Genomic DNA, 49,056 nt, shown 5'->3' with positions numbered 1-49,056 from the left:
GAACATGCGTGCGCCCGGCATGACGCTGATGAAGATGCCGCTGTTCTGCTGGACCTGGCTGATCACCGCCTACCTGCTGATCGCGGTGATGCCGGTGCTGGCAGGTGCGATCACGATGACGCTGACCGATCGCCACTTCGGAACAAGCTTCTTCAACCCCGCCGGCGGCGGTGACCCGGTGATGTACCAGCACATCTTCTGGTTCTTCGGCCACCCCGAGGTCTACATCATGATCCTGCCGGCGTTCGGCATCGTGAGCGCGATCATCCCGGCCTTTGCCCGCAAGAAGCTGTTCGGCTACACCTCGATGGTCTACGCGACGTCGTCGATCGCGATCCTGTCGTTCATCGTCTGGGCCCACCACATGTACACCACCGGCATGCCGGTGACGGGCCAGTTGTTCTTCATGTACGCGACGATGCTGATCGCAGTGCCCACGGGCGTGAAGATCTTCAACTGGGTGGCCACGATGTGGAAGGGCTCGATGACCTTCGAGACCCCGATGCTGTTCGCGGTCGGCTTCCTGTTCGTGTTCTCGATGGGCGGCTTCACCGGCCTGATCCTGTCGATGGCCCCGGTCGACCAGCAACTGCAGGACACCTACTACGTCGTCGCCCACTTCCACTACGTGCTGGTGGCAGGCTCGCTGTACGCGCTGTTTGCCGGCGTCTACTACTGGGGCCCGAAGTGGACCGGCGTGATGTACTCGGAAACGCGCGGCAAGATCCATTTCTGGGGTTCGTTGATCTTCTTCAACGTGACCTTCTTCCCGATGCACTTCCTGGGTCTGGCCGGCATGCCGCGTCGTTATGCCGACTACCCGATGCAGTTCGCCGACTTCAACATGCTGGCGTCGATCGGCGCCTTCGGGTTCGGTCTGATGCAGGTGTACTTCTTCCTCTTCGTCGTCGTGCCGATGATGCGCGGCAAGGGCGAAAAAGCACCGCAGAAGCCGTGGGAAGGTGCTGAAGGCCTGGAATGGGAAGTGCCGTCGCCGGCCCCGTTCCACACCTTCGAAAACCCGCCCAAGCTGGACGCCACGGCGACCAAGGTGATCGGCTGACCGGCATCGCTTGACCATGGCGCTGACCCCGGAACAACAACGCGCGAACCGCCGCCTGGGCTGGATCCTGGCGTCGGTTGCCGTGGTGCTCGCGCTCGGTTTCTTCGCCAAGATCAAGTATCTCGGCCCTTGAACCCGCTGCGCACAGGTTCTCGGTCATGAAGTGGTCCTGGTTTTCCGCGCTGTCGAGCATGCGGCGTGACCATCGTCAGATGGTGGCCAAGCTGCTCGTCGTCACGGCGGCGATGTTCGCTTTCGGCTATGCGCTGGTGCCGCTGTACAAGCACATCTGCGAAGCGCTGGGTATCAATGTGCTGAGCCTCGGTGAGAACGGTGGCAAGCGCGAGCGGCCCGCCAACACCCAGGTCGACACCTCGCGCAACATCACGATCGAGTTCGACGCCAATGCCCATGGCCCCTGGGACTTCAAACCGGCGATGGCGTCGGTGCAGGTCCATCCGGGTGAGTTGGCGACGGTGATGTACGAGTTCCGCAACAAGCAGACGCGTGCGATGGTGGCGCAGGCCATCCCGAGCTATGCCCCGCACCAGGCGGCGGCGCATTTCAACAAGCTCGAATGCTTCTGCTTCAACGAGTACACACTGCAGCCTGGCGAGGCCAAGCAGTGGCCGGTCGTGTTCTACGTCGACCCGCAGCTGCCCAAGGACGTGACCACCATCACCTTGTCGTACACGTTTTTCGAAGTGGGCGGCAAGATCCCTGCAGCACCCAAGGCGGCTGCGGTCGCTCCCGCTGCGACCGGCGTCCAGGTTGAGGTGAAGTCATGAGCCCGGACACGCCCGGCGATGGCGGCCTGCGTGGCGCGGTGGCCCGCAAAGGCTCTTTCCTGGGCACGATGCGGGCGGTCGCCTGGTCCTTCCTGGGCATCCGCAAGGGCAAGGGTTACGAAGAAGATGTCAGCCAGCTCAATCCGGTGCACGTCATCATTGCCGGCGTCATTGGCGCGGTGCTGTTCGTGCTGACGCTGGTCGTGCTGGTGAAATGGATCATCGGCAGCGGCGTCGCAGGCTGATCAGGCAACAAACAACACGGTTCTATCGGTTCGAGGAGCAACACATGTCCGCAGCGAGCAACCACGGGGCGACGCCCTATTACTTCGTGCCGAGTCCGTCGCGTCACCCGGCGACGGCCGCCCTCGGCCTGTTCTTCGTGATCCTGGGCGCCGGCCAATGGGTCAACGGCCACGGCTGGGGTGCCTACTCGCTGCTGGCTGGCCTGACGATCTGGCTGGGCACGCTGTACTTCTGGTTCGGCGATGCGATCAGCGAAAGCGAAGGTGGCCAGTACTCCGATCGGATCGACGTGTCGTTCCGCTGGAGCATGAGCTGGTTCATCTTTTCCGAGGTGATGTTCTTCGCGGCCTTCTTCGGCGCGCTGTACTGGGCCCGCATCCACTCGGTGCCGTCGCTGGGCAGCCTCGAAAACTCGCTGCTGTGGCCTGACTTCAAGGCCATCTGGCCCAGCACCGCACCGGGTAACACCGCTTCGCCGGCCGGCACCATCGCACCGTTCACGACAATGGGCCCGTGGCCGATCCCGACGCTGAACACGGCGATCCTGTTGACCTCGGGCGTCACGCTGACGATCGCGCACCATGCGTTGATCGCCGCGCACCGCTCGAAGGCCATCTTCTGGATGTGGATCACCGTGCTGCTGGGCGTGACCTTCCTGGGCTTCCAGGCTTACGAGTACATGCACGCCTACCACGAGCTGAACCTGAAGCTCACGTCCGGCATCTACGGCTCGACCTTCTTCATGCTGACCGGCTTCCACGGTTTCCACGTGTTCGTCGGCATGCTGATGCTGCTGTTCATCACGCTGCGCCTGGGCAAGGGCCACTTCACGCCGAACAAGCACTTCGGCTTCGAAGGCGCGGCCTGGTACTGGCACTTCGTGGACGTGGTCTGGCTCGGCCTGTACATCGTCGTGTACTGGCTCTGAGCCTGGAGATGGGCCGGTGGTTGCGCCGCCGGCCTTTTCCACAAAACAAAGCGCCGCTCGCAGCGGCGCTTTGTCTTTTGGTGGGAAGTGGTGAGGGTCGTCCGGCTCAGGGCTGCACTGGCAGGCCGCCGGGGCGGATCCAGCCCAGCTGGTAGGCCAGCAGGATGATCAGGAACAGCGTAACCGACAGGCCCACCCGCAGCGCCAGCGCCCAGGCCATGCGCTTGTCTGGCCCGGCCGGTGCGCCGTCGGAACCATGGGGTGCCTGGCCGCGTCGCAGCATGAACAGGCCCGCGCCGGCCAGCGCCGCAAGAATCGCCAGCAGGGCCAGCACGATGAACACTTTCATGGCCTGATTATTTCACCCGCCGATGAGCCCGCCTCCCGTCACCACCGCTGAGCCCGCTGCGCCCCAAGCTCGTCCGCGCTGGTTGGTTTTGCTGGCTGCCGTGGCCTTGATGGCACTGACGGCACGCCTGGGTTGGTGGCAACTCGACCGGGCGGCGCAGAAGCTGGCACTGCAAGCGGCGATCGAGGCGCAGGCCGACGCGCCGGCTTTGGCTGCCGTTGAGTTGCCGGCCGACGAAGCGGCGGCCGAACGCCAGCGTTACCGCCGCATCACGCTGCGGGGCCAGTGGCTGCCGGAGCACACCGTCTACCTGGAGAACCGGCAGATGCGCGGCCGGCCAGGCTTCTTCGTTCTGACGCCGCTGAAGCTGCCGGCTGGCGATGCGGTGCTGGTGCAGCGCGGCTGGCTGCCGCGCGACATGGTGGATCGCACGCGCATCGCCCCGTACCGCACGACCGAAGGCGAAGTGCAGATCCAGGGCCGCATCGTCGCCTGGCCTTCGCGCCTGACAGCCCTCGGCGCCGAAGCCTCGGGCCCGATCCGGCAAAATCTCGACTTCGCCGACGAGGCGGCCCGGGTGCAACGAGCCCTGAGGCCGTTCGCCATCGCCGAGCTGGACCAAACGGGCGACGCCAAGGACGGCTTGCTGCGCGATTGGCCGATGCCCGCCGTCGACGTGCACAAGCATTACGGCTACGCCGCGCAGTGGTTTGCCCTCTGCGCTCTCACCGCAGGACTGTATGTCTGGTTCCAACTCATCCGACCACGGCGGCGGCAGCGCGCCGGCGGTTCCGACTGACCCGATGGCTTTGACCGTGCACAGCGGCCCGTCGCCGCGGCTGCCCGACGACGCGCCGCCGGTACGCCCACGCGGACGCTCGACCGCGCTGCTGGTGCTGCTGGCCTGCGCGGCGCCGGTGCTGCTGTCGTACTTCACCTACTACGTCTGGCGGCCGAGTGCGCGCACCAACTACGCCGAGCTGATCCAGCCGACACGGACCATGCCCGCGGATCTCGGCCTGCATGATCTGCAGGGCCGCCCGGTCAAGAGCGCGGATCTGGCTGGCCAATGGCTGCTGGTGGTCGTCGGCGACGGGCAGTGCGATGCGCGTTGCGAAAGCCACCTGTTCCAGCAGCGCCAACTGCGTGAGATGGCCGGCCGCGAGCGCGACCGCGTCGACCGTGTCTGGCTGGTGACCGACGACACGCCGCTGCGCGAGCCGATTGCCCGCGCGATGGCCGAGGGTGACGCACCGACGAGGGTCTTGCGCGTGTCGCGCGAGGCGCTGGCGCACTGGCTGACGCCGGCGGCGGGCCAGGCGCTGGATGACCACCTCTACCTGGTCGACCCGATGGGCGAATGGATGATGCGCGCGCCGGTGGAACTGGAGCCCAAGCGCTTCTTCAAGGACCTGGATCGGCTGCTGCGCGCCTCGGCCTTCTGGGACCGGCCGGGCCGGGAGCATTGAGATGAACGGCGCCGTCGCGGCGGTGGATTTTTCGCCTGCCTTGCGCTTGCTGATGCTGGCCGCCGGGTTGGCGCTGGTGCCGCTGGCTTGGTGGGCTTGGCGCCAGCGGGCGGCCGGCGCATCGGCGCGGCGTGCCGCACTGACGGTGCTGACGCTGTTCCTGACCTTCGACCTCGTCGTCTTCGGCGCCTTCACGCGGCTCACCGATTCGGGCCTGGGCTGCCCGGACTGGCCCGGCTGCTATGGCGAAGCGAGCCCGCTCGCCGCGGGGGCGCAAATCGCCCATGCCGAGGCCCAGCAGCCGACCGGCCCGGTCACGCAGCACAAGGCCTGGATCGAGATGGTTCACCGCTACCTGGCGATGACTGTCGGCGCGCTGATCGTGGCGGTGCTGGTCATCAGCGTTCGGGCGCGGCGCGAGTTGCCGTTCTCGGTCGCCTGGCCGTGGGCCACCTTCGCCTGGGTCATCGTGCAGGGCCTGTTCGGCAAGTACACGGTGACCTTGAAGCTGTACCCGGCGATCGTCACCTTGCATCTGTTCGGCGGCCTCGTGCTGCTGGCGCTGTTGATGGTCCAGGCGCAGCGCTACCAAGCTCGTGCATTGGCGCTGAGCGGTGCTGCGCGCGCCCTGTTGGCCGGCGCCCTGCTGCTGTTGGTCACACAGGTGCTGCTCGGCGCCTGGGTCAGCACCAACTACGCCGTGCTCGCCTGCCAAGGTTTTCCGCAATGCAACGGCCAGTGGTGGCCCGAGGCCATGGACGTCGAACAAGGCTTCACGATCCTGCGCCACCTGGGCCGGGCGGGTGAGGGCGGTTTCCTGCCTGCTGAAGCGCTGGTTGCAATCCACTGGGCCCATCGCGTGTTCGCACTGGTGTTGGTGACGGCACTGCTCGCGTTAGCGACCTTGCTGTGGCGTCAGCCCGGCGGCGCGGCGCGGCGTGCGGCGCAGACGCTGCTGCTGCTGACGCTGCTGCAGGCCGGCACCGGCGCCGCCAATGTCGTTCTGCAGTGGCCGCTGGCGGCGGCCTTGATGCACACCGGCGGCGCCGCGGCGCTGGTACTGCTGCTGGTGTCGCTGCAGGTGCGCGCCACCTCCGCTTCGCTTCCGATCCAGGCCGTCACGGCCACGCGCCACCCCGCGCCACAATGAACACGACCGTGTCTTCGACCACCTTGCCCCCAACTCCGCCGTCCGTCTGGGCGCAGTACTACGCGCTGACCAAGCCGCGCGTGGTGCAACTGATCGTCTTCTGCGCCGTGATCGGCATGCTGCTGGCTGTGCCCGGATGGCCAGACTGGCGCGTGCTGATTGCCGCCACCGCCGGCATCTGGCTGGTGGCTGGCGCGGCAGCGGCGTTCAATTGCCTGGTCGAAGGCGAGATCGATCGACGCATGAAGCGCACCGCCTGGCGCCCCACCGCCAAGGGTGAGCTGGCGGATCGCCACACGCTGGCGTTCTCGGGGCTGCTGTGCGCCGTCGGCTGCGCGATCCTGTGGTTCTGGGTCAACCCGCTGACGATGGGCCTGACGCTGGCCACCTTTGTTGGCTACGCGATCATCTACACCGTCATCCTGAAGCCGATGACGCCGCAGAACATCGTCATCGGCGGCGCCTCGGGCGCGATGCCACCGGTGTTGGGTTGGGCAGCGATGCGCGGCGAAGCAGGGCCCGAGGCTTGGCTGCTGTGCCTGATCATCTTCCTGTGGACGCCACCGCACTTCTGGGCGCTGGCTTTGTACCGCGCCGAGGACTACGCCCGTGCCGGCTTGCCGATGCTGCCGGTCACCCACGGGGCAGCCTTCACGCGGCTGCATGTGTTCCTCTACACCATCGTGCTGTTCGCCGGCACGCTGCTGCCTTTCGTCTACGGCATGAGCGGCTGGATCTACCTGGCCGCCGCGGTGGCGCTGGGCATTGGCTTCATGGTGTATGGATTCAAGCTCTGGCGCGACTACTCGGACACGCTGGCCCGCCGCACTTTCCGCTTCTCGATCCTGCACCTGTCGCTGCTGTTCGCAGCGCTGCTGGTCGACCACTACCTGAGCCCGTGGCTGGCCGCGGCTTCCACCTGAAGAAAGTCCCCATGCAACTGAAACTGACGCGACGCACGGCGCTGCAACTGGCTGCCGTGGCTCTGGTGACTGGTCTGGCTGGCTGTGCCAAGAAGCCGGTGGCCTTCCAGGGCATCGACATCACCGGCGCCGACTACGCGCGCCAATTGAACCTGACCGACGCCGACGGCAAGGCGCGAACGCTGACCGATTTCAAGGGCAAGGTTGCCGTGGTCTTTTTCGGCTACACCCAATGCCCCGATGTCTGCCCGACGACGCTGGCCGAGATCGCCACCGTGAAGAAGCAACTGGGCGCCGATGGCGACAAGCTGATCGGCGTGTTCGTCAGCATCGACCCTGAGCGCGACACCGCGCCGGTGCTGAAGGCCTATGTCGAAGCCTTCGGCAAGGATTTTGTCGCGCTGCGCGGCAGCGTCGATGAGACCAAGGCGGTGGCCCGCGAGTTCAAGGTGTTCTTTGCCAAGGTGCCGGGCACGACTGACGGCAGCTACACGATGGACCACACCGCCAATTCGTTCGTTTTCGACCCACAGGGCCGCGTGCGACTGGCCGAGCGCTACGGCGCGGGTCCCGACGCGCTCGCGCAGGACGCCAAAGCACTGCTGGACGGCGCTTGAGCTTTTGGCCCGCACCATGAGAAACGGCTCCCGAGGGAGCAATGCCGCGTAGAGTYAGGAGCATCAAGAACTGAAAGACGTGCAGGCTGTGCACGCGCCGTTGTCGAGGCGATGCTGCTGCACGACGAGTGCCTGGACCAAACCCATCGATTTGCGACATCCGAGCAATGGGGCGTCGTTCAGCGCAGGATTCCTCAGGACTGGATCGAGCATGCACTTGCGGCCACTGGCACGGCCACCTTGCGCCGACGACGCCTGTACTTGGAGCAAGCTGTCTGGCTGGTATTGGGCATCGCCTTGCTCGCGATCGATCCTTCCTCAACACGGCCGAGACTTTGGATCTGGCGCTTCCCGCGGCTTCGGGTAGGCGTGCCGCAGCGCGTGGCATCAGCTCCAGCGCTGTGAGCCAAGCGTGGTGGCGTCTGGGCTATGAGCCCCTGCGCTGGCTGTTTCAGCACACGGCTGCGCATTGGGCACACCAGGGTGGCGTTCCGCCACCACGAGGCGGGGCGTCAACGCTGGCAAGGGTTGGCGGTGTATGCGCCGGACGGTGTGGTCCGTTGTGTCGCCGACACGCCAGACAACCAAGCCCGCTGCGGCGAACAGCGCAACCGCGCCGACCCATCAGAGCACCTTCCCACAGTTGCGCATGGCCTGTTTGCTCGATGCGCGTGCCACCTTGCCGATCGATGCCAGCCTGGACGCCTGTGACACCAGCGAATACACCTTGGCCCAGCAACTGTGGCCACAACTGTCCGAGCAGTCGCTGGTGCTTGCGGACGAGGGCTTTACTGAGCCGCTTCGCTGTGACCGCTGTGGTATCGGCAGTAAGAGCGGGACTCAAGGCAGGGTCGTGCAGACACTGGGGGCGGGCAACGCGCTCGTCTCACTGGACGATCCCAAGAGCTTGCCAGCCGGCGAGATGCTTGCGCTGTACCACGGGCGCTGGGAGATCGAGTTGGCCTACGCTGAGATGAAGACCGAAGTGCTGTGCCAGCAACATGACCCTACGCAGCCTGAACCCCGAGGGCGTGCGGCATGAAATATGCTGCTCAGCGTTAACTGAGCGGCATTGCGCCCCCGGGGAGCATGGAGCTCATTGATACAACCAGTGCGGCAGCCACAGCGTCAAGCCGGGCCACAGGTACATGAACACCATGCACAGAATAACGATCAGCATGTACGGCATCATGCCGGCGAAGATCTGGTTCAGTGTCACGTGCGAAGGCGACACGCCCTTCAGGTAGAAGGCCGACATCGCAACCGGCGGCGAAAKGAACGCCGCCTGCAGGTTGACGAAGACCAGGGTGCCGAACAGCAGCGGGTCGATCTGGAAATGCTGCAGCAGCGGCAGGAAGATCGGCACGAAGATCACGATGATCTCGGTCCATTCCAGCGGCCAGCCGAGGATGAAGATGATGGCCTGCGTGAGCAGCAGGAACTGCAGCCCCGACAGGTTCATGCCCAGTACCCAGTGCTCGACGATGCGCTGCCCGCCGAGCAGCGCGAACACAGCAGAGAACAGCGCCGAGCCGACGAACAGCCAGCAGACCATGGCGGTGGTCTTGGCGGTCAGGAACACGGCCTCCTTGATGCGCTGGAAGTTCAAGGTGCCGGCCTGCCAGGCCATGAGGAAGGCGCCTGCCGCACCGACGGCCGCCGACTCGGTGGCGGTGGTGATGCCGAACAGGATCACCCCCAGCACCACCAGCGTCAGGATGCCTAACGGCATCACCGAGCTGACCAGCATGCGCAGGATCTCGAACTGCTCGGCGTCCATGCGCCAGTAGTACCTGGCCAGCAACAGCAGCGTGGCCGCGCAGGTCAGGCCGAAGCCGAGGTAGAACGCATCGGGCACCGGCTCGACCGCCACCGCTGCCACTGGCTCACCCAGCGCTCGCAGGCCGGTCTCGGCTTTCGCGCGGGGCTCTTCKGCGGCGCCGGGCGRCTCGGCCAGGCCGCCGCTGGGGCGAGGTTCATCGGCGCCCGGTGGCTCGGCCAGGCCGGTGCCTGAGGGGCGCGCCGATTCAGCGCCTGGCGGCTCGGCCAGCCCGCCTGCGGCAGGGCGGCTGTCGTTGGTTTGCTGAACCGCTGGCGTGGCCGACGCGGCGTTCTCGTCGCGCTGCGAATAGATCGTCACGTACCACCAGACTGCGCCGAGCGTGACCAGCGCCAGCAACAGTGGCGACATGGCACTCGCCAGGTTGCGCGTGAGCAGCCAGCGGCCGGGCTCGACGCCGTCGATGCGCGCCTGCTGCGCCCGCGCCGGCGAGAGCCAAGCCATCAGCAGTGCCGGCAGCAGACGCGGCGAATACTGCGCCGACAGGTGCGCCACCCAGGGCGTGATCTCGGCGCGTTGCTTGTCGGGCGGCAGCTTGGGGGCGACGCTGGGCTGGATCATGGCCCAGCCGACCACGTAGACCAGGTACAGAAAGGCCAGGAAGAAGCCCGGGAACATCGCCGCGGCATACAGCTTGACGACCGACTGCCCGGCCACCGCTGCGTAGACGATGATCATCACCGAGGGCGGGATCAGGATGCCCAGCGTGCCGCCGGCGGTGATCACGCCCGAGGCGAGGCGAACGTCGTAGCCGGCGTTGAGCATCGGCCGCATCGCGATCACGCCCATCAGCACGACAACCGCACCGACCAGGCCGCTGGCAATGCCCCAGAAGGTGCAGATGATCAGCGTGGCCACTGCCAGCGAGCCCGGCACGCGGCGGAACGCCAACTGCACGCTGTAGAACATCTTGTCGACCAGCGCGCCACGCTCCATCACGTAGCCCATCAGCACGAACAGCGGGATCGACAGCAGCGTCTCGTTCGTCATCGCACCGTAGGCGCGCTGCACGAACAGATCGAACACGTGGTTGTCGAACCAGGGCTGCGCGGGCTCGTAGAACGCGATGAAGCCGAAGAACATGCCCAGGCCCATCAGCGTGAACGCGGTCGGGAAGCCGAGCATGATCACGACGACGATCAGGCCCAGCATCGTCAGGCCCAGCATTTCCTGAGTCATGTCGACCCCTCGTCCGATGAATACATCGGCCGGTCTTGCAGACCGCGCCCGGCCAGGCGGCCGGGCCCTTCGCCAGGCGTGATCGGTCCACTGGACCCAGCACGTCCGGGCTCAGCCCCCAAGGGGATGGCCGGCTTGGGAGCGGCCCTGCGCTCGGCCCGCCGCCGCCTCAAGCGCCACCTCCCGCGTTGCGTTGCCGCGCGGCCTCATCGATCTCGTGGGCTTTCTCGATCACTTCGCTCTTCACCGCGGCGTCGATGTGGGTGCTGTTGGCGAGCTGTTGCTCGACCACGTCCATCTCCTCGGCATCTTTCAGCCTCGGCGGCCAGGCACCGCTGCGCAGGCAGACTACGCAGCGCAGGATCTCGGCCAGCCCTTGCAGCAGCACGATCGTGCCCGCCAGTGGGATGATGAACTTGAAGGGGTAGACCGGCAGCGGCGTGGCATTGAAGGTCTGCTCGCGCATCGCCAACGAGTCGTGGAAGTAGTCCCAGCCGGCCAGCGTCAGCGCGCCGACGCCGGGCAGGAAGAAAACGATGTACAGCACGAGGTCCAGCGAGGCCTGGGTGCGCGGCTTCATGCTGCCGTAGAGGAAGTCGCCGCGCACATGGCCGTCCTTCGACAGCGTGTAGGCACCGCACATCATGAACAGCGTGCCGTACATCATGTTGTTGACGTCGTAGATCCAGGCCGTCGGTGCGTTCAGTGCGTAGCGCTTGAACACCTCGATGCAGACGACCGTCATCAGCAGGACGATCAGCCACGCAAACGCCTTGCCCACCCAGGTGGACAGACGTTCGGCGGCATGCAGGATGGTGTCTGGGTTCATGGATCACCCGTTCGCGCTGGGCACTACATGCAGTGCTTCGACAAGCTCAGCACGAACGGAGTGGCGGTCTAGGTCTACCGGCCAAAGTAGTGGTTCCACGCCATCCTGAAGTCGACCAGGTAATCGCCCTGCCACTGRCCAGCGCGCTGGGCGAAGGCCTTCTGCGCGGCGAGCACCTTGGCGAACAGCGGGTTCTCGGCCGACTTCTTGGCCATCGTCTTGTCCCAGGCCTCGAGCTGGGCGCGCAAGATGGCATCGGGCGTCTTGTAGAACTTGATGCCCTGCTTTTTCATCTCGTCGTAGTCCTTCGAGTTCCTGTCGACGGCCTTCCAGCTCATGTCGGCGCTGGCCGCTTGCACGGCGTAGTCGATGATGGACTTCAGCTCTTGCGGCAGCGCGTCGTACTTGCCCTTGTTGAACAGGATCTCGAACTGCTCGGTGCTCTGGTGGAAGCTTTGCAGCATGCAGTTCTTCACCACGTCGGGAAAGCCCAGCAAGCGGTCGCTCGACGCGTTGTTGAACTCGGCCGCGTCGATCAGGCCGCGGTCCAGCGCCGGCACGATCTCGCTGCCGGGCAGCGGGTTCACCGCCGCGCCCAGCTCGGTGAAGATGTCGACCGCGAGACCGACGGTGCGGTACTTCAGTCCTTTCAGATCCTCGACCTTGGCGATCGGCTTCTTGAACCAACCCAGCGGTTGCGTGGGCATCGGGCCGTAGAGGAACGAGACCACGTCCATGTTGATGGACTTGTAGATCTCTTCGAGCAGCGCCTTGCCGCCCGCGTGGTAGTGCCAGGCCAGCAGCATGTTCGGGTCCATGCCGAAGCCGGGGCCAGAGCCCCACAGCGCGAGCGCGGAGTTCTTGCCGTAGTGGTAGGCGACGACGCCATGGCCGCCGTCGAGCGTGCCCTTGTTGACCGCTTCGAGCAGCTGGAAGGCCGGCACCACCGAGCCCGAGGGCAGCACCTCGATCTTCAGCCGGCCGCCGGCCATGTCGTTGACCTTCTTCGCGAAGTCGTTGGCGTACTCGTGGAAGATGTCTTTCGCGGGCCAGGTGGACTGGAAGCGCAGGCTCACCGTTTGCGCTCGCGAGATCATCGGCGCGGCCAGCGCACCGGCGGCGACGGTCCCCGTCGCAGCGTTCTTCAGAAACTTCCGGCGGTTCGCCGGGGCCGGGGTGTTGGCACTCATGGCAGTCTCCTGGTGTTCTGAACGGGGCGCGCCGCAGCCCTCCAGCGAGCATGGCGCTACGGCCGACTGTCGAAGTACTGACTGAACACGGCAATGGGATCAAACCCGCGCAGCCCATGCTGGGCCCGCATAGCAGCTAGTGGCTGGTGGGGCTAGCCGGGCTTGGACTGCGCCGCCACGCCCTGCGGCAGGCTGCGCACCAGCTCGGTCAACAGCTGCGCGGCGTGGCGCTGCAGCGGTGTCGCGCGTTTGTGGGCCGAGGTGGCCAGGCACAGCACGCTGGCCAGGCTGGGCTCGACGATTGGCTGGGCCAGCAGCTCGTCGGCGCGGCCCGAGGCAACCACCGCGCTGGCGTTCAACACCGCATGGCCGTAGCCGGCGCAGACGAGGTCGATGATGGCCGCGATGCTGGAGACTTCCCAGGCGATGTTCAAGGTCAAGCCGGCCAGCGTGGCCTGCGATTCGATGAGCCGGCGGATCACATGTTGGCGCTCCGGCACCACCAGCGGGAAACGCGCCAGCGACTTCAGCGCCACCGTGCCGCGCGTCTTGCCATCGCTCGCGCTGGCAGCGCTGACCAGGCACAACGGCTCTTGCAGCAGCGGCTCGATCGTCAGGCTGCTGGCGGCCTCGGGGTTGTAGACCAGCCCCAGGTCGACGCGCCCGGTGGACAGCCATTCGGCGATGTGCGACGACAGGCCTTCGACGATCGCGAGGCGGGCCTTCGGCAACTGGCGCCGGAAGCCGTCGATCAATGGCAAGGTCAGTTGCCGGCCGATGCTGGGCGGCAGGCCGATCGTGATGCGGCCGACAGGCTCGTCGCGTTGTGCGCCCATGTCTTCACGGGCTTGCGAGACATGGTTGAGGATCGCGACGCTGTGCTCGAACAGGCGCTGGCCGGCTTCGGTCAAGGTGACACCGCGGCCATTGCGCAGCAGCAAGGTGTCACGCAACTCGACTTCCAGTGCGCGCACCTGGCGGCTCAGCGCCGGCTGTGCAATGTCCAGCGCCAGGGCGGCTTTGCTGAAGCTGCCCAGCTCGGCGACGCTGACGAAGTATTCGAGTTGCTTGAGGTTCATGCGGGGTGCGCTGGGATGATACGGCGCGCCCCCGGGCACCTCAGGGCTTCGGCGAGCCGGGCTTGAAGTACAGCGCGGCCTGGCCTTCGATCGACTCGCGTGCAGCCGGCGACAGGTACCAGCCCAGTGGCACCAGGTCGCCGTTGTCGAGCTGGTCGTAGAACAGCGGCGAAGGGGCGTCGGGCTGGTTGGCCAGGTCGGCCGCCAAGGCGGCCGGCGCCTCGCGGCCATGTGCGCCGATGCCCGACACGTTGACCAACGCCACCGCAGGGCCGAACAGATCGGCCAGCAGATCCAGCCGATGCCGATCGGCTGGCCGCAGCAGGTCGGCCTTCAGCTCGGCGTCGCTGGGGTGGATGCGCGGGTCGAGGCAGGGCACCGGCGGGCCGTCACGCGGCGCTCGCTCGCAGTCGATGCGCGGCTGGCCGTTGCGGATCAGGATCAGCCGCGCCTTCCATGGCGGCGGTAGCCAGCCCTGCAAGCTGCGCCACAGGTCGGCCAGGCTCGCGGTGCCGCTGTTGTCGTGGTAGCCGCCATCGGCCAGGTGACCCCGGGTGCGCGACTGGCCCGGCTCGGGCGGCAGCGCGGCCAGTGGGTTGATGAAAGGGAAGCGGGCCGACGTATGGGCTGCGGTGATCAACGACGGCCATGCGCCCAGCTCGGCCACCAGGTCATGGCTGGCCGGCATGTCCAATCCGTCCAACGTGCCCAGCACCGCGCGGTTGCCTGATTCGACCCAGGTGCTGTTCAGCAGCATCGGCGGCACGCTCGGCGGATTGCCTTCGGAGCTCGGCAGGTCGCCGAGCGAATCGCCGAGGTGGCCGAACTGGCGGATCCATTCCCGCTCGAAAGGCTGGGCTCGGCTCAGGTGCACGCAGCCCGGCTGGCTGCAGGCCAGGTCCAGCGGGCCGAGCTTCATCGTCGTCGGCAATATGCGGGCAAAGGCGTCTTCGAACATCAGCCCGCCGATCAGTGGCGACAGGCCGTCGAGCTGGCGGAAGCCTGTCTCGACACAGGCGCGGACCGAGTAGCTGTTGGCCACGATGGGCTCGCTGATGCCGCTCGGGGGGGCCGAAGCGGCAGAAGGCGCCGACGCGGCCGGGGGCGGCGCGGTGCCACCTTGTGAACTGGCATCGCGCGTGTAGGCCAGGCAGGCGCGGTAGACCGCAATGCCGACTGAGCCGCCGGAGACACCGCTCAACGCAGCAATGCGCTTGTCGATGGTCGGGTCTGCGTCGTGCAGCCGAGCCAGCACCTGTGCCGTCCAATAGGCGCTGCGGATGCCACCGCCCTCGGCCGCGATCAGCAGCACCTCGGCCTGCTCGGGCGGCGGGTTTTCCGGCAACTGCAGCACCCAACTGCCCAGCACCTGGCCGGGCGGCTGGCGCGGGCCGGGCGTGCGGGTGTCGGCACGCGCCATCAACGGTGCGCTGCTGTGATCGACCGACTTCAGCGCCAACGCGGCGAACACTGCCAGCGCCAACGCGACCAACCCGCGGACCAGGTTGAAGCGCGGCGTGCTCCAGCGCGGGAAGAGGCGGTTCGGCCCTTCGTGGCGGTAGCAGAACAGCAGCCACTGCGCGGCACCCATCAGCACCAGAACGAGCATCGCGTTGATGCCGTGCCAACGCAGCGTGGCCAGGTCGGCCCAGCGTGGTGCCGTCAGCGGCAGGCGGTGGTTGTCGACCCAGCCCAGACCAGCGAACAACGCGACCAACACCAGCAGCATCAAGCTCCACGCGACGGCGCGGCGTTGCTCGGCCAAGGTCAGCAACCCGGCGACGCCCAGCCACCAGTTCAGCGACAAGGCCAGCAGCGCGATCGTGGCCGGGGCCTGCGCTGTCACGTCTGGCCGCCAGGCCATCACGATGCGCAGCATGGCCATCAGAAGCAGCGCGATCAACGGCCAGATGACCGGGTGCACCAGCGGCCAGAGCCAGCGCGACAACAGCTGGCCGAGCGGCTTGACCCAGCCCAGCATCCGCTGCGTGTGCTGGACGCAGGGGGTTGGGTTGTTGGTCGGGCCGCCGAGATCGCGCAGCGCGTCGCGCCGTTTCAGCACCTCGGAGTTGCCCCACAACAGTTTGTAGAAGTCAGGCTCGCTGTTGTAGTAGTCGGCCGGCTCGGCCAGCGACAAGCGGCGACGCAGTTGCAGCAGGAACAGCCCGAAGCCCAACGCCACGACGCCAAAGCCCAGAAGGCCCAGCAGCGTGCCGCTCAACTGCCCGGCCACGGTGCCCGGCTTGGCCGCGCGCAGGCCGGCGGTGATGGCGTCGCCCACCGTGTAAGCCACCAGGCCGGCGACCATCACCAGCGGCACCAGCGAGACCGCCCGCGCCCAGCCGCGCGCGAACGCGCCCACACGCCCCGGCACCAGCGGCCCGCCGCCCAACGCCAGGCCGGGGCGCTTCACCATGCCGGCCAGCCGCGTCCACATCCAGCATGAGTAGGCCAGCATGCCGACCGACACCGCACACAGCACCTGCACGATGCGGCGCCAGAGCAGGGCGCCCGAGCTGGCGGCGGGATCGGGGTAGGCCAGACCGAGCAGCACGTCGCGGCATTGGTCCAGCACCAGCGTGAACGCGCCGAACAGCACCAGCACCACCAGCACATAGCGGCTGCGCCCGATGATGCCCGCCACGCCGGCGCGCCAGGCCGCGCGGGCAAAGGCTTCGTCGTGTTGCAGGCCCTGCGCCAGGTCCAGGTCCAGCCCGAACCACCAGACCAGCGAGCCGATGGCGACTGGCACCATGGCCAGGCCGATCAAGGCTGGCTTCAGCTGATGCGCCCAGGTCCAGGGGGCGGGCAGGGCGGCCTTGGCGGCCAGGCTGCAGGCTGAGCGCGCATCGGCCAGGCCGATCAAGACGAGAACCACGACCACGCCGAGCAGCAGGCTGCCCAAGCCCAGGCACAACATGCGATCGCGTTGGACCGCAGGTGCGCTGGCCCAGTGCCACAACACCCACAACAAGGCGATGCCGACCACCAGGCTGCTGCCGGCGGCCCAGGGGCTGACGCCCAACCGCAGCGCGCCGGCGAAGTTCTCGGTCAGGTCTACCAGCACCAGCGCTGCCACGCTGGCCACGCTCAGCCAAGGCAACAGCCGCGAGGTGATCTGCGCCACCAGGCCCGGCCCGGTTTGCAGCGCATGGTGCAGGCACCGCACAGTGGCCAGGAACAGCACCGCATACAGCGGGACGAACAGAGCGCTGTCGACCAGCACGTAGGCGGCGGCGCTGCGCCAGCGCAGTGCGAATTGGCACCACAGGTTGACGGCGGCCGAGACGCTGTCAACACGCGACCAGCCCAGCAGGTCTTCGATGCCATAGCCCGAAGGCAGACGCAGTGCGAACTGGGTCGTCAGCAGTGCCAGTGCAACCAGCCCGCTGCCGGCGGCGAGCCAGGCGAGCGGGGTGATCGAGTAGTCGGCGTCGCGGCCCTGGCCGCCGGTGCCGTCGAGCGTGATTCGGCCAACGCCGTTGCCGCCGCCATCTGACGCGGCCACGGCTTCGCCGGGACGCTGAACTGCCGTGCCGCCGTCTGCGATCGCCATTGCACGCTCCTCACCGCTGGGGTGGGCGCGAGCATAGTCGGGCGATCAAGGCTTGCCATCCCCTCGATGGGGCATGGCGCGGTAGTGCGCCTCAGCTGTGGGGGATCAACGCGGCGTGTAGATTGGCGCCGAAGCACCTTGCGCCGGCGGCTCGGCCGGCCGGGACGGCGTGGCCACTGGCGGCGGCAACCGCGGCGCGGTTGCCTGGTGCTCAGGCGTGCCGGCGGGGGCGCGTGCCACGCGGGTGCGGCCACCGCCCATCACCAGCACCACCTGGTCCCCTTCGCGCAGGTCTTCGACAGACTTGGCTTGCATGATCGAGCGCCGTTCGCCATTGCGCAGCTGGACGACGATCTCCCAGCCGGGCTCGCTGGCCGCGTCGCGCTCGATCGCGTCGCCGATCAGGGAGCCCGCCACCATGCCCACCACGCCCAGCACCATCCCCTCGCGCCAGCCGCCGACATTGGAGCCGGCCACGCCCCCGGCCACCGCGCCGATCGTGGCGCCCGCGCCGGTCTGGTAGCCACTCTGCACCGTGACCGGGCGCAGGCTCAACACGGTGGCGTCGACGATGCGCGAAGCGCGCTGGGTGGCATGGTAGGGAACGGCGTCGGGGCGGGCGACGACGCAGCCACTGAGCGTGATGACAGCGGCCATGGCGGCGGCCAGTGCGGCGGCGGAAAACGGAATGCGCTTCATGGCGACGGCGGGTGGAGAGCCTGGGTCAGGCGATGACTTGCCAACGAAAGCCGGGCCGGCTGCGTTGACACAGGTTGATGCAGATTCTGAGCCGCGAGCGCGGCGCAAGTTCGCGCGCCGCGTAAAGAACTGTGGCGCGGGTCGCCACGGCGCGTGAATTCAGTCGTGCATTCAGTCGTGCAATCGACTGTTGCGCGGCACGCTGGCGAGCAGGAAGTCCATCTGGTCCACCAGGATGCGGCGGCCGCGCAGGATCATGTCCTCGTGCAGGCTGGGCACGTAGGGCAGGTACATCAGGCTCATCCGCGCTTCTTCGGGCAGGCGGTTGCCCTTGTGGCCGTTGCAGCCGCGGCAGGCGGTGATGCAGTTCATCCAGCTGTCCCGCCCGCCGCGCGAGACCGGAATGATGTGCTCGCGGGTCAGGTCGTCGAAGGCGAAGCGGTGGCCGCAGTAGGCGCACATGCCGCGGTCGCGGACGAAAAGTTTCGGGTTGGTCAGCGCGGGGGACTGGCGCCAGGCCCGCGAGGGCACCGTGCCGCGCACCGCGATGATCGGGTGCACCTCGATGCGCGATTGCAGGCCGGTGGTGCGCTGGAAGCCGCCGCGCAGCACGTGGCAGGTGTCGCCCAACGTCCAGGCAATGCTGTCGCTGGCATAGAGCACGGCCGCTTCGCGGACCGTCATCCATGCCTGCGGGCGGCCGGATACGTCGAGCTGCAAGACCTCCATGAGCGGGCGACCTTTGCTTGCACCCGTGAAAACGGGTTCAGCTCAGAGCATAGCTCGCTTGCGTGACAAGTCTCAATCCATGGATTTGCGCAGGTGCTGACTTCGCCGAGGCGCTGAGGCCGGCTTTGTCACGGGTAAACCCTGTTCGTTGCTGCATTTGCTGCAGCATCTAGGCCACCAACCCTAGAAAAAGTCTCATCGAGAGGCGCACACGGCCCAGCGATTTCTGCAAAATAGAACGATCGTTCGTTTATTGCCTGGCCCGGCCTACCGGCCATCCACCAGGCCCCTCGCCCGTGTCGTCATTGCCTCTCGAACCCCGCCGCAACAGCACCAGTGCCCGGTCGCTGCAAAAGGGCCAGGCCACGCGCGCCAACATCCTGGAGGCGGCGCTGGCGTTGGCGTCGAACATGGGCCTGGAAGGCCTGTCGATCGGCGCGCTGGCGGAGGTGACCGGCATGAGCAAGTCGGGCGTGTTCGCCCACTTCGGCTCACGCGAGGAACTGCAGATCTCCGTGATCCGTGAGTATCACGCCAAATTCGAAGAAGAGGTGTTCTTTCCGGCGATCCGCGAAGAGCGCGGTCTGCCTCGCCTGGTCGCGTTGTTCGAAAACTGGGTCAAGCGCGTTGCGGTCGAAATCGACTCCGGCTGCATCTACATCAGCGGCGCGGTCGAGTTCGACGACCGGCCGGGCCCGGTGCGCGATGCGCTGGCCGCGATGGTGCTGGCCTGGCACCGCGCGATGGGCCGCGCGATCGAGCTGGCCGTCGAGGTTGGCGATCTACAGCCCGACACCGACCCCGGTCAGATGCTGTTCGAAGTGCACGGCTTGATCCTGGCTCTGCACCACGACGCGCGATTCCTGCGCAGCCCGGGTGCCGTCGAGCGCGCACGCGTCGGCTTTGCCCGCACCATTTCTCATTACGCCATGCCAGGGGCCGTCGACCGCGTGTCGCTGCCGTCCCTGCATTCCCCTACGGCCTAACGCGCCGATAACTCGTCCATTTCCCCGTCTCAAGGAGTCACCATGGCCCAGTACAACCCGCCCCTGCGCGACATGCAGTTCGTGCTGCACGAAGTGATCGATGTGGTCAACGAGTTCAAGGGCATTCCGGCCTATGCGGACGTGGACGCCGACACCATCAACGCAGTGCTGGAAGAAGGCGGCAAGTTCGCGTCGGAAGTGCTGTTCCCGCTGAACCTGAGCGGTGATGCCGAAGGCTGCACGCTGGACAAGGCGACGCACGACGTGAAGGCACCGAAGGGCTTCAAGGAAGCCTATGCGAAGTACGTCGAAGGTGGCTGGCCCGCTTTGAGCTGCGACCCGGCGTTCGGCGGCCAGGGTCTGCCGCACACGGTGAACCAGTGCTTCTACGAGATGCTCAACAGCGCCAACCAGGCCTGGACGATGTACCCGGGCCTGAGCCACGGCGCCTATGAGGCGCTGCAGGCGCACGGCACGACCGAGCAGAAGGCAACGTACCTGCCCAAGCTGACCAGCGGCGAGTGGACCGGCACGATGTGCCTGACCGAGCCGCATTGCGGCACCGACCTGGGCATGCTGCGCAGCAAGGCCGAGCCGCAGGGCGACGGCACCTACAAGATCACTGGCCAGAAGATCTTCATCTCGGCCGGCGAGCACGACATGGCCGCCAACATCATCCACCTGGTGCTGGCCCGCCTGCCGGACGCGCCGCAAGGCTCGAAGGGCATCTCGCTGTTCATCGTGCCCAAGTTCAAGGTCAACGCCGATGGCTCGCTGGGCGAGCGCAACGGCATCCACTGCAACGCCCTCGAGCACAAGATGGGCATCCACGGCAACTCGACCGCCCAGCTGATCCTGGAAGACGCGGTTGGCACGCTGGTGGGCGAGCCGAACAAGGGCCTGATGGCGATGTTCGTGATGATGAACGCCGCCCGCCTGGGCGTCGGCAACCAGTCGCTGGGCCTGACCGAAGTGGCCTACCAGAACGCCGTGGCCTATGCGAAGGACCGCATCCAGATGCGTTCGCTGTCGGGCCCGAAGGCGCCGGACCAGCCTGCCGACCCGATCATCGTGCACCCGGACGTGCGCAAGATGCTGCTGACCGCTCGTGCTTTCGCAGAAGGTGGTCGCGCGTTGTGCATCCACACCGTGGTGCAGCTCGACAAGGCGCTGCACGACGAAGACGAAGACGTGCGCAAGGAAGCCGACGATGAAGTCGCGCTGCTGACGCCGATCATCAAAGCCTTCATCACCGACAACGGCTGGCTCGCCACCTCGCATTGCATGCAGGTCTTCGGCGGCCACGGCTACATCCACGAATCGGGCATGGAGCAATACGTGCGCGATGCCCGCATCAACATGATCTACGAAGGCACGAACACCGTGCAGTCGCTGGACCTGCTGGGCCGCAAGATCCTGTCGGACAACGGCAAGAAGCTGAAGGCCTTCGGCAAGAAGATCGCCGCGTTCGTCGAAGACGAAGGCATTCGCGAAGACATGCAGGAATTCATCAACCCGCTGGGCGACATCGGCGACAAGGTCACCAAGCTGACCACCGAGATCGGCATGAAGGCCTTCCAGAACCCCGACGAAGTCGGCGCCGCCGCGGTGGACTACCTGCGCGTCGTCGGTCACATGACCTTCGCCTACTTCTTTGCCCGCATGGCCAAGGTGGCGCTCGATGCGCAGAAGGCCGGCAAGACCGACCCGTTCTACACCGCCAAGCTGACCACCGCGCGCTTCTACTTCGCCAAGCTGCTGCCCGAGACCGCGGGCCTGATCCGCAGCTGCCGCGCGGGCCTGCAGCCGCTGATGGCGATGGACGAAGCGCTGTTCTGAACAACAAAGCCCGGAGGAGACAAGACATGCAAAAACACACCGTCATCCGCAGCTTGCTGGCAGTCGCTCTGTTGGCCACCGGCCCGCTCGCGTGGGCCGACAACGCCTCGCCGATCGGCCTGTGGAAGACCATCGACGATGGCTCGAAGAAGGAGAAGTCGCTGGTGCGCATCGCCGACAGCGGCGGCGTGCTGGTCGGCAAGATCGAGAAGCTGCTCGATCCGAACGAAAAGCCCGACGTCGTCTGTGACCAGTGCAGCGACGAACGCAAGAACCAGCCGGTGGTCGGCCTGACCATCATCCGCGGCGTCAAGCAAGACGCCGACGACAAGGCCCTGTGGAACGGCGGGGACATCCTGGACCCGGCCAACGGCAAGGTCTACAAGGTGCGGTTGAAGCCGGCACAGGACGGCAAGGCCCTCGAGGTGCGTGGCTACATCGGCATGCCGATGCTTGGCCGTTCGCAAACATGGATCCGCGTCGAATGACGCCTGAAGGAGAACACAAGATGAGTCGATTCCAGGTTCGCAAGGTTGCCGTGTTGGGCGCCGGCGTGATGGGCGCGCAGATCGCCGCCCATCTGGTCAACGTGAAGGTGCCGGTCGTCCTGTTCGACCTGCCCGCCAAAGAGGGCCCGAAGAGCGGCATTGCGCTCAAGGCCATCGACAACCTGAAGAAGCTCAAGCCCGCCCCGCTGGGCGTGCCGGAAGACGCGGCGCGCATCCAGCCCGCGAACTACGAAGAGCACCTGGAGCTGCTGAAGGACTGCGACCTGATCATCGAGGCCATCGCCGAACGCATGGACTGGAAGCTGGACCTGTACCAGAAGGTCGCGCCGTTCATCGCGCCGCACGCGATCGTCGCGTCGAATACATCGGGCCTGTCGATCACCAAGCTGGCCGAGGCGCTGCCCGAGTCGATCAAGCCGCGTTTCTGCGGCATCCACTTCTTCAACCCGCCGCGGTACATGTACCTGGTGGAACTGATTCCGACGCCCACCACCGAAGCTGGCTACCTGGACCAGCTGGAGTCCTTTGTCACCACCACCGTGGGCAAGGGCGTGGTGCGTGCGAAGGACACGCCGAACTTCGTCGCCAACCGCGTGGGCATCGCCGGCATGCTGGCCACGATCCACGAAGCCGAGAAGTTCGGGCTGTCCTATGACGTGGTCGACGACCTGACCGGCAAGAAGCTCGGTCGCGCCAGCTCGGGCACCTTCCGCACCGCGGACGTGGTCGGCCTGGACACGATGGCCCACGTCATCAAGACGCTGCAAGACAACCTGAAAGACGATCCGTTCTTCCCCAGCTATGCCACGCCGCCGGTGCTGGCCAAGCTGATCGAGCAGGGCGCGTTGGGACAAAAAGCCGGTGCCGGCTTCTACAAGAAGGTGGGCAAGGACATCCTGCGCCTGGACCCTGCCAAGGCCGACTACGTGCCGGCCGGCGGCAAGGCCGACGCGATCGTCGAGCGCATCCTGAAGAAGCCCGCCGCCGAGCGCTTGAAGCTGTTGCGCGAATCGACCAACCCGCAGGCGCAGTTCCTGTGGGCGATCATGCGTGACTCGTTCCACTATGTCGCCGTGCACCTGGCCGACATCGCCGACTCGGCGCGTGAGATCGACTTCGCGATGCGCTGGGGCTTCGGCACCAAGCAGGGCCCGTTCGAGATCTGGCAAGAAGCCGGCTGGCAACAAGTGGCCGGCTGGGTCAAGGAAGACATCGAAGCCGGCAAGGCGCTGTGCAAGGCGCCGCTGCCCGATTGGGTCTTCGATGGCCGCACCGGCGTGCACACGCCTGAAGGCTCGTGGTCGGCTTCGCAGAAGCGCTACATCCCGCGCTCGAACCTGCCGGTCTACAGCCGCCAGCACTTCCCGGAGAGCCTCGTTGGCGCCGGCGCGACCGACCCGCTGAAGGCAGGTACCGAAGAGTTCCGCAACGACGACATCCGCGTCTGGACGCTGGACGGCGAGGTGCTGATCGCCACCATCACCTGCAAGCTGCACCTGATCAGCCCGGCGGTGACCGAAGGCCTGCTGAAGGCCGTCGAGCTGGCCGAAGCCAAGTACCAGGGCCTGGTGATCTGGTCACCGGACGATGTGTTCTCGGCCGGTGCCAACCTCGAAGCGCTGATGCCGGTCTTCATGAAGAGCGGCAGCAAGGGCATCAACCCTGAAGTCAAGAAGCTGCAGGACGCATTGCTGCGGGTGCGCTACGCCAGCGTGCCGGTGGTCGCTGCGATGCGCGGTATCGCGTTGGGCGGCGGCTGCGAAATCGCCGTGGCCTGCGCCAAGCGCGTGGCGGCGATGGAAACCTACGTCGGCCTGGTCGAAGTGGGCGTCGGCCTGCTGCCGGGCGGCGGTGGCCTGACCTACATCGCCCGCCGTGCGGCCGAGAATGTGCAAAGCGGCCCGGGCTCGGACCTGCTGAACTTCCTGAAGGGTGGCTTCGAAGCCGCCGCGATGGCCAAGGTCGGCACCAGCGCGATCGAATCGCGCAAGCTGGGCTACCTGCTCGACAGCGACGTGATCGTGCCGAACAAGGACGAGCTGCTGCACGTCGCGATCAGCCAGGCCAAGGCGATGGCCGACGCCGGCTACCGCGCACCGGCCAAGGCGCTGATCCCGGTTGCCGGCCGCATGGGCATCGCGACCATCAAGGCGAGTCTCGTCGGCATGCGTGACGGCAACTTCATCAGCCAGCACGACTTCCACATCGCGAGCCTGATCGCCGATGTGGTGTGCGGTGGCGAGGTCGAAGCCGGCACGCTGGTGACCGAGGAATACCTGATGACGCTCGAGCGCAAGCACTTCTGCAGCCTGCTCGACCACCCGAAATCGCAAGAACGCATCATGGGCATGCTGCAGACCGGCAAGCCCGTGCGCAACTGATTGGAGCGACGACCATGAGCAAGCAAATCCAAGACGCCTACATCGTCGCCGCCAGCCGCACCCCGATCGGCAAGTCCGGCCGCGGCTACTTCAAGAACACCCGTTCGGACGACCTGCTGGTGCGTGCCGTGCAGGCCGCGCTGGCCCAAGTGCCGTCGCTCGACCCGAAGGCCATCGAAGACGGCATCATCGGCTGCGCGATGCCCGAAGGCGAGCAGGGCGCCAACATGGCCCGCATCGCGATGTTGCTGGCGGGTCTGCCGACTTCGGTTGGCGGCATCACCGTCAACCGTTTCTGCGCGTCGGGCCTGTCGGCGATCCAGATGGCGGCGGACCGCATCCGCGTCGGTGAAGCCGATGTGATGCTGGCCGGCGGCGCCGAGAGCATGAGCATGATCCCGATGACCGGGGTCAAGCCCTCGTTCAACCCGAACGTGTTCCTGAAGGACGAGAACGTCGGCATCGCCTACGGCATGGGCCTGACCGCCGAGAAGGTCGCCCAGCAGTGGAAGGTCAGCCGCGAAGACCAGGACGCGTTCGCGCTGGCCTCGCACCAGAAGGCGCTGGCCGCCCAGGCTGCCGGCGAGTTCACGAACGAGATCTGCTCGGTCGACGTGATCGAGCGCTTCCCGAACCTGGACACCGGCGAGATCAACCTTTCGACCCGCACCGTGAGCCTGGATGAAGGCCCGCGCAAGGACACCTCGCTCGAGGGCTTGGGCAAGCTGAAGCCGGTGTTCGCCGCCAAGGGCAGCGTGACGGCCGGCAACAGCTCGCAGACCAGTGACGGCGCCGGCGCGCTGATTCTGGCCAGCGAGAAGGCGATCAAGCAGTACGACCTGAAGCCGCTGGCCCGCTTCGTCAGCTTTGCGTCCAAGGGTGTGCCGCCCGAGATCATGGGCATCGGCCCGATCGAGGCGATCCCTGCCGCGCTGAAGAGCGCCGGCCTGAGCCTGGCCGACATGGGCTGGATCGAGTTGAACGAAGCCTTCGCGGCGCAGGCGCTGGCGGTGATCCGCACCGTCGGCCTGAACCCCGACGTCGTCAATCCGATGGGCGGCGCCATCGCGTTGGGCCACCCGCTGGGTGCGACCGGCGCGATCCGCGCGGCCACGGTCGTGCACGCGCTGCGCCGCAAGCAGCTGAAGTACGGCATGGTGACGATGTGCGTCGGCACCGGCCAAGGCGCCGCCGGCATCTTCGAGGCAGTCTGACCGTGACAACGCGCCGCCGTGTGATGTTCGCCGGCGGCGCGGTTGTAGGCGCCGTTGCCATCGGCACCGGCGCGTTCATCGCGAGCGGCTCGGCGCGTTTTCGGACGCTCGACGATGCCCGCCGCGCGGTGGTTCCTTTGGCCGAGCATCCACTGCGCACGACTGGCGCGTGGAACCTCGCGCAGGTGCTGAACCACGCGGCGCAAAGCGTCGAGTTCTCGCTCGATGGTTTTCCTGAATCCAAGCCGGCGCTGTTCCAGGCGACGGTGGGCCACTTGGCCTTTGCGCTGTTCGATGCACGCGGTGCCATGCACCATGCGCTGGACCAGCCGATCCCTGGCGCGCCGGTGTTGGCTGCTGACACGCCGCTGCCGGCGGCCGTTCAACGTCTGCTGAATGCCTTCGACCGCTTCGAGCGGCACAGCGGTGCGTTGCAGGCGCATTTCGCCTACGGTGCGCTGGACAAGCCGGCCTACACGCGCGCGCACCTGATGCACCTGGCCAACCACTGGGCCGAGTTCACCCCCGCCTGAGCGACTGGCTCAAGGCTTTGGAGGACGAGATGACACCGATCCGTTTTCCCGCCACCGACGGCTTCGAGCTGGCCGGTACCTTGTACGGCAACCCCGAGACTGCGCGCGCCGCGGTGCTGATTGCGCCGGCGATGGGCGTGCCTCAAAGCTACTACGCCGAGTTCGCGCGCTGGCTGGCTGGCCTGGGCCACGTGGTGCTGAGCTTCGACTACCGCGGCATGGCCGCATCGCGCCCGGCRGCCCACGCGCGCTCGCTGCGTGGCTTCGACGCCGACATCCACACCTGGGCCGAAAAGGACGCGGCCGGTGCGTTGGCCTGGTTGCGCGCGCAGCTGTCGGCCGAGCGGCCGCTGCACTGGATCGGCCACAGCCTGGGCGGCCAGATCTTCGGGCTGGTGCCCAACCGCGAGCTGGTCGACCGGGCCGTCACGGTGGCTTCAGGCAGCGGCTACTGGCGCGAGAACGCGCCCAAGCTCAAGCGCATGGTCTGGTGGATGTGGTTCGTGCTGGTGCCGCTGACCCTGCCGCTGGCAGGCTACTTCCCAGGGCGCCGGCTGAAGAAGGTGGGTGACTTGCCGCGCGGTGTGATGTCGCAATGGCGGCGCTGGTGTTTGTCGCCGCAGTACATGATGGGCGAGGGCGGCTCGGCGCTGAAGCAACGCTATGCAGAGCTGCGCACGCCGATGCTGGCGCTCAGCTTCACCGACGACGAGTTCATGTCGCAGCGAAACATCGAGTCGCTGCACGCGTTCTATGCCAACGCGCCGAAATCGATGAAGCGCGTCGCCCCGGCCGACGTGGGCATGGCACGCCTAGGCCATTTCGGATTTTTCCGCTCTCAGTGCGAACCCAGGCTGTGGATAGAAATTGATCGTTGGTTGAGGCCTACCCCCCTTACCTAAGGGGGGTGCTGCCTTTGACCGACGCCTGCGGTCTTCCTAGCATCGGAACTCTGGCCTCAAGGCATCGCCCACCCGGTGCTGCTTGTCGAGGCCGGGTTCGTTCGGCGCCAAGCGATTCGCCAGCGCCGGCTCTAGTGTTCTTCAGGAGACTGCAAATGCAATCACGTCCCTCGACCCTGTGGCTCGCCATCGCCCTCATGATGGGTGCCGGCGCCACCGCGCAAGCCGCCGCCACGCGCGACCAGGCCTCTTCGGCCTCGGAAGCGGCTCAAGGCGTGCAAATGGTTCCCACGGGCAAAGGCTACGGCGTTCCCGCCAAGGCTGGTCAATTCGTGCCTCAGGTTGAATCCAACTTGGCCAATGGCATCGATTACCACGGTGGCCCGGTGATGAAGGCCGCGGGCGGCCAGAACATTTACATCCTCTGGTACGGTAACTGGGCCACGCAAAGCCCGACCGGCAAGGCGATCGTGAATGACATGATCAAGAACATCACCGGCACGCCTTACTACAACATCAACACGACGTACTACCAGAACAACGACACCACCAAGAGCGTCAAGAACAAGGTCAACCTGAAGACCCAGATCGACGACGTCAACAAGTCGCTCGGCTCGTCACTGTCGGATGCGCAGATCAAGCAGCTGGTCCAGGACGCGATCACCGCCGGCAAGTTCATTGCCGACAAGAAGGGCATCTACMTGGTGTTGACGACCAAGGACGTCACCGCGTCTTCGGGCTTCTGCACTCAGTACTGCGGCTGGCACACCCATGCTTCGATGTCGGGCGTGGACATCAAGTACTCGTTCGTCGGTGACGCTGCCCGTTGCATCGGCTCCTGCGCCGCGCAATCGGCCAGCAGCCCGAACGACAACCCGGGTGTCGACGGCATGGCCAGCGTGATCATGCACGAGATCGAAGAAGCCGCGACCGACCCGGATCTGAACGCCTGGTGGCAGACCTCGACCGGCATGGAAAACGCCGACAAGTGCGCCTGGACGTTTGGTACCCAGCAGACCGCTCCTAACGGCTCGAAGTACAACGTGCAGTGGGGCCCCCGCAAGTTCCTGATCCAGCAAAACTGGGTCAATGCGAACGGTGGCAAGTGCGCGCTGGCTTATCCCTGAAGATGCGTTTTGACCGCTTGGTGCTGGCAGCCGCCGGTGCTTTGCTGTTGAGCTCGGCGGCCGTCATGGCTGCCGAGCCGGCCGGCGATCAGCCGCCGCCGCGTATGCGGGTCGTCACGATGACCCGCTTCGTGAAGATCTTCAACGATCACGAGTACGACCTGATCGACGCGGTGCGCGCAGGCGACAAGGGCAACCTTGATCGCCTGGTGTCGGCCGAGTTCGAGCAGCGCAATGCCGCCACGCCGGCAGTGCCCGTACCGCGCGACGACTGGTTGCAGGCCAACGAACTGAAGGCACCGGGCCAGGCTCTGGTGACCGAGCTTGCTGTTCACGAACGAGGCGAGTTGGCGATTGCCAGCTTCAAGCTGAAGTTGAAGGACCGCGACCTTTTCGTGGTCGACGTGTGGCGCCGAAAAGGCGCTGACGCCTACGAGTTGTTGACGCGCTATGCCAGCCCCATTGCGGGTTCAGGCACAGCCGCCGCACCCGCCAGGCCGAACGTCAAACGCTGAATCGACTCGGGTTCACCCGAGCGGGCTTTGGAGAGCACTCTCCAGGCCCATATCCCCTGGGCCGCGAGTGGCGCTGTCAGAATCGACAGCACCCCCGCGGCCATCTTCATGGCCGCAGCCCTTTCAAGGAGACGCCATGTCGATCAAGACGGCCACGCTGAACGGTGTGGCGACGATAGAAATCGCCCGCCCCGAGAAGAAGAACGCGCTGACCCAGGCGATGTACCAGGCGATGGCGGACGCCATCAATGCGGCTCAAGAAGACGGCGCGGTGCGCGCCGTGCTGATCACTGGCCAGCCCGGTATCTTCACCTCGGGCAACGACATCGAAGACTTCATGCAGCGGCCGCCGCAGAGCATCGACTCGCCGGTCTTCCGCTTCATGCAGGCGCTGGTCGCGAGCGACAAACCGGTTGTTGCCGYCGTCACCGGAGCGGCGATCGGTATCGGCACCACGCTGCTGCTGCATTGCGACTTCGTCTACGTCAGCGACGAGTCGCGCCTGGCGATGCCGTTCGTCGGCCTGGGCCTGGTGCCGGAATTCGCGTCCAGCCTGCTGGTGCCCGAGTTGATGGGCCAACGCCGTGCGGCCGAGAAGCTGCTGCTGGGTGACCCGTTCACCGGCGAACAGGCCGTGGAGTGCGGCATCGCGAATGCGGTGCTGCCGGCCGCCGAGGTCGTGGCCCACGCGCGCCGCGTCGCCGAGCGCTTCAACGCGCTGCCGCCCGGTGCGGTGCGCGACAGCAAGCGCCTGATGCGCGGCCCGCACCGCGAACAGGTGCTGGCGACGATCAAGGCCGAAGCCGAACTCTTCGGCCAGCGTCTGCGCAGCCCGGAGGCGATGGAAGCCTTCCAGGCCTTCTTCCAGAAGCGTCAGCCGGACTTTTCCAAGTTCGAGTGATGGAGCACTCGGCGCCGGAGTACCGCCCCCGACCTCGGGGAGGGTGCGCAGCCGCCTTGAGGCGGTCCGGCGCCGGCTGCGTGCCCGGCGCATGAGCCTGCCGGCCAAGCTGGCGCTGGCGCCGTTGCTGGTCTGGCAAGGACGCCAGGTTCGGCGTCGCGCGCTGCGCCTGCCCGAAGCGAGCGGGGCGCGCGAAGGCGTGGCGGGCCATGGCACGGGCGAGCCTGGTCTGCGCCTGCTGGTGGTGGGCGATTCGTCGGCCGCTGGCGTCGGCGTGTCGAACCAGCACCAGGCCTTGGCCGAACCGCTGGCACGCGCGCTGGCCAAGCGCCTGGATGCTCCGGTGGCATGGCAGCTGATCGCGACCACGGGCCACCGTGCCGCTGATGCGGTGGCGTCGCTGCGAGACGCATCGTCCATCGCACCAGCCGACGTGATGCTGGCCGTGCTGGGCGTCAACGACGCGGTCGCGATGTCGCCCGCCGGTCCTTGGCTGTCGGCGCTCGACGCGCTGCATGCCTGCGCGTCGGAACGTGCCGGTGTGCGGCAGAGCTGGCACACCGCCTTGCCGCCGATGGGCCGCTTTCCGTTGTTGCCGCAGCCCTTGCGCTGGGTGATGGGCAACGAGGCGGAGCGGCTGGACCGGGCTTTGGGTTGTCACTTGCATGGCCGCGTGGATCGCCGATTGGCGACTCTGCCGCCCACACCCGCCGGCACTTTGCCACCCGGCTGGGTCGCCGAAGACGGCTTCCACCCCGGCCCGCAGGGCTACCGCCGCTGGGCTGAGGCCTTGGCCGATCAGATGGCCGCCGACCCGGCCCTGCCTGCCCGCTAGTCTTTCGGGATCTTGCGCGGCTGGCCCTGCATGTCGATCGCGACATAGGTCAGCTTCGCCTCGGTCACCTTGACCACGTACAGGTCTTGCGGGTTGCGCTCGGCATAGACCTCGACGTGCACGGTGACCGAGGTGGTGCCGATGCGCGTGACGGTGGCGTAGAAGCTCAGCAGGTCGCCCACCGACACTGGCTGCTTGAAGACGAATTCGTTGACCGCGACGGTGGCGATGCGCCCCTTGCTGATGCGTGCCGGCAGCACCGCGCCGGCCAGGTCCATCTGCGCCATGATCCAGCCGCCGAAGATGTCACCGTTGCCGTTGGCGTCGGCCGGCATCGGCATCACTCGCAGCACCAGTGCTTTGTCGTCAGGCAAGCGCTGGGCCAGCGGCTCGGGCACACTGGGGTGGGCTGCCGCAGGCGCGGCGGCGTTGGGGTCGGTGTCGTTCATGGTGTCCCGTCCTCTCACTTCATCTTGTTGTACGAGCCGATTCTTTCACGATGCGTCGTCAATCACTGGCAACCCAGGTTCCCCCTGCGGCCGCCTCGTCTGCCCAGCCACTTCACTCCGATGGCGCGACGCTGAAGCGCCTGCTGCCCTACATCTGGCAATACCGCTGGCGGGTCGGTGCGGCGCTGCTGTTCCTGGTCGCGGCCAAGGTGGCCAACCTGGGCGTGCCGCTGCTGCTCAAGACGCTGGTCGACAGCCTCAACCTGCCGGCCGGTGACGCGCGCGGCCTGCTGGTCGTGCCGGCAGGCTTGCTGCTGGCCTATGCCGCGCTGCGGCTGTCGACCAGCGTCTTCACCGAGCTGCGCGAGCTGGTGTTCGCGAAGGCCACGCACGGAGCCTCGCGCCAGATCGCGCTCGAGACCTTCCGCCACCTGCATGCGCTGAGCCTGCGCTTTCACCTCGAGCGCCAGACCGGCGGCATGACGCGCGACATCGAGCGCGGCACGCGGGCGCTGCAATCGCTGGTCTCGTATTCGCTTTACACCATCCTGCCGACCCTCGTCGAGTTGGTGCTGGCGCTGGTGCTGCTGGGCACCAAGTTCGACCTCGGCTATGTGTGGATCACACTGACCGCGCTGGCAGCCTATGTGACCTTCACGATCACCGTGACCGAGTGGCGCACGCAGTTCCGCCACAAGATGAACGAGCTCGATTCGCGCGCCCACACCCGCGCGATCGACTCGCTGCTGAACTACGAGACGGTCAAGTACTTCAACAACGAGGCCTTCGAGGCTCAGCGTTACGACACCGGGCTCGATGCCTACCGCCGCGCGCAGATCAAGTCGCAGACTTCGCTCTCGCTGCTGAACACGGGCCAGCAGCTGATCATCGCCGGCTCGTTGCTGGCGATGCTGTGGCGGGCCACCAGCGGTGTCGTCAGCGGCCAGTTGTCGCTCGGTGACCTGGTCCTGATCAACGCCTTGTTGATCCAGCTCTACATCCCGATGAATTTTCTCGGCGTGCTGTACCGCGAGGTCAAGCAAAGCCTGACCGACCTGGACAAGATGTTCACGCTGCTGGAGCGTGAGCGCGAGGTGGCCGACAAGCCCGGCGCGCCGGAGCTGCAGGTGCAAGGTGCCACGCTGCGTTTCGAAAGCGTCGGCTTCGCCTACGACCCGGCACGGCCGATCCTGCAATCACTGAGCTTCGAGGTGCCGGCCGGCAAGACGGTGGCGGTGGTTGGTGCCAGCGGTGCCGGCAAGAGCACGCTGGCCCGGCTGATCTACCGCTTCTACGATGTGCAGGCCGGCCGCATCACGATCGATGGGCAGGACATCGCCGAAGTGACGCAAGACAGCCTGCGCCGCGCGATCGGCATCGTGCCGCAGGATACGGTGCTGTTCAATGACACGATCGAATACAACATCGCCTACGGCCGCGCCGGTGCTTCGAGGGCCGAGGTCGAGGCAGCGGCCAAGGCGGCGCACATCCACGAGTTCATCATCAACCAGCCGCTGGGCTACGACACGGTGGTCGGCGAGCGCGGGCTGAAGCTGTCGGGCGGCGAGAAGCAGCGGGTCGCGATCGCCCGCACGCTGCTGAAAGACCCGCCGGTGATGATCTTTGACGAAGCCACCTCGGCGCTCGACTCGGCCAACGAACGCGCGATCCAGGCCGAGCTGAAGAGCGTGTCCCGCGGCAAGACAACGCTGGTGATCGCGCACCGCTTGTCAACGGTGGTCGATGCGCATGAGATTCTGGTGATGGAAGCAGGCCGCATCATCGAGCGCGGCTCGCATGCAGCATTGCTGACCCAGAGCGGGCGGTATGCTCGCATGTGGCAGTTGCAGCACACCACACAAGAACGGCGGGAGACAAGCGAGGATGGACACCAAGTGGCTTGAGGACTTCATCAGCCTGGCCGAGACCCGCAGCTTCTCGCGCTCGGCCACCTTGCGCCATGTCACCCAGCCGGCGTTCTCGCGCCGCATCCAGGCGCTCGAGGCCTGGGCCGGTATCGACTTGGTCGACCGCTCGTCGTACCCAACGAGGTTGACGCCGGCCGGTGAGACCTTCCATGCCCAGGCGCTGGAGATCCTCGGCAACCTGCAGGCGACCCGCAACATGATGCGTGGCCACCAGGTGGCCGGGCAGGACATGGTCGAGTTCGCGGTGCCGCACACGCTGGCCTTCACGTTCTTCCCGCATTGGCTGATGGACCTGCGCAAGCGCCTGCCGACGCTGAAGAGCCGGCTGATCGCGCTGAATGTGCACGACGCGGTGATGCGCATGACCGAAGGCAGCTGCGACCTGCTGATCGCCTACCACCACCCGACGCAGCCGCTGCAGCTGCCGCCCGACCGCTACGAGATGCTGAGCCTGGGCACCGAAACGCTCGCGCCCTATGCCAAGGCCGGCGCCGACGGGCAGCCGATGTGCAAGCTGCCCGGCCGGGTTGGGGCGCCGGTGCCTTTTCTCAGCTACGCCTCAGGCGCCTACATGGGGCGCCTGGTCGAGCAGATCATCAAGCACGCGCCGACGCCGCCGGTGCTGGACGCGATCTACGAAACCGACATGGCCGAAGGCCTGAAGGCGATGGCGCTCGAAGGCCATGGCCTGGCCTTCCTGCCGGCGAGCTCGGTGCGCAAGGAACTGAAGGCCAAGCGCCTGGTGGCCGCGGGCTCGAGCGACTACGAGATGACGATGGAGGTGCGCATCTACCGTGAACGCCCCGAGGTGGCGCGCCACGTGAAGGCTGGCGCGCAAGAGCTGTGGGGCTTTTTGCAGTCGCGCCAGTAAGAGCCCCCAAGGCCTGGTCTGATGCCCTGCCCGTCGCTCCCCCGAGCAAGGCGTCGATATAGTGAAAACCCTCAATGGGTATGCAAATCCCGCATAAGCGCTCAGACAATCGGCATTGGCGACCCCCGGGGTGCGCCGTTAAAGTCCGCGCCCAATGTCCGCCGGCCGGCCGGCGCGCTTCCTGCTAGCCCGATACGTGAAGTGCTACGGGCTTGCACGTAGTCCGATCCGCAGTGATTGACGTTACACCTGCACCTTGTTTCCCCATGAAGGAGTTCGCATGAAAAAGTCCCTGTTCGTACTCGCGATCGCCGCGGCCGCTGTCGGCACTGTGCACGCTCAAGCGAACGACACCCTGGCGAAGATCAAGAGCGCGGGCAAGGTCGTCATCGGCACGCGCGACTCTTCGGCGCCGCTGGCCTACACCACGGGTGACGGCAAGTACACCGGCTACCACGTCGAGATCTGCAACCGCATCGTCGATGCGATCAAGACCGACCTGAAGCTGCCCAACCTGGCCACTGAGTACACGCTGGTCACCTCGCAGAACCGCATCCCGCTGGTCATCAACGGCACGGTCGATCTCGAGTGCGGCTCGACGACCAACAACGCCACCCRCCAGAACCAGGTGGGCTTCGCGCCGACGACCTACGTGACCAACGTGCGCATCGCCGTCAAAGCCAACTCGGGCATCACCTCGATCGCCCAGCTCAACGGCAAGAAGGTGGCCACGACGACCGGCACGACTTCCGTGCAGCTGCTGCGCAAGCACGAGCGGGCCACTGGCGTGAACTTCGAGGAAGTGTTCGGCAAGGACCACGCCGACAGCTTCCTGCTGCTCGACACGGGCCGCGCCGACGCCTTCGTGATGGACGACAACATCCTGGCCGGCAACATCGTCAACGCGAAGAACCCGGCAGACTTCAAGATCGTCGGCGAGACGCTGTCGGAAGAGCCGATCGCGATCATGTACCGCAAGGAAGACCCGGGCTTCAAGAAGGTGGTCGACGACGCGGTGAAGGCCATGATGAAGAGCGGCGAGATCGACAAGATCTACGCCAAGTGGTTCATGGCCCCGATCCCGCCGCGCAATGTGTCGGTCAACATGCCGATGACCGCCTCGCTGAAGAACGCGATCGCCAACCCGAACGACAAGCCGGCCGAGGAATACGCCAAGAAGTAAGCCCAAGCCTTGTCATGCCCACCCGGCCGGGCCGGGTGGGCTGATTTTTTTGCGCTGGCTGGAGGGCGGAGAGCCAACATGAATTACCAATGGGACTGGCAGATCTTTCTGCAGGACACCGGGGGCGGCGAAACCTACCTGCACTGGATGCTTTCGGCCTGGGGCTGGACGCTGTCGGTCGCCGGGCTGGGCTGGGTGGTGGCACTGGTGTTCGGTGCCGTCGTCGGCACGCTGCGCACCGTGCCGAACAAGGGCCTGCAGTGGTTCGGCAACGCCTGGGTCGAGCTGTTCCGCAACATCCCGGTACTGGTCCAGGTCTTCATCTGGTACTACGTGCTGCCCGAAATGGTGCCGGCGCTCAAGAGCGTCCCGTCGTTTCTGATGGTCGTCTTCGCGCTGGGCTTCTTCACCTCGGCGCGCGTGGCCGAGCAGGTGCGTGCCGGCATCCAGAGCCTGCCGCGCGGCCAGATGATGGCCGGCTCGGCGATGGGCCTGACGTTGCCGCAGACCTACCGCTACGTGATCCTGCCAATGGCTTTCCGCATCATCTTGCCGCCGCTGACGAGTGAGGCGATGAACATCATCAAGAACTCGYCGGTGGCCTTCGCGGTGTCGATCGCCGAGATGATCCAGTTCGCGATGCAGGCGCAGGAAGAGACCTCGCGCGGCATCGAGATCTACCTCGGTGTCACCGTGCTGTACGTCGTCTCGGCCTTTGCAGTGAACCGCGTGATGGCCTTCATCGAAGGCCGCGTGCGCGTGCCGGGTACCGTCGGGGCGGCCAAATGAGCAACTTCGACTTTTCCGTCTTCAATTTCGAGCTGCTGCAAAGCTTCGTCTGGTCGGGCTTCAAATTCAGCGTGCAGCTGACGCTGATCGCCATGGTCGGCGGGATCCTGCTCGGCACCGTGCTGGCCCTGATGCGGTTGTCGGGTTTGAAGCTGCTCGAGATCCCGGCGCGCATCTATGTCGACGGGCTGCGCTCGATCCCGCTGGTGATGGTGATCCTGTGGGTCTACCTGCTGATGCCGCTGTTCCTCGGCCACGCCATCGGCAAGGAAGTTTCGGCCATTGTCACCTTCACGATCTTCGAAGCGGCCTACTACTCCGAGATCATGCGGGCCGGTATCCAGTCGATCTCGCGCGGCCAGGTCTTCGCGGGCCAGGCGATCGGGTTGACCTACGCGCAGAACATGCGTTACGTGATCCTGCCGCAGGCCTTCCGCAACATGCTGCCGGTGCTGTTGACTCAGACCATCGTGCTGTTCCAGGACACCTCGCTGGTCTACGCGATCGGCGCCTATGACCTGCTGCACGGCTTCGAGACACTCGGCAAGAACTACGGCCGCCCGGTCGAGACCTACCTTGCCGCCGCCGTCGTCTATTTCGTTGTCTGCTTCTCGCTGTCCATGACGGTCAAGCGCCTGCAGAAGAAGATTGCCATCGTCCGTTGAGGATCGCGCCATGCCTTCGATGATTGACATCAAGAACGTTTCCAAGTGGTACGGCAGCTTCCAGGTGCTGACCGATTGCACGACCAGCATCCAGAAGGGCGATGTGGTGGTGGTCTGCGGGCCCTCGGGCTCGGGCAAATCGACGCTGGTCAAGACCGTCAATGCGCTGGAGCCCTTCCAGAAGGGCGACATCGTGGTCGACGGCACCTCGATCTCCGATCCGAAGACCAACCTGCCCAAGCTGCGCAGCCGCGTCGGCATGGTGTTCCAGAACTTCGAGCTGTTCCCGCACCTGTCGGTGACCGAGAACCTCACCCTGGCGCAGGTCAAGGTGCTGAACCGCAACCTCGACGACGCGAAGACCCGGGGCCTGAAGATGCTGGACCGCGTGGGCCTGATGGCGCACAAGGACAAGTTTCCCGGTCAGCTGTCAGGCGGCCAGCAGCAGCGCGTCGCGATCGCCCGCGCGCTGAGCATGGACCCGATCGTGATGTTGTTCGACGAGCCGACCTCGGCGCTCGACCCCGAGATGGTCGGCGAGGTGCTGGACGTGATGGTCCAGCTGGCGCAGGAAGGCATGACGATGATGTGCGTCACGCACGAGATGGGCTTCGCGAAGCGGGTCAGCCACCGCGTGATCTTCATGGACGCCGGCAAGATCATCGAGGACTGCAAGAAGGAAGAGTTCTTTGGCAACCCCGACGCTCGCTCGCCGCGCGCGAAGGAATTCCTCTCGAAGATCCTCCAACACTGAAGCGGTGACGATGGCGGCGCCCAGCACCGGTTGGCAGGAGCGCATCGCGCCGGACGAGGCTTCGCGTCACGCGGCGGCGGCCGAGGCCTTCGTCGCGATGCAGCGTGGCAAGTCGGCCCGCTTTGGCGATGGCCGCGCGCTGCACCGCAAGCCGCTGCTGGCGCTTCGCGCCACGCTCACCGTGCCGGCGGGCTTGCCCGAGCCAGCGCGCCACGGCTTGTTTGCGCACACAGGCGAGCACGAAGTCTGGGTGCGTCTGTCGAACGGCGGGCCGGACGTGCAGAGCGACCGGCGGCCCGACGTGCGCGGTTTCTCGCTTCGCATCTGGGGCGCTGACGGCCCGGCTGCACTGGGTGGCGAAACCGACCATCAGGACTTTGCGCTAATCAACCTGCCGGCCTTTGCCTTTGCCGACAGCGTGCCGTTCGTCAGCCTGGTGCTGGCCATGTCCAAGGGCCCGGCGGCCTTGTTGCCCTGGGCTTTGCGCACCTATGGGCTAATCGGCATGTTCTCGGCGTTGAAGCGTCTGGGCAAGCTGTTCAGCCGGCGTTTCACCGGCTTTGCGACCGAGCCTTTCTTCAGTGCGACACCGATCGCCTGCGGGCCTTACGCCGCGCGGGTGCGGGTGCTGCCGCCGGCCGGTTTGCAGCCCGCCGAGACCAAGCCCGAGCACTGGGGTGACGAGATGCTCGGCCGCTTGGCGAAGGGGCCGCTCGACTACCGCCTGCAGCTGCAGTTCTTCGTCGACGAAGTGCGCACGCCGATCGAAGACGCATCGGTCGACTGGCCCGAAGCGGTGGCGCCGTACGTCGATGTCGGCGTGCTGCGTTTGCTGCCACCGCAAGGCGGAACCGTCGGTGATGCGTTCACAACACAAGTCGAACGCTCGGTGTTCGACCCCTGGCAAGCGCTGGTGGCGCATCGCCCGCTGGGTGAGGTGATGCGCGCGCGCAAGGTCGTCTACTTCGCGAGCCAGAAGGAGCGCGGCGTCGCATGACGCCGCCGCAGCGCGCAGTGCCGCTCAGGCCTGCGCGCGTTCGCCCAGCCAGGTGGCCAGCGCCACGGCACCCAGCGGCCGGCTGATCAGATAGCCCTGCAGTTCATCGCAGTGCATCGCGGCCAGCGCCTGGCGCTGCGCCTCGGTTTCGACCCCTTCAGCGGTCACCGACAGCTTCAGGCCATGCGCCAGCTGCACCACGGCCCGCGCAATGGCATGTGCCCCGGCATCGGAAGGCAGGCTGGTGACGAAGCTGCGGTCGATCTTGATCTTGTCGACCGCCAGTTCGCGCAGGTGCGCGAGAGAGGACTGGCCGGTGCCGAAGTCGTCGATCGCGACCCGCACACCCAACCGCTTGAGCTGCTTCAGCGTGTCCTTGACCGCATCGATGTCGTCCATCAGCACGCGCTCGGTCAGCTCCAGCTCCAGCCAGTGGCCAGGCACGCCTTCGCTGAGCAGCAGATCGCTGATGCTGTCGGCGAAATCGGCGGCGTGGAACTCAAGGCTGGACAGATTCACCGCCACTGGCAGCGCTGCGCCGTCCGGCCGCATGGACTGCCAGGCCCGCGCCGAGCGCAGCGCCTGGCGCATCGTCCAGCGGCCGATGCGTTGCATCAGCCGGCGCTGCTCGGCCACCGGCACGAAGTCGTCCGGGCCCAGCAGACCACGCTCGGGGTGGTGCCAACGGATCAGCGCCTCGAGGCCGACGCAGATGCCGTCCGAAGCCCGCACGATCGGCTGGTACAGCAGCTCGAACTCGCCGCGCTCCAGTGCCTGGCCGAGCTGCACTTCGAGCAGCAGCGCCTCGTAGGCCACGCTGGCCATCGAGCTTTCGAAGAACTGGCAGTTGGCCCGGCCGCGCGACTTGGCAACGTACATCGCCGTGTCGGCATGCTTGATCAGCGTGGCCGGGTCGTCGCCGTCGTCGGGGAAGAAGGCGATGCCGATCGACGGTGAGACCGAGATCGATTGGCCCTCGACCTCCAACGGCGCCRCGATCGCGCGCAACAGCTTGTGCGCCACTTCTTCGGCGTCTTCGCGCTGCTGCGCAATCGGCAGCAGCASCATGAACTCGTCGCCGCCGAAGCGTGCCACCAGGTCGCTGGCACGCAGGCATTCGGTGATCCGCGCGGCCACCGTCTTCAGCAGCGTATCGCCGACCAGGTGGCCGAGTGAATCGTTGACGCGCTTGAAGTGGTCGAGATCGACGAACAGCAGTGCGAGACGACCTTCGTTGTCTCGCGCGGTGGCCATCAACTGGTCCAGCCGCTCCATGAACGCACCACGATTGGGCAGGCCAGTCAGCAGGTCGTGGTGGGCCAGGTGATGGATGCGCGCCTGCGCCGCGTGACGGTCGCGCATGTCGCGCACGATCGTCATGCGGATGCGCTCGCCGTTGCGCAGCATCGTGCGCACGATGAACTCGACCGGGACCTGGCTGCCGTCCTTGTGCAGGATGGTCAGCTCGTAGGTCGTCTCCTGGCCCGCGCTCATCACCGCCAGCACACGCGCCACATGCTCGGGCGCGATGAAGCTCAGCACATGGCGGCCCAGGATCTCGGGCAGCGTGAAGCCGATCAGCTCGAGCAACGGTGGGTTGGCGTCGGTGACCAGCCCATCCTTGTGAAAGACGATGCCCTCGGCGCTGGCCTGCATGAACTTGGCCAGCCGCTCTTCCGATTCGCGCACGGCGCGTTCGGCCAACCGGTGCTTGGTGATGTCGGAGATCAGCACGAAGGAGGACTGCGGATTGCCGTCCGGCCCCAGGTGCGGCAACAGGTTCACTTCGATCCAGCGCGGGCTGCCGTCCGGCGCCTTGAGCTGACGCTCATACGTGACCGCCTCGCGCTTTTCCAGCACATGGTCGACGTACGGCGCGATCTCGCTCGCGGCCTTCTCGCCGATCACCTCGGCAAAGGTGCGGCCGAGGATCGTGCGTTCGTTCAGCCCGAAGGTTCGGGCGTACTGCTTGTTGGCGAACAGGCAGCGCTGCGTCACGGCGTCATAGCACGCGATCAGCGCAGGCACGTTGTCGGCCAGCAGGCGGAACTGGTCGGCGCTGAAATCGTCGGCGGGCAGGGCGGGGTCGGACATCGCGCTGTCAGGCTTTCATCACGTCCGGACGGGCGATCATAGCCCTGGGTCTGCCGGCGGGAAACGGGTGCCGACCGGACCTTCGTCACCTGCTCAGGTGGCAGCAGATCGTCGGGTGGCCAGCCAGCGGGCGAGCCCTTGCCCACCGCCCCGCATCACGCCCTCATGGTTCCAGCGGAACAGTGGCGCCATCAGCGGTGCGGCCAGCCGCATCCACGCGGTGTTCAGATCCAGCCGCCAGGTGTAGCGAACGACCGTGCCGAGACCGTCGGGCCACAGCTCCCACAGGCCTTCGCCCTCCAATGCCCCGCTGGAGCGGCCGCGCAGGCGCCGCGGTGCGTCGGACTCGACGCACTCCACGTCGAGCGTGAAGCCGTAGGGCAGCCGGCTGCCCCAGGAGAGGCGCCGTAGCGCCCCAACGCCGTCTGGCTCGCGGCCGCGGCGCAGCAGCTCGACCCGGCGCACGTAAGGCCACCACTGCGGCCACTCGTCGACCTCGGTCAGCGCCTGCCAGACGGCCTCGGGCGGTGCGTCCAGGCGCCAGTGCGTCACATAGGCGTAGGTGCGGCCGGTGTCGGCTGCCGGAACGGCTGGCCGGGCCTGCACAGTCACGGCCGCACCTTGGCGGCGGCTTCGGTGTCGAGGATGCCGAAAAAGCGCGACAGCTGGCCGTCTTTCACCTGCCAGATGTGGACCCAGGGGCTTTCGAACACGCCGCCATTGGGCAGGGCCTGGGTGCGCTCCCAACCCAGCACGGTGACGTGGTCGGCACCGACCAGAAACTCGCGCGGCTCGAAGGCCTGGATGCCGTCGGCCTGCGCGACAGCGAGGAACCACTCACTCACCTGCGAGCGGCCCTGCACGCGGCCGGTGTAGGGGGCTTTCGAATCGCCGGCGAATTCCCAGCGCACATCGGGCGTCAACAGGTTCAGCAAGCCGGGAATGTCGCCGCTGCCGAAAGCAGCATAGGCAGATTGGACGAGGGCGAGCGGGGTGGTCATGGTGGTGTCTCCTGCAAATCGGCGGGGCCACGGTGGTGGCGCCCGTTTTTCGATACGCCGGCGAGGCCTTCCTGGATGCAGCGCGGTGCCTCAAGAAACGAAGGGCCGCTCCCGAGTTTCTTGATGCCCCTCGGGGGGGCGGGCCGGGCGCAGCCCGGACCTTGGGGGCCCTGTCAAGCGACAATTCGGCCATGCCTTCCCAGCCCGACACCCTGACCCTGACCCGCCCCGACGACTGGCACCTGCATGTGCGCGATGGCGCCGCTCTGGCGGCCGTGCTGCCGCACACCGCGCGCCAGTTCGGCCGCGCGATCATCATGCCCAACCTGCGCCCGCCGATCACCGGCACCGCGCAGGCATTGGCCTACCGCGAGCGCATCCTCGCGGCCCGGCCGGAAGCCGGCACCCCCGGCAGCGACTTCGAGCCGCTGATGACGCTGTACCTGACCGACCTGACGCCGCCGGACGAGATCTGCCGCGCCAAGGACGCCGGCATCGTTGCGCTGAAGCTCTACCCCGCTGGTGCGACGACCAACAGCGACGCGGGCGTGACCGACATCCGCAAGACCTACGCGACGCTCGAAGCGATGCAGCGTGAGGGCGTACTGCTGTTGGTGCACGGCGAGGTCACCGACCCATCGGTCGACGTGTTCGACCGCGAGGCCGTCTTCATCGACCAGGTGATGCGCCCGCTGCGAAAGGATTTCCCAGAGTTGAAGGTCGTGTTCGAACACATCACGACCAAGGACGCGGCCGAGTACGTGGCCGAGGCCGGCGCACACACCGCGGCCACCGTCACGGCGCACCACCTGCTGTACAACCGCAATGCGATCTTCCAGGGTGGCCTGCGCCCGCACTACTACTGCCTGCCGGTGTTGAAGCGTGAGGTGCACCGCCAGGCGCTGCTGGACGCGGTGGCCTCTGGCTCCGACAGATTCTTCCTCGGCACCGATTCGGCACCGCACGCCTCGGTGATGAAAGAGGCCTCGGTCTGCGGGGCCGGTTGCTTCACCGCACCGAGTGCGCTGGAGCTGTACGCCGAAGCCTTCGACGCGATCGGCGCGCTCGACCAGCTCGATGCCTTTGCCGGCCACCATGGCCCGGCTTTTTACGGTCTGCCGCGCAACACCGGCACCGTCGCGCTCAAACGTGAGCCGTGGGCGTTGCCCGAGACGCTGCCGTTCGGTGACGCGCTGATCAAGCCCCTGCGCGCTGGCGAAACGCTGGGCTGGCGTCTGGCCGGCTGAATCGCTGCCGGTTCATGCCCCCTCCTGGGAGCGCCTGAGGGAGCCGTTTTTGGTTGGTGAGGCGGCAGCGCTTCAGGCCGTCTCAAGCGCCTTGCGCATCTTCTTCAGCGCGGCCGACTCGATCTGGCGGATGCGCTCTGCGCTGATGCCGTACTCGGCCGCCAGCTCGTGCAGCGTCGTGCCGCCGCTCGAGTCGTCGTTGACCTTCAGCCAGCGCTCTTCGACGATGCGGCGGCTGCGCGGGTCCAGGTGCTCCAGCGCGCGCGAGATGCCGTCGCCCGACAGGGCGTCGCGGCCGCGGGCTTCCAGCACGTGCGTCGGCTCTTGGCTTTCGTCGGCTAGGTACGCGATGGGTGCGTAGCTTTCTTCACCGTCGTCGGTCTGCGGCTCCAGCGCCACATCGCCGCCCGACAGCCGGGTCTCCATCTCGACGACTTCTTCCGGCTTGACGTTCAGCTCGCGTGCCACCCGGCCGACCTCGTCCGGCGTCAACGTCGAGCGATGGGTTTGCCCTTCGGGCGCCTGGCTCTTCAGCCCCTGCTTCATCGAGCGCAGGTTGAAAAACAGCTTGCGCTGAGCCTTGGTGGTGGCCACCTTGACCATGCGCCAGTTCTTCAGGATGTACTCGTGGATCTCGGCCTTGATCCAGTGCAGCGCATAGCTGACCAAGCGCACGCCCTGATCCGGGTCGAAGCGTTTGACGGCCTTCATCAGGCCGACATTGCCTTCCTGGATCAGGTCGCCGTGTGGCAGGCCGTAACCCAGGTACTGGCGCGACACCGAAACGACCAGACGCAGGTGCGAGAGCACCATTCGCCCAGCGGCTTCGAGGTCGCCGTGTTCACGCAGGCGGCCGGCAAACTGGCTTTCTTCCTCGGGCGTCAGCAACGGAATGCGGTTGACCGCGGTGATGTACGCATCGAGATTGGCGATGGCCGGCACCATCGCCCACGGATCGCGCAGGGCCAGGGTGTTGGAGGTGGCAGTGGTGTTCATCACGTGTTCGGATTCGCTGCAAGGGCAGCAGTTCCATCGAATATTAGCACTCTTGTCTGAGGAGTGCTAAAGCTCGGGTTGACGCCGCTCAAACCAGCCTCGGCGGCTACTTCCCGCCGCCCACCTACGGGAAAACACCACGAAAAATTCTCCAGGAGAACTGTTGAAGAATTCATCTCGCCTCACTAAAGTGATCGGCACCGTTTTCATTCGACAGGAACTTGCACATGGCTGCTGCTGTACTCGCCTTCCGTCCCGCTTCGCTGTGGTTGTCGCTGTTGCTGGCGCTGGCCCTATGCCCGCTGGCGGCACGCGCCGAAACCTTCGAGGGCCGCGACATCTGCCACTGTTATGTCACTAGCCTGTCGGCCGATGGCATGGCGGCTACCGGCCAGCTCAACGGCTCGTACCAGGCCTTTCACTGGACCTGGCAGGGCGGCGCCCAGGCGCTCGGCCGCGGCACCCAGCGCAAGTTGCAGACCAGCGCCGGCACCCCGGCCATCTCGGCCGACGGCAAAGTCGTTGCGTCGACCATCATCGACAGCAGCCAGACCTACGCCACCCAGGGCCGCTGGACGGCCGAGACCGGCTGGCAGCAGCTGATGCCGCCGCGACCGGCCGATGGGGCGATCGTCGACCTGTATGACGGCAGCGTGTTTGGCATGTCGCGCGACGGCAAGACCATCACCGGCCTGTACTGGCGTAACACTGGTGTCGGTGGCCTGGMCCACGGCAGCCGCTGGACCGAAGGTGGCCAGGTGCAGGACATGGGCAGCAGCGGCGGCTCCAGCCGCATCGACGATGCCAACGTCGACGGCTCGGTGCTGGTCGGCTGGGACGAGCACCCGCAGTACGGCATCCGTCGCGCTGCCGTCTGGGTCAACGGGGTCAAAACCGTGCTAGAAGACTCGGATTGGCCCAGTGAAGCCGGCGCCGTCAATGCCGCGGGCACGATCATCGTCGGGCAGGCGGTTGACCCCGCCACGCAAATGAACGGTGCCGCGATGTGGACCCGGGACGGGAGCCAATGGGTGAAGAAATGGCTCGGCGTGCTGGCCGGCACCCAACCGGGTGGCATGGCATATGCCTCTGCCTTGTCGGACGACGGCAAGACGGTGGTCGGCACCGCGCGCCGCTTCTTCTCGCCGTCGAATCGCGGCTTCATCTGGACGGAGGAATCCGGCATGGTCGAAGCCGGCAAGTATTTCAAAGACCGTGGCTACAACGTCGGCAAGAAGCTCGCGATCCAGGCGATCAGCGCGCTCAGCGCCGATGGGCAGGTGTTGGGGGTGGCGGGCACCGAGCTGGCGACCGGCCAGATGCGCAGCATCGCGGTGCGCCGATTGCCCGCAGCCCGCTGAAAACGATGACATGACGGCTCCTGGGCATCGCCGATACTGCGCGCCGCCCACGGGGACCGAGAGGAATGACGACAGACGTGCATATGCTGCCCGACCTGCTGCCTGACGAGGCCACCGCCGAAATCGTCAACGAGGCGCCCGAACCACGCGAAGCGACGGTGGCCGCTGCCTTGCGTGAGGCACTGGTGCCGTTGCTCGACGCACTGGCCGGGCAGCCGCCCCGACCGGTGCGGCTGATGCGCCGCATCGGCCTGGACAAAAGCCTGGCCAGCCGCCTGGTGCAGGCGGTGCGGGCCGAGTCCGACCCGCAATTCCTGCATTTGCTGCCGTCACCGACCGGGCTGCGCATCCTGATCGAACGCAGCCGCAACGAACCGGCCGCCGCCGACTTCTTGCCAGTGATCGAGCGCGCGGTAGACGCATTCGCCGCGCTGCTGGATGCCTTGCCTGGCGGTCGCCAGGCGCTGGACGCGCGCCTGGGCGAAGACCTCTCGTCAATCCGCGAGCGGCGCGAGCACATGGCGCGCCAGGCCTCGTTCAAGGCAGTCTCTTTCCTCTTCGGCCATTACTGCGAGACGCTGTCGACGGCGATGTTCCTCTTCCCGTCGGCCGATGGACAGCGGGTCGATGCGGTCGAGGTGCACAGGCGGTTGGGCCTGCGCCGCATCACGCCGGGCACGCCGCTGCCGTTGATCAGCCTGCACGCCAAGCCCGATGCCAGCGGCGTGCCGGGTGACTTGCTCCAGGTGCGGCCGATCGACGGCGGGCCGGCCGGCGCCGACAGCGCCCTCGACRCGCACCGCTATTTCGTCACCGAAGGCAGCAGCCTGCCGCTGCCACTGCTCGAGGTGGAGCGTGAAGACGGCAGCAGCACCTTCCTGCTCGGGCCGCTGTCGCCCGAGCCGCTGCCCGCACGGTTGACCACCGCGATGCGCATCAACGGCGTCGAGCCGCTGCACCCGGACCAGGCCTACCTCACGGTGCGCAACTACATGCTGCACACGCCTTGCCAGCGGCTGGTGCGCGAGATCTACCTGGCTGATGGCCTGTGGCCGGATGCATTGCCGCACATCGGCTTCTATCTGCCGGGCGCGAGCGGCACGCTGCTGAAGCCGCCGCCCCCCGGCGTGCCACATTACCGGCGCCTGCACCTTAGCGCGCCGATCGAGCAATTGCCGGCTGGGCCGGCGATGTCACCGCTCACCGGCGTTTCCGACCACGCCAGCGTACTGGCCGCGGTGTTGCGGCGCGCCGGCCTGGGCGAGCTGCGGTTTCGCGGCTGGCGCTGCCAGACGCCTTACCCGGTGCCGCTGGTCGAGATGCAGCTCGGCTTTCGCTTTGCCGGCCACCGCGACGCAGCGGCGCTGAAGGTCAGCAGTTAGACCATCTTCTCCGGGCGGACCCACGCGTCGAACTGCTCACCGGTGACGCCACCGACCGCCAACGCGGCGTCGCGCAACGACAGGCCTTGCGCATGCGCATGCTTGGCGATCTTGGCCGCGCGGTCGTAGCCGATGTGCGGGTTCAGCGCGGTCACCAGCATCAGCGAGCGCTCCAGCAGCTCAGCAATGCGATCGCGGTCCGGCTCGATGCCCTGCGCGCAATGGGCATCGAAGCTGGCCATGCCGTCACCCAGCAGGCGCACGCTCTGCAGGAAGTTGTGGATGATCAATGGCTTGAAGACGTTCAGCTCGAAGTTGCCCGACGCGCCGCCGATGCCGAGCGCCACGTCATTGCCCATCACCTGACAGCAGGCCATCGTCAGCGCTTCGCACTGGGTCGGGTTGACCTTGCCGGGCATGATCGAGCTGCCCGGCTCGTTCTCGGGGATGCGCAGCTCGCCCAGCCCGCAGCGTGGCCCCGAGGCCAGCCAGCGCACGTCGTTGGCGATCTTCATCAGCGCGACGGCCAGGGTCTTCAATGCGCCGTGCGCGCTGACCAATGCATCGTGCCCGGCCAATGCCGCAAATCGGTTCGGCGCCAGTTTGAACGGCGCGCCGGTGTCGCGGGTCAACTGCGCGACCACGCCGTCGGCGAACTGCGGGTGGGTGTTCAAGCCGGTGCCGACGGCCGTGCCGCCCACGGCCAGTTCATGCAACGGCCCGAGCGTCGCCGTGATGGTCTGCTCGGCATGGTCCAGCTGAGCCACCCAGCCTGACATCTCTTGCCCCAGCGTCAGCGGGGTCGCGTCCTGCAAATGGGTGCGGCCGATCTTGACGATGTCGGCGAAGGCGTTGGCCTTGGCGGCCAGCGTGGCGCGCAGCGCGCGCAGTGCCGGCAGCAGGTGGTTGGCGACCGCCAGCGCCGCGGCCACGTGCATCGCGGTCGGGAAGATGTCGTTCGACGACTGCCCGAGGTTGACGTGGTCGTTCGGGTGCACCAGCCGTTCCTGGCCGCGGTGGCCACCCAGCAGCTCCGAGGCGCGGTTGGCCAGCACCTCGTTCATGTTCATGTTGGTCTGCGTGCCCGAGCCGGTCTGCCAGACCGACAGCGGGAAGGCGCCTGCATGTGTGCCGGCCAGCACCTCGTCAGCAGCCTGGATGATCGCTCCGGCCAGGCGCTGATCGAGCAGGCCCAGCCCGGCATTGACACCAGCCGCCGCGCGCTTGACGCGGGCCAGCGCCATCAGCAGCGCTTCGGGCATGCGCTCGCTGGAAATGTTGAAAAACTCGAGCGAGCGCTGGGTTTGCGCGCCCCACAGGGCGTCGGCAGGCACCTCGATGGGGCCGAAGGTGTCGCGCTCGGTGCGCGTGGTTTTTTTGTTCACGATGCAAGCTCCCGGCGGCTTCGCCGGGAAGCCGCATCAGACGTTGAACAGGAAGTGCAGCACGTCGCCGTCCTTGACGACGTACTCTTTGCCTTCAGCCCGCATCTTGCCGGCATCTTTGGCGCCTTGCTCACCACCGAACTTGACGAAGTCTTCGTRGGCGATGGTCTGGGCGCGGATGAAGCCCTTCTCGAAGTCGGTGTGGATCGCCGCGGCGGCCTGAGGTGCGGTGTCGCCGATGTGGATCGTCCAGGCGCGCACTTCCTTCACGCCGGCGGTGAAGTAGGTCTGCAGGCCCAGCAGGCTGAAGGCCGAGCGGATCAGGCGGTTCAGGCCCGGTTCGTCCTGGCCCATCTCGGCCAGGAACATCGTCTTGTCCTCATCGGACATGTCCGACAGTTCGCTCTCGGTCTTGGCGCAGATCGCGACCACCGGGGCCTTCTGCTTGGCCGCGTACTCGCGCAGCCGGTCCAGGAACGGGTTGTTCTCGAAGCCGGACTCGGATACGTTGCCGACGAACATCGCCGGCTTGGCGGTGATCAGGCACAGCGGCTTCAGCACGGCCTGTTCTTCCTTGCTGAAATCGATCGAGCGCACCGGGCGGCCTTCGTTCAGCGCGGTGTCGCACTTCTTTAGCACCTCGACCAGGCGCGCGGCTTCCTTGTCGCCGCCGGCCTTGGCCACCTTGCTGTAGCGCTGCAGGCTCTTCTCGACCGTGCTCAGGTCGGCCAGGCACAGCTCGGTCTGGATCACCTCGATGTCCGAGATCGGGTCGACCTTGCCGGCGACGTGGATCACGTTCTCGTCTTCGAAGCAGCGCACGACGTTGACGATCGCGTCGGTCTCGCGGATGTGCGACAGGAACTGGTTGCCCAGGCCTTCACCTTTGCTCGCGCCGGCCACCAGGCCCGCGATGTCGACGAACTCGACGATCGCCGGCAGGATGCGCTCGGGCTTGACGATGGCGGCCAGCGCCTGAAGGCGGGCGTCCGGCAGTTCGACCACGCCGACGTTCGGCTCGATCGTGCAGAAAGGGTAGTTCTCGGCGGCGATGCCGGCCTTCGTCAAGGCGTTGAACAGGGTGGACTTGCCGACGTTGGGCAGGCCGACGATGCCGCACTTCAGGCTCATGGGTGCTTCCGGGGGAGAAAAGAGGGCGTCGCCAGGAAGATCAAGAATGTCATGGGCATCCCGGGCGCGGAACCTGGCATTTTAGGCGGCCTCCCTACAATTCCGGGTATGACCGCCTTCGACGTGCGCATTCTCGGTTCGGGCATCGTCAGCCGCAGCCTGGCGCTGGCGCTGGCGCGCCAGGGGCTGCGCGTGGGCCTGCAGATCCGGCCGAGCGCCCCTCACGCCAGCCCGGACGTGCGCGCCTATGCGCTGAACCCGGCCTCGGTGGCCTTGCTGGCCGACCTGCGCGCCTGGGACACCTTGCCAGCCGACGCCCGCACGGCGGTGCACGACATGCGCGTGGCGGGCGACGCGCCGGGCGCGCAGCTGGCGTTCTCGGCCTTCGCACAGGCAGTGCCAGCGCTGGCCTGGATCGTCGACGCCGCGGCGCTGGAGGCGGTGCTG

At 66.6% G+C, this 49,056-nt stretch carries 48 protein-coding genes and 1 pseudogene; 34 read left to right on the top strand and 15 right to left on the bottom strand.

Features of this window, described 5'->3' with window-relative positions; all coding sequences use genetic code 11:
- The 5 genes from AC1DYI_RS02850 to AC1DYI_RS02830 all read left to right on the top strand — a co-directional run.
- Nucleotides 1-1,063, top strand: a 1,063-nt coding sequence (locus AC1DYI_RS02850) for a cbb3-type cytochrome c oxidase subunit I (RefSeq protein ID WP_477202551.1), incomplete at its 5' end; no start/stop codon positions are given.
- Between the two features lie 16 nt (nucleotides 1,064-1,079).
- Nucleotides 1,080-1,196, top strand: coding sequence for a cytochrome oxidase small assembly protein (locus AC1DYI_RS02845; protein WP_477202550.1), 117 nt, complete (start codon nucleotides 1,080-1,082; stop codon nucleotides 1,194-1,196).
- 25 nt (nucleotides 1,197-1,221) lie between these two features.
- Nucleotides 1,222-1,851 carry a cytochrome c oxidase assembly protein gene (locus AC1DYI_RS02840; RefSeq protein ID WP_477202549.1) on the top strand — a complete coding sequence of 210 codons (630 nt, stop codon included), beginning with the start codon at nucleotides 1,222-1,224 and terminating at the stop codon, nucleotides 1,849-1,851.
- Entirely contained in the window at nucleotides 1,848-2,096 is a 249-nt protein-coding gene (locus AC1DYI_RS02835) for a DUF2970 domain-containing protein (RefSeq protein ID WP_477202548.1), read from the top strand. The genes AC1DYI_RS02840 and AC1DYI_RS02835 overlap by 4 nt, the downstream gene beginning before the upstream one ends.
- A 44-nt stretch (nucleotides 2,097-2,140) precedes the next feature.
- On the top strand, nucleotides 2,141-3,025 hold the full coding sequence (locus tag AC1DYI_RS02830) for a cytochrome c oxidase subunit 3 (RefSeq protein WP_477202547.1): 885 nt from the start codon (nucleotides 2,141-2,143) through the stop codon (nucleotides 3,023-3,025).
- Between the two features lie 106 nt (nucleotides 3,026-3,131).
- Here AC1DYI_RS02830 and AC1DYI_RS02825 read toward each other — a convergent pair whose 3' ends face one another.
- Nucleotides 3,132-3,374, bottom strand: a complete 243-nt coding sequence (locus tag AC1DYI_RS02825; RefSeq protein WP_477202546.1) for a DUF2909 domain-containing protein — start codon at nucleotides 3,372-3,374, stop codon at nucleotides 3,132-3,134.
- A gap of 22 nt (nucleotides 3,375-3,396) precedes the next feature.
- Here AC1DYI_RS02825 and AC1DYI_RS02820 point away from each other — a divergent pair, with 22 nt between their 5' ends.
- The 7 genes from AC1DYI_RS02820 to AC1DYI_RS02790 all read left to right on the top strand — a co-directional run bounded on the left by AC1DYI_RS02820 (nucleotide 3,397) and on the right by AC1DYI_RS02790 (nucleotide 8,575).
- Entirely contained in the window at nucleotides 3,397-4,173 is a 777-nt protein-coding gene (locus AC1DYI_RS02820; RefSeq protein WP_477202545.1) for an SURF1 family protein, read from the top strand.
- Between the two features lie 4 nt (nucleotides 4,174-4,177).
- The gene (locus tag AC1DYI_RS02815; RefSeq protein WP_477202544.1) at nucleotides 4,178-4,843 is read left to right on the top strand and encodes an SCO family protein; all 666 of its coding nucleotides are present in this window, start codon (nucleotides 4,178-4,180) and stop codon (nucleotides 4,841-4,843) included.
- Between the two features lies 1 nt (nucleotide 4,844).
- Nucleotides 4,845-5,993 (top strand): COX15/CtaA family protein, encoded by a 1,149-nt coding sequence (locus AC1DYI_RS02810; protein WP_477202543.1) that lies wholly within the window; start codon nucleotides 4,845-4,847, stop codon nucleotides 5,991-5,993.
- Nucleotides 5,990-6,916, top strand: a complete 927-nt coding sequence (gene cyoE, locus AC1DYI_RS02805) for a heme o synthase (RefSeq protein ID WP_477202542.1) — start codon at nucleotides 5,990-5,992, stop codon at nucleotides 6,914-6,916. The genes AC1DYI_RS02810 and cyoE overlap by 4 nt, the downstream gene beginning before the upstream one ends.
- Before the next feature lie 11 nt (nucleotides 6,917-6,927).
- The gene (locus AC1DYI_RS02800) at nucleotides 6,928-7,533 is read left to right on the top strand and encodes an SCO family protein (RefSeq protein WP_477202541.1); all 606 of its coding nucleotides are present in this window, start codon (nucleotides 6,928-6,930) and stop codon (nucleotides 7,531-7,533) included.
- 111 nt (nucleotides 7,534-7,644) lie between these two features.
- Nucleotides 7,645-7,938 (top strand): transposase domain-containing protein, encoded by a 294-nt coding sequence (locus AC1DYI_RS02795; RefSeq protein ID WP_477202540.1) that lies wholly within the window; start codon nucleotides 7,645-7,647, stop codon nucleotides 7,936-7,938.
- A gap of 244 nt (nucleotides 7,939-8,182) precedes the next feature.
- The gene (locus tag AC1DYI_RS02790; RefSeq protein WP_477202539.1) at nucleotides 8,183-8,575 is read left to right on the top strand and encodes a transposase; all 393 of its coding nucleotides are present in this window, start codon (nucleotides 8,183-8,185) and stop codon (nucleotides 8,573-8,575) included.
- Between the two features lie 54 nt (nucleotides 8,576-8,629).
- On the opposite strand, the gene AC1DYI_RS02785 is transcribed toward AC1DYI_RS02790, so the two are convergent.
- The 7 genes from AC1DYI_RS02785 to AC1DYI_RS02755 all read right to left on the bottom strand — a co-directional run bounded on the left by AC1DYI_RS02785 (nucleotide 8,630) and on the right by AC1DYI_RS02755 (nucleotide 18,634).
- Nucleotides 8,630-10,552 carry a TRAP transporter large permease gene (locus tag AC1DYI_RS02785; RefSeq protein WP_477202538.1) on the bottom strand — a complete coding sequence of 641 codons (1,923 nt, stop codon included), beginning with the start codon at nucleotides 10,550-10,552 and terminating at the stop codon, nucleotides 8,630-8,632.
- A gap of 169 nt (nucleotides 10,553-10,721) precedes the next feature.
- Nucleotides 10,722-11,381: a TRAP transporter small permease subunit gene (locus tag AC1DYI_RS02780; protein WP_477202537.1), complete on the bottom strand. Its 660-nt coding sequence runs from the start codon at nucleotides 11,379-11,381 to the stop codon at nucleotides 10,722-10,724.
- A gap of 74 nt (nucleotides 11,382-11,455) precedes the next feature.
- Complete coding sequence (locus AC1DYI_RS02775) at nucleotides 11,456-12,571, bottom strand: TRAP transporter substrate-binding protein (RefSeq protein WP_477202536.1); 1,116 nt, start codon at nucleotides 12,569-12,571, stop codon at nucleotides 11,456-11,458.
- A gap of 152 nt (nucleotides 12,572-12,723) precedes the next feature.
- Nucleotides 12,724-13,650 carry a LysR family transcriptional regulator gene (locus AC1DYI_RS02770; protein WP_477202535.1) on the bottom strand — a complete coding sequence of 309 codons (927 nt, stop codon included), beginning with the start codon at nucleotides 13,648-13,650 and terminating at the stop codon, nucleotides 12,724-12,726.
- A gap of 40 nt (nucleotides 13,651-13,690) precedes the next feature.
- Complete coding sequence (locus AC1DYI_RS02765) at nucleotides 13,691-17,206, bottom strand: hypothetical protein (RefSeq protein ID WP_477202534.1); 3,516 nt, start codon at nucleotides 17,204-17,206, stop codon at nucleotides 13,691-13,693.
- A 105-nt stretch (nucleotides 17,207-17,311) separates the two neighbouring features.
- Entirely contained in the window at nucleotides 17,312-17,905 is a 594-nt protein-coding gene (locus tag AC1DYI_RS02760) for an outer membrane lipoprotein (RefSeq protein WP_477202533.1), read from the bottom strand.
- Between the two features lie 171 nt (nucleotides 17,906-18,076).
- On the bottom strand, nucleotides 18,077-18,634 hold the full coding sequence (locus AC1DYI_RS02755; protein ID WP_477202532.1) for an HNH endonuclease: 558 nt from the start codon (nucleotides 18,632-18,634) through the stop codon (nucleotides 18,077-18,079).
- Between the two features lie 296 nt (nucleotides 18,635-18,930).
- On the opposite strand from AC1DYI_RS02755, the gene AC1DYI_RS02750 reads away from it, so the two are divergent.
- From AC1DYI_RS02750 to AC1DYI_RS02700, 11 genes are all read left to right on the top strand, one after another.
- On the top strand, nucleotides 18,931-19,620 hold the full coding sequence (locus AC1DYI_RS02750) for a TetR/AcrR family transcriptional regulator (RefSeq protein ID WP_477202531.1): 690 nt from the start codon (nucleotides 18,931-18,933) through the stop codon (nucleotides 19,618-19,620).
- A gap of 42 nt (nucleotides 19,621-19,662) precedes the next feature.
- Nucleotides 19,663-21,459 (top strand): acyl-CoA dehydrogenase C-terminal domain-containing protein, encoded by a 1,797-nt coding sequence (locus tag AC1DYI_RS02745; RefSeq protein ID WP_477202530.1) that lies wholly within the window; start codon nucleotides 19,663-19,665, stop codon nucleotides 21,457-21,459.
- A gap of 26 nt (nucleotides 21,460-21,485) precedes the next feature.
- Nucleotides 21,486-21,947 carry a DUF2147 domain-containing protein gene (locus AC1DYI_RS02740; protein ID WP_477202529.1) on the top strand — a complete coding sequence of 154 codons (462 nt, stop codon included), beginning with the start codon at nucleotides 21,486-21,488 and terminating at the stop codon, nucleotides 21,945-21,947.
- A 20-nt stretch (nucleotides 21,948-21,967) separates the two neighbouring features.
- Nucleotides 21,968-24,349, top strand: a complete 2,382-nt coding sequence (locus tag AC1DYI_RS02735; RefSeq protein ID WP_477202528.1) for a 3-hydroxyacyl-CoA dehydrogenase/enoyl-CoA hydratase family protein — start codon at nucleotides 21,968-21,970, stop codon at nucleotides 24,347-24,349.
- Nucleotides 24,350-24,363: 14 nt separating this feature from the next.
- Nucleotides 24,364-25,563, top strand: a complete 1,200-nt coding sequence (locus tag AC1DYI_RS02730) for an acetyl-CoA C-acyltransferase (protein ID WP_477202527.1) — start codon at nucleotides 24,364-24,366, stop codon at nucleotides 25,561-25,563.
- Between the two features lie 2 nt (nucleotides 25,564-25,565).
- The gene (locus tag AC1DYI_RS02725) at nucleotides 25,566-26,096 is read left to right on the top strand and encodes a DUF1569 domain-containing protein (RefSeq protein WP_477202526.1); all 531 of its coding nucleotides are present in this window, start codon (nucleotides 25,566-25,568) and stop codon (nucleotides 26,094-26,096) included.
- A gap of 29 nt (nucleotides 26,097-26,125) precedes the next feature.
- Nucleotides 26,126-26,998: an alpha/beta hydrolase family protein gene (locus AC1DYI_RS02720; RefSeq protein ID WP_477202525.1), complete on the top strand. Its 873-nt coding sequence runs from the start codon at nucleotides 26,126-26,128 to the stop codon at nucleotides 26,996-26,998.
- A 155-nt stretch (nucleotides 26,999-27,153) separates the two neighbouring features.
- Nucleotides 27,154-28,125, top strand: a complete 972-nt coding sequence (locus tag AC1DYI_RS02715; RefSeq protein ID WP_477202524.1) for a hypothetical protein — start codon at nucleotides 27,154-27,156, stop codon at nucleotides 28,123-28,125.
- 2 nt (nucleotides 28,126-28,127) lie between these two features.
- The gene (locus AC1DYI_RS02710) at nucleotides 28,128-28,640 is read left to right on the top strand and encodes a hypothetical protein (RefSeq protein WP_477202523.1); all 513 of its coding nucleotides are present in this window, start codon (nucleotides 28,128-28,130) and stop codon (nucleotides 28,638-28,640) included.
- A 136-nt stretch (nucleotides 28,641-28,776) separates the two neighbouring features.
- Nucleotides 28,777-29,541 carry an enoyl-CoA hydratase gene (locus tag AC1DYI_RS02705; RefSeq protein WP_477202522.1) on the top strand — a complete coding sequence of 255 codons (765 nt, stop codon included), beginning with the start codon at nucleotides 28,777-28,779 and terminating at the stop codon, nucleotides 29,539-29,541.
- Between the two features lie 91 nt (nucleotides 29,542-29,632).
- Complete coding sequence (locus AC1DYI_RS02700; RefSeq protein ID WP_477202521.1) at nucleotides 29,633-30,376, top strand: SGNH/GDSL hydrolase family protein; 744 nt, start codon at nucleotides 29,633-29,635, stop codon at nucleotides 30,374-30,376.
- Here the strand turns inward: AC1DYI_RS02700 and AC1DYI_RS02695 are convergent.
- Nucleotides 30,373-30,825, bottom strand: a complete 453-nt coding sequence (locus tag AC1DYI_RS02695) for an acyl-CoA thioesterase (protein ID WP_477202520.1) — start codon at nucleotides 30,823-30,825, stop codon at nucleotides 30,373-30,375. The two genes, AC1DYI_RS02700 and AC1DYI_RS02695, sit on opposite strands and share 4 nt — an antisense overlap.
- A 50-nt stretch (nucleotides 30,826-30,875) precedes the next feature.
- Between AC1DYI_RS02695 and AC1DYI_RS02690 the strand changes: the two genes are divergently transcribed.
- From AC1DYI_RS02690 to AC1DYI_RS02660, 7 genes are all read left to right on the top strand, one after another.
- The gene (locus AC1DYI_RS02690) at nucleotides 30,876-32,729 is read left to right on the top strand and encodes an ABCB family ABC transporter ATP-binding protein/permease (RefSeq protein WP_477202519.1); all 1,854 of its coding nucleotides are present in this window, start codon (nucleotides 30,876-30,878) and stop codon (nucleotides 32,727-32,729) included.
- Nucleotides 32,710-33,624 (top strand): LysR substrate-binding domain-containing protein, encoded by a 915-nt coding sequence (locus AC1DYI_RS02685; protein WP_477202518.1) that lies wholly within the window; start codon nucleotides 32,710-32,712, stop codon nucleotides 33,622-33,624. The genes AC1DYI_RS02690 and AC1DYI_RS02685 overlap by 20 nt, the downstream gene beginning before the upstream one ends.
- Nucleotides 33,625-33,904: 280 nt before the next feature.
- Complete coding sequence (locus tag AC1DYI_RS02680; RefSeq protein WP_477202517.1) at nucleotides 33,905-34,807, top strand: amino acid ABC transporter substrate-binding protein; 903 nt, start codon at nucleotides 33,905-33,907, stop codon at nucleotides 34,805-34,807.
- Between the two features lie 78 nt (nucleotides 34,808-34,885).
- On the top strand, nucleotides 34,886-35,596 hold the full coding sequence (locus AC1DYI_RS02675; RefSeq protein ID WP_477202516.1) for an amino acid ABC transporter permease: 711 nt from the start codon (nucleotides 34,886-34,888) through the stop codon (nucleotides 35,594-35,596).
- Nucleotides 35,593-36,261 carry an amino acid ABC transporter permease gene (locus tag AC1DYI_RS02670; protein ID WP_477202515.1) on the top strand — a complete coding sequence of 223 codons (669 nt, stop codon included), beginning with the start codon at nucleotides 35,593-35,595 and terminating at the stop codon, nucleotides 36,259-36,261. The genes AC1DYI_RS02675 and AC1DYI_RS02670 overlap by 4 nt, the downstream gene beginning before the upstream one ends.
- 19 nt (nucleotides 36,262-36,280) lie before the next feature.
- Nucleotides 36,281-37,015 (top strand): amino acid ABC transporter ATP-binding protein, encoded by a 735-nt coding sequence (locus AC1DYI_RS02665; protein ID WP_477202552.1) that lies wholly within the window; start codon nucleotides 36,281-36,283, stop codon nucleotides 37,013-37,015.
- 10 nt (nucleotides 37,016-37,025) lie between these two features.
- Nucleotides 37,026-38,012 (top strand): catalase family protein, encoded by a 987-nt coding sequence (locus tag AC1DYI_RS02660; protein ID WP_477202514.1) that lies wholly within the window; start codon nucleotides 37,026-37,028, stop codon nucleotides 38,010-38,012.
- A 24-nt stretch (nucleotides 38,013-38,036) separates the two neighbouring features.
- On the opposite strand, the gene AC1DYI_RS02655 is transcribed toward AC1DYI_RS02660, so the two are convergent.
- From AC1DYI_RS02655 to AC1DYI_RS02645, 3 genes are all read right to left on the bottom strand, one after another.
- Nucleotides 38,037-40,106 (bottom strand): putative bifunctional diguanylate cyclase/phosphodiesterase, encoded by a 2,070-nt coding sequence (locus tag AC1DYI_RS02655; protein WP_477202513.1) that lies wholly within the window; start codon nucleotides 40,104-40,106, stop codon nucleotides 38,037-38,039.
- A 93-nt stretch (nucleotides 40,107-40,199) separates the two neighbouring features.
- Entirely contained in the window at nucleotides 40,200-40,718 is a 519-nt protein-coding gene (locus tag AC1DYI_RS02650; protein ID WP_477202512.1) for an SRPBCC family protein, read from the bottom strand.
- Nucleotides 40,715-41,107 carry a nuclear transport factor 2 family protein gene (locus AC1DYI_RS02645; RefSeq protein WP_477202511.1) on the bottom strand — a complete coding sequence of 131 codons (393 nt, stop codon included), beginning with the start codon at nucleotides 41,105-41,107 and terminating at the stop codon, nucleotides 40,715-40,717. Before AC1DYI_RS02645 ends, AC1DYI_RS02650 begins: the two co-directional genes overlap by 4 nt.
- Before the next feature lie 191 nt (nucleotides 41,108-41,298).
- Here AC1DYI_RS02645 and pyrC point away from each other — a divergent pair, with 191 nt between their 5' ends.
- Nucleotides 41,299-42,354, top strand: coding sequence for a dihydroorotase (gene pyrC / locus AC1DYI_RS02640; protein WP_477202510.1), 1,056 nt, complete (start codon nucleotides 41,299-41,301; stop codon nucleotides 42,352-42,354).
- A gap of 72 nt (nucleotides 42,355-42,426) precedes the next feature.
- Here pyrC and rpoH read toward each other — a convergent pair whose 3' ends face one another.
- Complete coding sequence (gene rpoH, locus AC1DYI_RS02635) at nucleotides 42,427-43,350, bottom strand: RNA polymerase sigma factor RpoH (protein ID WP_477202509.1); 924 nt, start codon at nucleotides 43,348-43,350, stop codon at nucleotides 42,427-42,429.
- Between the two features lie 227 nt (nucleotides 43,351-43,577).
- Between rpoH and AC1DYI_RS02630 the strand changes: the two genes are divergently transcribed.
- Both AC1DYI_RS02630 and AC1DYI_RS02625 read left to right on the top strand, forming a co-directional pair.
- Complete coding sequence (locus tag AC1DYI_RS02630) at nucleotides 43,578-44,711, top strand: hypothetical protein (protein WP_477202508.1); 1,134 nt, start codon at nucleotides 43,578-43,580, stop codon at nucleotides 44,709-44,711.
- A 77-nt stretch (nucleotides 44,712-44,788) separates the two neighbouring features.
- Complete coding sequence (locus AC1DYI_RS02625) at nucleotides 44,789-46,093, top strand: hypothetical protein (protein ID WP_477202507.1); 1,305 nt, start codon at nucleotides 44,789-44,791, stop codon at nucleotides 46,091-46,093.
- Here AC1DYI_RS02625 and fumC read toward each other — a convergent pair.
- Together fumC and ychF are read right to left on the bottom strand one after the other, a co-directional pair.
- Complete coding sequence (gene fumC, locus AC1DYI_RS02620; protein ID WP_477202506.1) at nucleotides 46,090-47,478, bottom strand: class II fumarate hydratase; 1,389 nt, start codon at nucleotides 47,476-47,478, stop codon at nucleotides 46,090-46,092. The genes AC1DYI_RS02625 and fumC overlap by 4 nt on opposite strands.
- Nucleotides 47,479-47,514: 36 nt before the next feature.
- Nucleotides 47,515-48,609, bottom strand: coding sequence for a redox-regulated ATPase YchF (ychF, locus tag AC1DYI_RS02615; RefSeq protein ID WP_477202505.1), 1,095 nt, complete (start codon nucleotides 48,607-48,609; stop codon nucleotides 47,515-47,517).
- A 108-nt stretch (nucleotides 48,610-48,717) separates the two neighbouring features.
- Between ychF and AC1DYI_RS02610 the strand changes: the two are divergent.
- A pseudogene (locus AC1DYI_RS02610) lies at nucleotides 48,718-49,056 on the top strand (FAD-dependent monooxygenase); the annotation flags it as partial.

Source organism: Ideonella sp. P3_A4, assembly GCF_056403075.1.
Note: the sequence above shows the minus strand (reverse complement) of the source record. Positions and strands in the feature narration are given on the sequence as shown.

Bases quoted from the DNA above. Each gene is read 5' to 3' on its own strand.
- AC1DYI_RS02845 (WP_477202550.1), top strand. From the start codon at position 1,080: ATGGCGCTGACCCCGGAACAACAACGCGCGAACCGCCGCCTGGGCTGG.
- AC1DYI_RS02840 (WP_477202549.1), top strand. From the start codon at position 1,222: ATGAAGTGGTCCTGGTTTTCCGCGCTGTCGAGCATGCGGCGTGACCAT.
- AC1DYI_RS02835 (WP_477202548.1), top strand. From the start codon at position 1,848: ATGAGCCCGGACACGCCCGGCGATGGCGGCCTGCGTGGCGCGGTGGCC.
- AC1DYI_RS02830 (WP_477202547.1), top strand. From the start codon at position 2,141: ATGTCCGCAGCGAGCAACCACGGGGCGACGCCCTATTACTTCGTGCCG.
- AC1DYI_RS02825 (WP_477202546.1), bottom strand. From the start codon at position 3,374: ATGAAAGTGTTCATCGTGCTGGCCCTGCTGGCGATTCTTGCGGCGCTG.
- AC1DYI_RS02820 (WP_477202545.1), top strand. From the start codon at position 3,397: ATGAGCCCGCCTCCCGTCACCACCGCTGAGCCCGCTGCGCCCCAAGCT.
- AC1DYI_RS02815 (WP_477202544.1), top strand. From the start codon at position 4,178: ATGGCTTTGACCGTGCACAGCGGCCCGTCGCCGCGGCTGCCCGACGAC.
- AC1DYI_RS02810 (WP_477202543.1), top strand. From the start codon at position 4,845: ATGAACGGCGCCGTCGCGGCGGTGGATTTTTCGCCTGCCTTGCGCTTG.
- cyoE (WP_477202542.1), top strand. From the start codon at position 5,990: ATGAACACGACCGTGTCTTCGACCACCTTGCCCCCAACTCCGCCGTCC.
- AC1DYI_RS02800 (WP_477202541.1), top strand. From the start codon at position 6,928: ATGCAACTGAAACTGACGCGACGCACGGCGCTGCAACTGGCTGCCGTG.
- AC1DYI_RS02795 (WP_477202540.1), top strand. From the start codon at position 7,645: ATGCTGCTGCACGACGAGTGCCTGGACCAAACCCATCGATTTGCGACA.
- AC1DYI_RS02790 (WP_477202539.1), top strand. From the start codon at position 8,183: ATGGCCTGTTTGCTCGATGCGCGTGCCACCTTGCCGATCGATGCCAGC.
- AC1DYI_RS02780 (WP_477202537.1), bottom strand. From the start codon at position 11,381: ATGAACCCAGACACCATCCTGCATGCCGCCGAACGTCTGTCCACCTGG.
- AC1DYI_RS02770 (WP_477202535.1), bottom strand. From the start codon at position 13,650: ATGAACCTCAAGCAACTCGAATACTTCGTCAGCGTCGCCGAGCTGGGC.
- AC1DYI_RS02765 (WP_477202534.1), bottom strand. From the start codon at position 17,206: ATGGCGATCGCAGACGGCGGCACGGCAGTTCAGCGTCCCGGCGAAGCC.
- AC1DYI_RS02760 (WP_477202533.1), bottom strand. From the start codon at position 17,905: ATGAAGCGCATTCCGTTTTCCGCCGCCGCACTGGCCGCCGCCATGGCC.
- AC1DYI_RS02755 (WP_477202532.1), bottom strand. From the start codon at position 18,634: ATGGAGGTCTTGCAGCTCGACGTATCCGGCCGCCCGCAGGCATGGATG.
- AC1DYI_RS02745 (WP_477202530.1), top strand. From the start codon at position 19,663: ATGGCCCAGTACAACCCGCCCCTGCGCGACATGCAGTTCGTGCTGCAC.
- AC1DYI_RS02740 (WP_477202529.1), top strand. From the start codon at position 21,486: ATGCAAAAACACACCGTCATCCGCAGCTTGCTGGCAGTCGCTCTGTTG.
- AC1DYI_RS02735 (WP_477202528.1), top strand. From the start codon at position 21,968: ATGAGTCGATTCCAGGTTCGCAAGGTTGCCGTGTTGGGCGCCGGCGTG.
- AC1DYI_RS02730 (WP_477202527.1), top strand. From the start codon at position 24,364: ATGAGCAAGCAAATCCAAGACGCCTACATCGTCGCCGCCAGCCGCACC.
- AC1DYI_RS02710 (WP_477202523.1), top strand. From the start codon at position 28,128: ATGCGTTTTGACCGCTTGGTGCTGGCAGCCGCCGGTGCTTTGCTGTTG.
- AC1DYI_RS02700 (WP_477202521.1), top strand. From the start codon at position 29,633: ATGAGCCTGCCGGCCAAGCTGGCGCTGGCGCCGTTGCTGGTCTGGCAA.
- AC1DYI_RS02695 (WP_477202520.1), bottom strand. From the start codon at position 30,825: ATGAACGACACCGACCCCAACGCCGCCGCGCCTGCGGCAGCCCACCCC.
- AC1DYI_RS02690 (WP_477202519.1), top strand. From the start codon at position 30,876: ATGCGTCGTCAATCACTGGCAACCCAGGTTCCCCCTGCGGCCGCCTCG.
- AC1DYI_RS02685 (WP_477202518.1), top strand. From the start codon at position 32,710: ATGGACACCAAGTGGCTTGAGGACTTCATCAGCCTGGCCGAGACCCGC.
- AC1DYI_RS02670 (WP_477202515.1), top strand. From the start codon at position 35,593: ATGAGCAACTTCGACTTTTCCGTCTTCAATTTCGAGCTGCTGCAAAGC.
- AC1DYI_RS02665 (WP_477202552.1), top strand. From the start codon at position 36,281: ATGATTGACATCAAGAACGTTTCCAAGTGGTACGGCAGCTTCCAGGTG.
- AC1DYI_RS02660 (WP_477202514.1), top strand. From the start codon at position 37,026: ATGGCGGCGCCCAGCACCGGTTGGCAGGAGCGCATCGCGCCGGACGAG.
- AC1DYI_RS02645 (WP_477202511.1), bottom strand. From the start codon at position 41,107: ATGACCACCCCGCTCGCCCTCGTCCAATCTGCCTATGCTGCTTTCGGC.
- pyrC (WP_477202510.1), top strand. From the start codon at position 41,299: ATGCCTTCCCAGCCCGACACCCTGACCCTGACCCGCCCCGACGACTGG.
- rpoH (WP_477202509.1), bottom strand. From the start codon at position 43,350: ATGAACACCACTGCCACCTCCAACACCCTGGCCCTGCGCGATCCGTGG.